Source organism: Anaeromicropila populeti (assembly GCF_900112775.1).
Lineage (GTDB): Bacteria > Bacillota > Clostridia > Lachnospirales > Lachnospiraceae > Anaeromicropila_A > Anaeromicropila_A populeti.
In genome coordinates, this window is the sequence record NZ_FOYZ01000008.1 from 43,009 (window position 1) to 100,679 (window position 57,671).

Here is a 57,671-nt window from a genome sequence, read left to right on the forward strand (position 1 = left end):
ACTGGTGTTGGTGTTACCACTGGCGTTGGTGTTACCACTGGTGTTGGTGTTGGTACTGTACTCTGACCATCTACCAAAATACCAGCTAATGCTCCAACAAGGCCTGCATTATAATCGATACCAACTTCCGTATACTCATATGCTGCACCATTATCACTATATTGATCGTTACTGTTTGGTCCACCTACTAATCCGCCTAACAATAAATTTTTAGCAGGTTTTAAGTTACCACTATTCTCATATGTATATCCATTTGCCGCTCTATGATGTGGATAAAGTGGGTATTTACTTCCATATCCAATCATATAAGACATGTTCATAGGATTATCTCCTAAAATATAATTAATCTGTGACACTGCTAAGTTTTTAGCAGCAGAATCCTTTGTTATTCCATAGTACTGCATAGCAACCATTGCTTCTGCTGATGAATATCTAAGAGTACCCCAGCTGTTAAGATATTTCAAACCACCAGCTGTTGTAGCTAAACTGTTGTTCCAATAGTCAACATTTTTCTTTAATGCATTTAAATATACTGCATTTTTAGTTAATTTATACATTTGGATTGTAGCTGGTGTAAACATATCATCCCAGCACATTGTCCACTCGTCAGTAACAACGCCTGTACTTGTTTTTAAATAATTTTCAGCATCTGTAAGATAACTTGCTGTACCAGTTATTTGATATAACCATGTTGCAGCCCATGCCAAGTCATCTTTATAACTGCTGGAAGAATAGAAACTTTGTCCTTGACTTGTACCAAGGTTGGACTTTCCTAATGTGTAAAGTGTCTTTGCTGCTGCAAGACATTTATTTGCATAAGTTGAATCAATATCCTTATAATTTAAATACATAATACTTAATGCTGCTGAAGAACCGCCACACACATCAGAACCTGGGTTACTTGCATCCACTTTATAAATCGTGGAACGATTACCTTGTGCTTCTGGTGCTCCCCAGTAAGAATGATCCTGATATCCATCTCCTACCTGATAATAAAAAGTATTTGCATTTGGATGACATTTTAATAAATAATCAGTAAAATGTTTCAAAGTCTGCATTGTTTTCTCAGTAGCTCCAGCCTGATCAAATCCAGCCTTGTATTCATAAAAACTCCAGCCAAGTACAGATGCTGCATAAGCCTGTGTAATTCCAAACTTTACATGATCACCACAATCGTGATAACCACCCGTTAAATCAAGCCCTACATCTGCGCCATCATTTACGTGGCAAGCTCCACGCCAGCTAAACGCATTATTTTCACCAGCATCTGGTCCACATTTATTAGCATCATAAAAAGTAATAGCATACTTTAATGCTGTACCATAATCTTTACTTGCTGCTTTTACCTGATTCACACTTCCTAAACCAGAAATAGAACCAATGATTAAACCGCATCCTACTGCAAGTGCAGTACCCTTTTTTAATTTCATCCCTATTTTCATATTATCCTCCTTAAATTAAAAATATCTTTTTTATTCCCCTTTACTTTCCTTGATCCTCCCTTCGCACACAAAATCAGGAAGTAGGTATAACTTTAATTTTTCGTTTACTTCTATGACTAATTATAAACGAATCTTAGTAAAAAACCCTCTGTTATGATTAACATGTTAACTTTTTCTACATATTGTGTTATCATTTTATTAAAAATCGAAAAAAGTTGCTACTGCAACTTTTTTTCTAAATTTTCTATGATTTTTCTCTTATAATGAATAAAACTTTCGGATAACAAAAACTCTTCTCCGCGAGGCTTTTTTTCTGTGATAATAATCTCTTCCGTAATATGTCCTGGATTACCTGTCAGCAGGTAAATCCTGTCTGACAAATAAATCGCTTCGTCTATGTCATGGGTAATAAATAAGGTAGATAACTGAATTTTTTCCATAATCCCCAGATACCATTTATGCATAGCACTTTTAGTTATCGTATCCAGTGCACTAAACGGCTCATCCAGCAAAGCAACCTTACTGGAAAACAGATACGTTCTGAGCAAAGCTGCCCGTTGCTTCATACCGCCTGAAAGTTCATGTGGGTACTTTTTTTCCGTATTTTCTAAACCAAACTCCTGAAAATATGGACCTGCTACTTTTCTTGCTTCCCTTTTCTTCATTCCCTTTATGACCAATGGAAGAGCCACATTATCTTCGATTGTTTTAAAGGGAAACAGTAAATCCTTTTGAAGCATATAGCTGACATGCCCAGTTTCTCCTGTAATAGTATTTCCATCAAGAGAAACCTCACCAGAATCAGGACACATCAGACCAGAAATAATATTAAATAAAGTGCTTTTGCCTCCTCCACTTGCTCCTAAAAGAGAAACCAGTTCCCGATTGTGGAGCGAGAGTGATACATTTTCCAGCACCTGTTTATCCTGAAAAAATTTGTTTATATTTTCAACTCGTAATTCTGCCATATCTGCATCCTATTCTGGTAAATAGTCATTTGTAAAACCTGTATTTTCAGGTATTTTATTTTCCACCAAATTATTATCATTGAGCCAATTGTAAAAAGTATTCCATCTTGTGCTGTCTATATAGCCCCACCTTTCCACCTCTGCTTTATATTGATCTGCCAGCCATTTCTGACTTCTTACCGTAATGTCCCGATCCAGTTCTGGCGCTGCTTTTAATAAAATTTCCGCTGCACCTTCTGGATCTGCAATTGCATCCTCGTATCCCTTTTTCACTGCATCAAGAAATGCTTTCGCCATTTCTTCATTCTCCTCTAGATATTCCGTATTGGCAATGAGAACAGGTGTATAGTAGTCAAACACTGGATTGATATCTCGAAAGGCAAAATAATCTGTATCCAGGTCTTTTACTTCAGTGGCAATTCCTGCCCATGCGTAATAAATCCAGATTGCATCCACTGACTTGGTTTTTAAAGCACTTACTTCATCCGTTACCGTACTTGGAATTAGGTTTACTTTGCTAAAATCTCCACCATCTGCTTCCACTACATTTTTCAAAACAGCCTTTTCTACATCCAAATCCCAGGTAGCATATTTTTTACCTTCCAACCCTTTTGGTGTATCCATTCCTTCTCCTTTACGGCTTACAATACCTGATGTATTATGCTGGATAAGGGCGGCTACTGCAATTACAGGCAGTTTATTCTCTCCTGTTAAAGCTGGGGCTAAATAGTCCTGAAATGAAACACCAAACTGTGCTTTTCCGCTTGCAACCAACGCTTCTGCTCCATCGTCTGGTGGCTGAACGATTTCAATCTGGATACCTGCTTCTTCAAAATACCCCTTTTCCTGTGCCACATAAATTCCTGTATGATTTGTATTTGGTGTCCAGTCCAGTACAAATGTAATTTTTTTCATTGGTGTGCCAGACTCCGTCTTTTCATTTGATTGGTTCTTTCCACATCCCACCAAGATAACGCACATTACTGCCACCATAGCTCCTGCTATTATTTTGCTGCCTGCTTTTTTCATTCTTGTTCCACAACTAACACAACTGTGTTCCTTTCTATCCTTTTATTTTCTTATTGCCCTTCTGTTTTCCCATGGTGTACAGCATTTACGCAAAACGTCTACACTATACATAAGAACCAGACTGATTGCCGAGATTAAAAAAATAACTGCAAACATCTTGTCAAAGGCATATGATTTTTTTACCCGTGTCATATAAACTCCCAATCCAGAAAAACCACCCAGCCATTCTGCAATTACAGCTCCTACTACTGAATAGGAAACAGCAATACGCAGACTGGCAAAAAACTGGCTTAAGGAACTTTTTATTTTTATATGTTTAAATATCTGAATCCTTGTTGCTCCCATAGATTGAAGAAGATGAACTGCATCTCTATCCGCAGAACGAAATCCTTCTAGCAAGCCAATTGCCACCGGGAAAAATGTCACAATCACAATTAGTACAACCTTGGGTGCAATACCATATCCCAGCCACAATACTAAAAGTGGTGCAATTGCTACTGTTGGTACCGTCTGGGTTATTACCAAAACAGGATATACAGCTTTATAAATAAATTCAAACTGATCCATCATCACAGCAAGAACAAAGCCAATCAGTACTCCACACAGCAGCCCCAGAAAGGCCTCCACTAAAGTAACCTTTGCATGAAACATCAGTAAGGAGAAGTCGCTTATAAATGCATGTATTACCTGAACAGGAGATGGCAGCATATAGGTTGGAACAACGTGAAAACAGGAAATCAGTTCCCATATAACCAGAATTCCTGCAATTGTCATAGGAGCTGCTATTTTATTGGTGATGCTTTGTAACTTTTTTTTCAATGGTCAGCACATCTCCTTCTGGTTTATAAGTGACCTTTATATAAGCAGCGACAGAAGGTGCACCTGCACGAATAGCAATATGCTGGCATTCCTTTACAATGTCCATTAATTCATCGTAATCCCCTTCAATTGCCGTCTCAAAGGGGCCTACATAATAATGTAATCCTGTACTCTTAATATAAGCAATCACCTCATCTACTATACGAATTAGTTCCTCATCATTCTTTGCTTCTGGTAACGTTTGAATTGCCACACTTGCGTTCATAATAGTCCTCTCCTTTTTGTCTATTCCTATTGTCCTACAGCACACTGATTCACAGGTATATGAAAACCCTTCTGGTGATCCAGAAGGGTTGTTATTTAAACAGATATGTTTTCTGCTCTATCAGTTTATTTATACTCCCTACGCTGGAATTACCCAGATCAGGTATAAGGGTCAAAGACATTCATTTGGTCCTAATCTCAGTCAGACTCTTCTGACTCCCCTGAAATCGCACTAATTATAAAACAAGCTATGGCAAAAGTCAAGTAAAACAGCACTTTAATTGTTATTCACCACTTTCAGCAGGAAGTAGTTTCCTACCGCCAAAGCCTTTGTATATTTTTGTAAATTCATATTTTGCATGAATACCTAGATTATTCACCAGCATAGCATCTTTATTTATTTCCCAGAAAGAAACCATTCCCAGCTGTTTTTTGTCTGCATGATTTACTACAAGCCTGGCCCATTTCTTTGTAAAAACAGGATGCTGATAGGACGAAAATCCAATATTAGTTGTTGTCCCAATTTTGGAAAAGGCTTGGTCCTCACTCAATGAAATTCCTAAGTACTGTCGATAATATTTTTTCAGCTGTTCTGTAGCTGCATCAATTGCCTTTACCGAAGCAGTCCCATAGCTGACACCTGGTGATAAACTGCCTCTCCCATAGCACATTGTCATTAAATTTAGTATTTCAATCTCTACTCCACTTTCTAAATATGCCTCTAGCACCAGTAGTTGCTGATAATCCAATCCATCCTCTGAAACGGGTAGTGTCAGAATTACCTCAACACCAGTTTCATCCTGTACTATTTTCAGTGCCTTTGCATTTGCAGCATTCTTTGCCCTGTTTTGAGCGGCACCTTCAATATCAAAGTCAATTCGTGTAAGCCCATACACTGATATAATCTCTCGATATGTATTTGCTAAAACTGCCACATTACTGGTGACCTGCCAAAAGGCGATTCCTTTCCCACCACCAAAGGATACACAGACATCTCCGCCCATTGACCTTAATTCTTTAATAGAACGCTTTAATCCTAAATACTGGGGGTCCCATTTCCCTTTTTCTGATAAAGCCTGATAGCCGCCCCACCCCCATTGTATTTTCTTATTTTTTATAATATGGGAGCTTGCCTGGATAAACCCCAGATGAAAAAATTTTACACCTGTATCCTGGGAAACTCTCTTCAAATTCAAGGAACCGTTGTTGGAATAGCCTTTTTGGGTAACCCAGGCTGCCATATCTACGTATGGGGCAAACACATGCTCTGGCCATATAATACCGTGACCAGCCCCCAAATTTTTTTCAGCTGCCAGAACAACCTTTCCAGTATCCATTCTCATTGATTCCGTTAAAATAATAACTATCACAAGTATAAAAGTAATTACAATTTTCTTGTTTAAAATTTTAGAATTACCCATTATCTTCCTCCTTGCACTGACCTTGTCATTATATATGTTTTTTTATGGAACATCAATATATTTTATGATATGATAGTACCATAAAGTTACTATTGGGAGGGACCTTACTTGATTAATACTATAGTATTTGATATGGACGGTGTTCTGTTTGACACAGAAAAACTGTTTATGGAATGTTCTTATCAGGCGGCAGAACAAATGCAGCTTAGTGAAATTGAAACTGCGTTAAAATCCAGTATAGGACTGAATCACAGAGATACACAAGAACTATTTTTAAAACTCTATGGTCAGGATTTTCCTTATGAGGAATTTCAGAAGAATCTGCGTCTTCTTATGGCAGAAAGAATTGAGTCAGAAGGGCTGCCTGTGAAAAAGGGAGTCTATGAGTTGTTAGCTTATTTAAAAAAAGAAAATTATAACATTGCATTAGCATCTTCTTCTACTGAAAAAAGTGTGTTAAGCCATCTAGTCCGTGCTGAAATTAAGAGTTATTTTCAAGTTATTGTTTGTGGTGATATGGTTGTTCATAGTAAGCCTAATCCAGAAATATATCAGATGGCTTGTGATAAATTGAAAGTCGCTCCTAATAAGGCATTTGCCATTGAAGATTCCCCTAATGGAATTAAATCTGCTCACTCCGCTGGCATGAAGGTTATAATGGTACCTGATTTAATTCAGCCTTCCCATGAAATTCTTCAGCTGCTTTCTCAAAAATTTGATTCTCTATTAGATGTAAAAGATTTTCTTCAAAATAACTAATATAACAAGTATAAAGGTGTAGCTGCTAAATACCAAGTAACAGCTACACCTTATTTTTGTCAGACATTGAATGAAGCAAGCGTCTTTCCTATGTCTATACATCTTTCCTTTGTTTCATCATCAGGCTCTCCTAAAACGGTAATACCTTCTCCGCCTACAATAACAGCACCTGCATTTTGCATTCTTTCTTCCCAGTCACGCATCCATTCACAGTTTCCCCAGCCATATGAACCGAATAATGCAATACTCTTTCCAGATACTATTCCTTCCAGTTCTTCCACAAAAGGTTCCATGACACTTTCCTCCAGCTGTTCTGCTCCCATGGATGGACATCCCAAAGCAAATGCTTTATCCCCCGCTAAATCCTTTGGATCAATCTCACTTACATCCACTACATTTGCAGTCTGGCCTGCTTTCTCTACTCCCTGTGCAATATACTTTGCCATCTGCTCCGTATTACCTGTACCACTCCAAAAAACAATATTTACTTTACTCATCCTTATTTCCTCCTTCTATTTCTTCTATGCGCATGCAATTTCCCTTATGCTCTTACCATTTAACAATTCATCAACTACCTCTTCTTTAGCTCTGTCAAATGCTTCAAAAATTTCTTTTGCCCGCTTCAGGTTTTGATAAACCTTCCAGTAGCCTGTCAGAATACAATTTTTTCCCCCGTTTTCAATAAATCCTTTTATATCTTCCCCTGGATACCCTAGAAAAGCACCGATTTCATGGGGAAAATCATTTTCTTTCATATAATATCTGTGCAGCCGGCCAGACAATTGTTCAATCATATCTTCCATCAGAAGTCCTTTATATCCATATACAATTAATATTTCCTGAATATCTGCACGTTCTAAATGCCGTTCCAGCAACTCTTCCCGATATAAATACAAAGTACATTTTTCTCTTTTGTGGTAGATACAACGATAGGAAATTCCTGTGTCTTCTAATAAATTTATTACTTCCTCTGAACACTTATCTGGTATTGTACAAATACAGGCTTCTCGAATGCCTTTTAGTAAAGGTGCACTTTGTAATGCAATCTGAAACTGTACTCTATTTAGCTCTGTAGTGTTTGATAAGTATGTCATTACATGTTCCGTTGGCATCGTTTCACCTCATTTCTAGTTAGTTTCTGCTAACCATCTACAAGATAGCATATATTATTTTCTGATGCAATGGTTTTAATGATAACTATTCTTAACAATCTTCTTTGATACTATTTATCAATACTGCTTTTATAATCGTCTCTTGCCCAGTTAGGCGCATTTACTGTACCCGCTTTTTCATGTCCATACTTTGCTTTTCCCTGAATTTCTGGAACAGGTGGCTGTTCGTTTTTATTTGTATGCATTTTCTTATTGCTTTCTGTTCCATGTGGCTCTTTTGGATCAGGACGCCTCATTCCTGCTTTTGCCATTATAACACCTCCAGACTTATTTCGTATTCTCAGTATGACCATTCTTATTTTTTCTATTCTTAACTAAAATGGATTTTATGTTTTGTCCCTTTACAAATGAAATAAAATCCAGTAAACTAATACAATGACAAATTTATTAAAGAAGGGATGTTCCTATCATGCAAAATCCAATTGTAACATTTGAAATGGAATCTGGAGAAATAATTAAGGCTGAATTATATCCTGATATTGCTCCAATCACAGTAAATAATTTTATAAGCTTAATTAACAAAAAATATTATGATGGACTAATCTTTCATAGAGTCATTCAGAATTTTATGATTCAGGGCGGCTGTCCAAACGGAACAGGTATGGGTGGTCCTGGCTATTCAATTAAAGGGGAGTTTTCCAGCAATGGTTTCAATAACACCTTACAGCACACAGAAGGCGTACTTTCCATGGCACGTTCACAAATGCCCAACTCGGCTGGATCGCAATTTTTTATTATGCACAAAAATGCACCTCATCTAGACGGCCAATATGCTGCATTTGGTAAAGTAACCGAGGGTATGGACGTTGTGAATCAAATAGCTGAATGTAAAACAGATTATTCTGATCGTCCGCTCCAGGAACAAAAAATGAAATCTGTAACAGTTGAAACCTTTGGCGAAACATACGATGAGCCAGAAACAGTGTAATCTATTTTTAATTAAAAATGTGCTATAGAATTTATCCTCTACAGCACATTTTTCTTTGCTATTTTAATATGTTTTCCAACGTTTCTACTATAGTTTCTAGTATTTTAATTCTTGCATACAGCTTGGAATCTGCCTCTACAATCACCCATGGTGCTTTACTGGTTGAAGTTTTTACTATCATTTCATCCACTGCCTCTTCATATTGCTCCCATTTGCTCCTGTTCCGCCAGTCCTCCTCTGTAATTTTCCACTGTTTTTCCACTATGTTCTCTCTCTCGTGAAATCTCTTTTCCTGCTCTTCCTTACTTATATGAAGCCAGAATTTTAAAATAATATATCCATCCTGCACCAGATTTTCTTCCATCTGGTTTATCTCATTATATGCTCTGCTCCACTGTTCTCTGGTGGCAAATCCTTCTACTCGTTCTACCAATACTCTTCCATACCAGGTTCTATCAAAAATTTCCAAATGGCCTGCTTTAGGAAATTTTGTCCAAAAGCGCCACAAATAATGATATTGCCGTTCTAAATCGTTAGGTGCAGAAATAGGGATTACTTCATACCCTCTAGGATCAATATTTTCTGTTATTCTCTTAATCGCACCACCTTTACCAGCTGCATCCCAGCCTTCTAATGCAATAATAACCGGCACTCTCTCACGATACATTCTGTTATGGAGAATTCTCAGCCTATCCTGTAATTTTTCAAGCTTTTCCTTATACTTCTCCTTTTCCATAGTTACAGATAAATCAATTCCTTTCAAAACTCCAGGTTTAAATTTATTCTCAAAAAAATTCTCTGGTTTATCTTGGTTTTCCACCTGCTCCTTTTGCTTTTCTGTTTTATGCTCTGCTAAATCAAGGGCTTTTGACATTTGTTTTATTACTGTATGGAACATTTTTGCAATAGCATATTTTTTATCTGTTGCTTCAATCACATACCATGGAGCATTGGGTGTGTCAGTTTGGATTAACACACGATCTAATACTTCCAGATAATCGTGATATTTCTTATTTTCCTTCCAATCCTCTTTATTCACTCTCCAACTTGTATCCTCTGATTTTTCCAGCTTTTCAAACCGGCTTTCCTGTTCCTTCTTTGAAATATGCAGGAAAAATTTAATTAATACCACTCCGTCATCTGTAAGCTGCTTCTCGAATAAATTAAATTCATCCAGCATCGCTTCCATATCTTCTGGGTGCTTATATATTTTCTCGCTTATCATACGGTGATACCAGCTATGATCATAGATATGAATCCGTCCCTTTGCAGGAATCTGGTTCCAGAATGCCCAAAAAAACGAATGCCACTTTTCTTCTTCTGTTTTTTCTTCCATTGTAAAAACTTTGAATCCACGAGGATCAAGGGGATGAATTAAATGATTAATTAGAGTACCCTTACCAGATGCTTCCCAGCCTTCAAAAAGAATTGCTACAGGAATATTATAATTTCTTAATTTTCTCTGCAACTCACCAAGCTTAACAGTTAACGTATCCATCATACTTTTAAATTCTTCTTTTTCGAGCCTCTTTCCTAATTCAATCTGTTCTAACACAGGCATCGCTCCTTTTCTATATTCTACCTATATTGTAACATTTATTTTTGTTTTTATCACGCTATACTTTACCATTTTTAACCGCATAATATGTAAAGAGCTTTTTCTTCGTAATAAACCAAAAATAAAATCACTAATATTCTATCTCTTTTTGAGTAATAATAATACTTCAGTTAAATTAAGAATTAAAAGGAGATATCATTTATGTTTTCTCTTAATAATGTTAAATATAGACACATCCTGAACATTCAGGAGCTTACTATCAAAGAGCATAAAATCACATGTATCGTTGGACAAAGTGGGAGCGGAAAGTCAACGCTTTTACGACTTCTAAATAAGCTAATAAGCTGCGATAGTGGAGATATTTTATTCAACAATGTACATGTAAATATGATTAATTCTGTAGAATTGAGAAGAAATGTTGTTATGCTGCCACAACTTCCAGTAATCTACCCTGGAACTATAAAAGAAAATCTTTTAATTGGTCTTAAATTTGTTGAAAAGCCTTTTGTTGATGATACAAAACTATATCAAATTTTAAAACTCGTTCATTTGAATAAGGTCTTGGATGATGATTGTAATCAGCTTTCTGGCGGAGAAAAGCAAAGGCTTGCCTTAGCAAGAGTTATTCTGCTTGATCCAGATGTCTTTTTATTAGATGAACCGTCTTCTGCTTTAGATGAAGAAACAGAACGTATTATTATTGAAAAACTAGTTGATTTAACTAAAAAAAAGAACAAAACATTAATTATGGTTACTCATTCAAAAAAGGTAGCAGAGACTTACTCTGAATATATAATAGAAATTTCTCAAGGAAAAGTCATAGATATTAAGGAGATATAAGATAAAAATGAATCATGTTATTATTTTAGAATTAGGGCAAATAATTGCAGCCTATATTTTTGTTATTATCCTAATACTTATTGTGAAACTAAAAAAAATCCCTAGAGATAAAGAAATATTACTAGCATCAGTTCGGATGACTTTACAGCTAATACTTGCAGGATACCTGCTGGTATACCTTTTCAACCGCCCATCTCCCTTTTTAACTATTATTGTATTATTTGGAATGGAATTCTTTTCTGTTTACAATATTATAAAGAGAGCAAAAGCAAAACTTTCCTATAATTTAAAATTGATTATTGCTCTGTCCATGATGGCCGGCACTATTTCCTGTATATTTTACTTTTTGCTTGTAGTTGTAAGCATTTCCCCTTGGTATAACCCACGCTATTTTATTCCTATTGCTGGTATGCTTATTGGAAATTCTATGACAGGTGTTTCTTTGGGCGTCAATCGATTAGTTGATGGCATGAAAAATCAGATTAATTTAGTTGAAGGAGCTTTAATGCTTGGCGCTACACCCAAAATGGCTTCTAAACAGATTGTGGATACAGCATTTGATTCGGCAATACTACCAACCATCAATTCAATGGTTGGAATGGGGATTGTATTCCTCCCTGGTATGATGACAGGACAAATACTTTCCGGCACCTCACCCGTAACAGCGATAGAATATCAAATAGCAATTATGCTTGGAATACTAGGCAGTGTTACATTAACTGTAATTATATTTGTACAATTAGGTTATAAAACCTTCTTTAATCAACAAAGTCAATTAATCATTACTAATTTTTAAATTAGGAGATGCAGAGCAATATCTACCCTATTATAAAAGAACTGTATAACAATAACTTTCTATTGCCATACAGTTCTTTTTTGACATACCTTAACTACGTTCCAAATTAGAAATATTTTTTACTACCCCAAAAATTACTTTTTTTCAAGTATATATACTCATTATATGCTTTCTCAAGTATCTGCTTCTCATTAGAAAACTTCAATAAATGATATGCTTCATGAAATTTATAATATCCTGAGTCCATAAAAAATTCTTCACGTTGTGGTTTGCTATAATAACTATCTGCCATCATTAAATACCAGTGAACGTCCTTCGTTACTGTATCAATTGGGGTATTGAAGGTATATTGACTTTTACCAATATACTTAATAATAGAAGCCGAAACACCTGTTTCTTCTTTTACTTCTCTTAATGCCGTTTCCTTAAATTCTTCTCCTGCTTCTACAGTTCCTTTTGGCAAAACCCACCCTTCATACTTATTTTTATAATTCTTATACAGTAGCAATATCTTTCCTCTGAAAATAACCACACCGCCACAGCTCGTTGCTTCAACCATTGCAATGCCCCCTGTACTTATGCGATAAAATCACAATATTTGGTGTGTCTAACTGTAGTTAGTATACATCTTTTATAATAACTTTTCAATAATATTTCAAAAATAATTAAGTTAAGTACTGTTCAAATAATTGCTTTGCAATGGGAACTGCGTACTGACTTCCTGTCCCTGCACCTTCCACAATGACAGAAACAACAATCTTTGGATCTTCTGCCGGTGCAAAGCCAACAAACCATGCATGGGACGACTTGCTGGAATTGTATTCAGCTGACCCTGTTTTTCCAGCTGCTGTATATTTTGAATTTTTCAATTCGGCAGCTGTTCCCTCTTCTACTACGGCCTGCATATATTCTGTTAACACCTGTGCTTCTTCTGCTGTCATTAATGCACCGTATATGGAAGGAACATTCTTTTTCACAATCTTCTTTTTTGAAGTTTCAACTCGATCTACTACATATGGCCTCATAAGATTCCCTCCATTGGCAATGGCAGCAACTATCATTGCATTGTGAAGTGGTGTAATCTGGGTTTTCCCCTGTCCAATTGCTGTCTGGGGAACCTCCTCCTCATCTGAATGTTCATCTAAAACAAAATGACTTCTGTTTGTTACAATTGATGTTGGAAGTTTAGTGTTAAACAGTAAGCTGTTACAGGTATTGCGAAAAGATTTCAAATCCAGCTTACTTCCAATATTAGCAAAAGAAGTATTGCAGGACTTTGCCAGTGAAAGCTTCAAATCAACCATGCCATGATGTTTTTCATTGTAGCAGCGGATTTTTATACCTGAAAAATCATCCAATCCCTCACAATTATATTCATATTTACTATAATCTCCATATTCCCGCATGTATTCCAATGCTGTTACTAATTTAAAAGTTGAGCCTGGTGGATAAAGTCCCTGGGCTGCACGATTCATTAAAGCAGATTCATTTTGTACGTCTTCCTTTAATTCTTCCCATTTTTCAGACACTGTATTAGGATTATAATCAGGTTTTGAAACCATTGCCAGTATTTTTCCTGTGTCTGGTTCCAAAACAACTACCGCTCCTTTCCTGTCACCAAGAGCATCTGCTGCAATCTGCTGCAATGAAACATCTAATGTTGTAACTACATTATCTCCTGCTATCTTATCTCCAGCTATATCCTCTAAAAACTGGGAAAAGGCATTGGTGTTTGAAGTCAGCAATGGAAAATTTTCTGACAGCTCAATTCCTGTCTTTCCTTGTGAAAACTGACCCACAATGTGTACAAACAAACTATCATACGGATATCTTCTGGATTCCGTTCCATCTTTATTGGTTACCGTCTCTGCCAGTACCTCGTAATCATTTCCGTAAATGTTTCCCCTGATAATTCTCTCTGCCAACAAATCCTGTCTTGTATTATAGGTATTATTAATTACTTCACTACTGTCTGCCATCATAAAATAAACAAAATTTCCAATTAACAGAACAAATAACCCTACAAATACATAGGCAATTTTTATAATATCCTGATTTTTCTTTTTTTTAATTTCCTTGGGCTTTGGAATCTCTTGTTCTTTGCCCTGATGTAATAATTTTTTTCCTTTTTCCAACTTTTTCATCCTCATTCTGATTCAAAATATATAAACCCTGTAAAATGCTGAATATAAGCATCATACTTGCAATAGAACTTCCTCCATAGCTCATCATTGGCAGCGTAACACCTGTAGAAGGAATTAACTTTGTCACTCCACCGATTGATAAAAACACCTGAAAAATATATAAAACACTAAAACCCAGTGCTGTTAATTTGTAAAACATATTTTTCATTTTCATGGAAATAATCAAAAATGTTAAAAAGCAGCTCATATAGATTAAAATAATGCATAAGGCAAAAATACCTCCCATCTCTTCTGACACTGCGGAAAATATGAAATCACTTTCTACTACCGGAATACTATTAGGAAGCCCTTTTCCAAGACCCATACCGAACCATCCTCCTGTCCCAATTGCAAATAAGGACTGGGCAATCTGATAGCCTCCCGACGCAATATCACTCCATGGATCACTCCATGCCTGTACGCGGATTTTTACATGATCAAACAATTGATATGCGGTAACCGCAGCGATTACTCCACTTATCAGACCTGAAAACAAATAAACCGCATTGGAGGTTGCTATATAAAGCATAAAAATATAGGTGACAAAAAAAATTAATGCTGCCCCCAAATCTTTTTCCAACACAAGAATCAGGACATGTAAAGCTGCCAGTATTGTTATAAACACAATCTGCCTGAACCTGCTGCACTTTGACAGCATTGAGGCTGCAAAAAACACAAAAAGAATTTTTACAAATTCGGAAGGCTGAATCATAATCCCAAACAGTTCAAGCCAGTTTGTAGCACCATATATTGTTTTACCAAACACCAGCACTAGAATTAATATACCTATACCAGTTATTCCATATGCTATTCCAAGCCTTGAAAGCATCTTGAATTTTTCAATTACAAACGGAATAAATAGGCAAATTACCATAGATGCCGTTGCAATGTAGAATTGCTTTTTTGCTAAATCAAAATTTAACCTTGTCAGCATAATAAAGCTTATCGATAACAGCATCAGCATATGATTCAATACAAGCTTTGACAAATTGCGGTATACAAATTGGTACAAAATAATGGTCAAAACCAAAAACACTACCTGATAACTGTAAAATCCTATCACTTTCATACTCTTCGTATCCATATAAAGCAAAAAACTAAATATAAAATGAATGGAGAAAATCAGAATCCGCTGTATCCAATATATTTTTTCCTGCCCCTTTCTTTCTTTCTTTTGAAATACAAAAAATCCAAAGAAAGTGTATATAGTCATTAGAGTAATAACTATATACTTTGACAGTTCTACCATAACATTTTCCAAATTACTCACCTACTCTATTCCACGTTTCCAATGACCTTTTGTAAAATCATCTAACACTATTTTTTGTTCCTTTTCACCCGCAAAACCTCTGCTATACGCCTCAATTATTTTCTTCATTTCATCACTAGACTCTCTGGTAAAATCCAGTCTGATATTTTTGACTCCCAGTTCCTTCACTTCCTCTAAATGTTCCAGGAGATGAAGTGGTTTTCCATTGTATATTACATTATAACATACACTGCAAAAATTTTTACCAAAAAAGCTGTGATGAATACCATCTCTAAAATCAAAAAAATCTGAATTATTATTACATCCAATTGTGTTGTTTACTACGCACTGCTGTGATGTCATAATTGGCGTGTATCCATACACGATTAAGTCAAACCCCTCTATATTTAATTGTTTTAACTCATTATAATTCAATTCACAAGAAGCAGTAAATCTTTCTATTTCATATTCTTTCCAATATTTTTTAGTTTCCTCATTCATTACATACATATTATAATCTAAAATAATCGGTTTTTTCTCAACATACAGTCCATTTCTTTGTAAAAATTCAATTTCCTCCAAATTTTTTACTACAAATCCACAAATATCTGGACTTTTCAAATAATCTTGTATCCAGCTGCCAGCTTGCCCGTATTTATGATAAGTTTTCCTCCTGAAAATAGTTGGCAAAATAATGAAAATCTCCTTAGTTCCTTTATTTTGCCGGATATAATCAAAAACACCCGATTGTTCTGCCAGAGAAAACAAAACATATATTCCTGTTACGTTATCCATTGTGCAAGCTGTCTGTAGCTGTTCAAAGGACATTACGCTGACGCAAATACCGCCTAACGCTCTGCCCATTGTCGTTGTTTTTGCAGCCTTTAATGGTAACAGCCCACTTACCCTTTCCCGATTCTGCAACTGTAATACTCGGTTTTGTAATTGAGAGAATGCTTCTCTTCGCAATTCATTTAATTTTCCAATCGGCATAAACCAGTCTTCACTAGATTCAATTATTAATTCTCCAAGAGCAAACTCTGTCTCAGTATTTTTATACAATTGTTTTCTTACTTTTTCTGTTATAATTGGCTGACTTAATGCTGCTTCTAATTGCTCACCATATACTTCCACTCTTACATTCTGGTACTCCAGGGCTAACATAATTTTTTCTCCAGCCCTAGCTTTCAAATACCCCATTGCCATATTTTTACAATCTTTATTCATTATTTGTTTTTGAATTTCTTCTAAAAGCTTCTGGTTTCTCGTCCGATATACTTGATCCTTTTGGTTAATCTTAAGTCCGTGGGTGAAATTAGTCTGATACATTTTTTTCTGTTCCACATCATTTTTTACTGTAAATTCATAAACCGCTTCTCCCCTTTGATTACGAATTTCCAGAATATCTTGAGCATTTATGTCTTCTGACAGATTTATTTCTGCACGGTTTTTTAAAACCCTGGCAACCTGTCCTACCAATACTCCATTATGATTAGGCCGTTTCATCGACATCTGTTGCTTTCCATTATAGTTCACATAGTATCCTGATGAAAAACTCCCACGATTATATAAGTCCATAAGCTTACCAATATCCTGCTTCTGCATCAGCTTATTTTTTTCCAGATATTTCACATATCCCTCTTTACCAGATTCCAAATATAAGTCCACATACTTCCGGTACAATGCTGATGTCAAAGCTGCATATTCTGGTTTTTTCATTCGCCCCTCTATTTTAAAGGAATCAATTCCACACTCCACTAGTTGTGGAATCTCTAATATAGTACACATATCCTTAGGACTCAGTAAATACCCCTTCCCGTCTTTTACCTGCTTGCCTCCCACCTTTTCCATGGAATATTCCATACGGCATGGCTGGGCACAGCGGCCTCTGTTCCCACTACGTCCTCCTATAATACTGCTCATAAGACATTGTCCTGAAAAAGAATAGCAAAGAGCCCCATGTACAAAGGACTCAATTTCTAAATCCGTGTTTTCTCTCATTTCCCTGATTTCATCAAATGAAAGTTCCCTTGCTGTCACAATTCGTGTCACCCCTTTTGGCTTAAGTAGATTTGCGCCCTGTGCCATGGTAAGTGTCATCTGAGTAGACGCATGTAAATCTAAGTTAGGAAATGCTTTATGAAGATAAGACATGACTCCTAAATCTTGTACAATTACCGCATCCAGACCATGCATATAGAAAGGTAATATATATTCATATAATTGTTCTATCTCGTTATTCTTAATCAGCGTATTTACGGTTAAATAAATCTTTTTATCATGCAAATGTGCATATTCTATGGCCCGAAGCATCTGCTCCTGATTCAAATTGTCTGCATATGCTCTGGCTCCAAACTGCTGCCCGCCAATATAGACCGCATCGCAGCCTCCCTTGATTGCCGCAGCCATTCCTTCAAATGAACCTGCTGGTGCAAGTATTTCTATTTTTCTATTCATATGTTGCCTTTCTCTGTTTTATGAAATTTGTACTGGTGTAATAGAAATTCTGATATAAAAGAAAAAGACTGGTACAGATACTCAGTCTCTTGCCCTCCTTTATAAAAATCTAATCTCTGTCCAGCACTCTACGTTCCTTTCGCTCCGTTTCCAATTGTATGATTCTTTTCTGCAACTCATTATATTCTTCCCGAAGCTGAAGCATCTCTACTTCCTTCTCCTCTAATTTCGTTCTGGCTGCTACTAAATCATGCTTCATATTATAAATTTCACTGCTTTTCCTGTCAGACTCCTGCTGAATTTCTTCTAACTGTTCCTTCACCTTAAAGAGATCATCTGCAATATTTATTTGCATCATTGTATTCCGCATGTCACTGTCTAAGCTTTTATACCCCTCAATGTTTTTAAAATCTACAATCTTATTATTTATATAGGACGCAATTCTTTGCAGATATTCGGCACTTTCATATCCGCAAATAATCAGCTTTTTATTATTGATTAAAACCTCAACATCATTTTTTGTATACATACTATCGCCCCTTGCTATTCTTAGCATTCTTAGTCTCATTATAACTGATAAAGAATGAAACAGCAAGAAAAAAAGACAACATTATCATGTATCCTAAGACAATCCAAAGTGCTTATATACAAGATCTGTCACTATTCTCCCTCTTGGTGTACGCTGCAATAAACCATTCTGAATCAGATATGGTTCATATACATCTTCCAGTGTTCCTGCATCTTCCCCAATTGCCGCAGCAATGGTATCTAGTCCTACTGGTCCACCGCTAAACTTTTCCAGCATAGTTAATAAAATCTGTCGATCCATGTTGTCTAAACCCAATTTGTCTACTTCCAGTAAATCTAATGCAAAATTCGCCACCTCTAATGTAATTCTGCCATCGTACTTTACCTGGGCAAAATCACGGACTCTTTTTAGCAGGCGGTTTGCCAGACGAGGGGTTCCCCTTGAACGTCGGGCTAATTCCCATGCGCCCTTCTCATCAATGTCTACCTGAAATACCCCTGCTGCTCTTATTATAATGTCAACCAGCTCTTCGCTAGAGTAAAATTCCAGCCGGTGTACTACTCCAAAGCGGTCTCTCAGGGGAGCCGTCAGCATTCCTGCTCTTGTAGTTGCACCTACTAATGTAAACTTAGGCAAATCTAAACGAATGGATCTGGCAGATGCTCCTTTTCCAATTACAATGTCAATCGCAAAGTCTTCCATAGCTGGATACAAAACTTCTTCCACTTGACGATTCAACCGGTGTATTTCATCAATAAATAGCAAATCCCCATCTTGCAGATTATTCAAAATAGCAGCCATCTCACCTGGTTTTTCAATGGCAGGTCCAGAAGTAATTTTAATGTTTACATCCATCTCATTTGCTATAATCCCAGCCAAAGTTGTTTTACCTAAACCTGGAGGACCATAAAACAAAACATGATCAAGTGATTCCTTCCTTTGCTTTGCTGCCTCAATATAAATCTTCAGGTTATCCTTAATCTTTGTCTGACCAATATAGTCACTCAATAACTTTGGTCTGAGACTATTCTCAATTTTATAATCTTCTTCTATTAATTCAGTAGTAATTACACGTTTCTCCATGTTCCACGCTCTCCTGCTTATTATTTACCCGCATAAAGCAGCTCCTTAAAAAAGATTGATATGCTTTAATGCTCCTTTTAAAACAGCTTCGACAGTCATATCCTCTGTTACTGTTATCTTCCGGACTGCACGCAGTGCTTCTGTATTGGAATAGCCTAATGCTGCTAATGCCTGCACTGCATCATTTTGAACCTGTGAACTGTTCCCCTGTGCTCCTCTGCATTCTTTCTCTTTTTCCTCATGTTTTAATTTTATCTCAAAGGCATCTTCCAGCCTTATTTTATCCTTTAATTCTAGAATCAGCTTGCTTGCTGTCTTACTCCCAATACCTGGTGCTTTTGCAATAGTCTTGGCATCATCTGCCAGAATCGCAAATCGTAAGTTATCTGGACTGATCGCAGATAAAATCCCCAGTGCACCTTTAGGTCCGATTCCATTCACTGTAATGAGAAGCTGAAATATCTCAAGGTCATCTTTTGTAAGAAAACCGTACAAATTCATAGCATCCTCTCTTACATATAAATACGTATATATTTTCACTGTCCCGCCGATTACCGGCAATTGATTCATAACAGATGCTGGTACTCGTATCTCATATCCAATGTTTCCATTCTCCACAACAATTCCATTTTCGCTGACATCTGCTAATTCACCTTTTATGTAGGCTATCATTTTATTACCTCGCGTTTTCCGTAGTTCTGTTTTTTATTGTAGCATATTCGTATGGCAAACGCAAGTTCGAATGAAATCAACTCCGCAGCAGCTTGCAAATACTATTTCTCTTCTATCCTCTTCCACCATATGTTCATACTTTCTATTTGTCCTCCAATTTGTGTATTATTCACTAATATTCCGGTATACATATATCCCATCTTAGCAAACGTACAATTCATAGAATAGGATTTTGATCTTGCAATTGTATAGGCAATACAAAATCCCATTTCTCTCATGTATTGCTCCATTTGTGCAAGTAAGAATAATGCCAGTCCCTGACCTCTATATTTTTTTAAGGTAGCAAAATCTGTTAGTTCAGCATTTTTATACTTTTCCTCAGCTTCAATTGATGAAGCTGATATTAAATATTCCTGATCAAATATTCCAAAATAGCTAACATTGGATTTCATAGTTTCTTCTAAATATTTTTTATCATAGATTGGAAATGGATAGGATTTAAATACCGATTGATAGAGCTGTATCATTTTATCAATATCCTTTTCTGCTAATCTGCGAAAAGTATACGTATCAGAAAGAACAGGCGATTGCACTATTGTTTTTTTACCTCCTGCTATTTCCAGTACTTTATCACACTGTTCTTGGCATAAATTAATTTTTCTTTCATTTTCTAAATATTTTGCATAGAAACAGCATTCTTGTTTTCCAGCATAAAAACCAGGAATAGCAGCCTCCATGATAAATCCATTTTCTTCAAAATATTCTTTTGCTATTATAGGAACCTTTGCTATTATTTTTGTGTAATGTTTCTTTTTTGCCAATTCTTCTAGTTCTACTAATAAGTCAGGGAGATCATTGATTTCCAGTGACATTACATAGATTCTGTTGCTGTTCCGCCCGTGATGTATGAAAGAATTTCTTATTTTAGTGATACAATCCATATTTCTCTCTTCCTTTATCTTTATTCAACTGGTGATAATGTTATAGTATCCTCATAATCTGCAATTAACTTCGCAATACCCATAATTGCTGTTTCTTCATTTTCATTTTCACTTAACCTCAACTGCAAATCACATGAACTACAGTCTAAATCACATTCTGGATTATGATATTCACATGGCTCTTGATATGTAGTAACAACCCCCTCATAATTACGCAAAATCACTTTATTTGTTGACCAAGATAAAATATAGTTTGGCATAACTGGAATTTTACCTCCTCCACCAGGTGCATCAATTACATAAGTAGGAACACAAAATCCACTTGTATGTCCTCGCAGATTTTCCATAATTTCAATTCCTTTTCCGATAGGTGTTCTAAAATGTTCCAGTCCTTCTGATAAATCACACTGATAAATATAATATGGCCGTACTCTATTTTGTACTAACTTCTGCACCAAGTGTTTCATAATTCTAGGGCAGTCATTAACACCTGCCAATAATACTGACTGATTTCCAAGTGGAATACCTGCTAGAGCTAATTTTTCTAATGCTTTTTTAGACGCTTCTGTAATTTCATTTGGGTGATTAAAGTGAGTGTTAATCCAAATAATCCCATGCCTTTTTAATATATTCACTAAATTATCTGTAATGCGAAATGGCAGCACCACTGGTGTTCTTGTACCGATTCTAATTACTTGAACATGCTCTATTTGATTAAGTTCACCTAATACCCAGTCTAATAATTCATCAGAAAGCAAAAAAGGATCTCCCCCTGATAATAGCACATCTCGAACCGCTGGTGTATTTTTAATATATTGAATTCCTTTTTGTATTTCCTCTCTAGAAGGAATGCTGTCTATATCTCCAACTTTTCTCTTTCTAGTGCAGTGTCTGCAATACATGGCACACACATTACTAATATGGAAAAGTACTCTATCTGGATATCGGTGGGTAATTCCTGGCACAGGGCTGTCTTTATCTTCAGCCAAAGGATCTATCATGTCATATTTTGCAATATTCATTTCTTTTTCGTTTGGAAATGCCTGTTTGAAAATAGGATCGTTTTTGTAATTTTTCTTATCAATCAGTGATAAGTAGTATGGCGTAATTCTCATCGGAAACTTCTGTATTGTTTCTTCAATATTTCTTTTTTCTTCCTTTGAAAATTTTATATTTAAGACTTTTTCTACCGTACTAACTTCTTTTACAGTATGACTAATCTGCCACCTCCAGTCACACCATGTTGTCTGCATACTATCACTAAATCTTTCTTCCTCCATTCGACTCTTAATTACTTCAATTGCCGTATTCATAATTCGTTTCCTCCTTAATTATCTACTTTTTTAGGGTGCTTTTATTTGATAGGAAATGTGAAGCAATTTCCTATCAAATAAAAAACACTCTAACTCTATTTTCATAGAGTTAGAGTGTTTAAGCTTTCCTGATTATCAGTTCACTTTATACCACAAGATGTAGTATAGATTATGACCTTTTGATCCTAATCAAACCCCAGTTCTAAATAATATTTTTCGATAAAATTTTTGCTCTTGATAGAATACCTGCTATCTTGGTAAACTTACTAGCTCCCACATTATAAATACGTGAACTAGCTCACAAACCCACTACTCATTTTATTTACTTCATATTTTTAATATTGCATTAACCAATTTCTTCCTTTACTATTTTATTATATTTCCAATTAATTGTCAATACAAAAGGGGAAATTACTCACGGTAAACGCATCTAAATATTGTAAATATATCATTCTATTCCTGCGAATCAGCGCTATTTTCATTTCTTGCTCGGCTTTCATCTTCTCGATATGCTATATCTAATATCCAGTGTAGGGAGTTTTCAATTCTCCAATGTCTTCTTTTCGCTTTCCCAAATTCCTCTGCTGTCATTTCTTTCCAACCAAAAATAGCATAACTCCAGCTTTCTGTGCATTTACCTTCTTTCTCCACCGTAGCATGACATAATCCAATTCCCTGTAGATTCTTCCAATCTGACTTTTGTTCCATCCAGTCGCTTTCCGTTTCTACATAATAATCCCTTATCTCCAGTCGTCCTTGTTCCTTGTCAATTTCCCTATAATATCTTCTTTCTTCTTTTAATTCCTTTTTCTCTCTTTTCAACAGTTCTGGTATTGCTGTAATTTCATTACTTTTTTCATCTACTTTGTACTGCCCTAGCACCATTCTATTTTCTACTGCCCATGCACTTACTTTATGAATCGCACTTTTCCCTTTTGCAGTATCTCTGCTCCGACGAACAGCCTTTACCCATTCCAACAATGCAGCATGGAATTGTTCTGGATTTATCATAGAAAAAATCCTGTTAAAGGTATCATGGGACGGGATTCCTCCTGGAAGTTCTAAAAATGTAGAAAGCCATTCCTTTTTTGCATTTCCCAATCCTCTATTTTATTGAAACACTCTTCTAATGTCTTTTCAATTTTCACACTTTATCACTCCTATAAGATGTTATGGAGTTATTGTATACGATTGTAATAGAAATGTCATTTTTCTATTATAGTAACATGCTATGCGATACTCTATAGTGGCCCTCGGTTAATCTTTCCTATACTGTTTTTTGGAATTTCTTCAACAAAATTAATGTGCGATGGAACTTTGATTTCACTAAGTTTAGCTCTGCAATATGTTCTTATTTCTTCTTCTGTGATTTGACTTTTCTTCACAATATATGCTTTTATAATTTCCTCACCATTTTTTTTTCGTTTCACCACATACAACACATTCTTTCACTGCGTCGATTTCATTTAGAACAATCGACTTCTAACGGATTAACTTTCTTCCCAGCAATATTTTCATCATTTAGCCTGCATATTAAGCCTCCCGTTTCTGTACTTCCATAATTGCCATAAAGGTGAGTATGGAATTTTTCCAAAAACATTCTATGCAGTTCTGCTGTAATTACACCTGCACCTGCTAATACCATTCGAATGGTCGAGAAATCATACTGCTTCTCCACAATACAAAACATCTTTACTATGGCTGGTACCGTAATGATTACAGTGATTTTGTTTTGTGGAACCATTTTCATCACTCTTATTGGTGAAAGCCCATTTAACGTGTACACAGATGCCCCAGATAACAGTGCAGGAATAATAACTGAGCCAAGTGCAAAAGAATGGTTTAATGGAGCTGTACTTATTATTCTATCATTGTAACTATATGCACATGTTTCTACATATGACTCAGCTTCTGCATAAAGATTATTAAAAGTTCTTACACAATACTTTTCTTCACCCGTAGAACCAGAAGTCATGTGATAGATTCCACAATCATCCCCACTATAAAAATCTGGTAAATCCTGTTCCTCTTCTATTGTGTCACAATGTAACATAACCTGAATATCATCTATGGTTTTTGGCATAACCTTTTTCTTGACTTTATCAAGCTCAAACTCGGTAATACCATCTGAAACTGGAACAATATAGCACCCAATTGATAAAAGTGATAAAAACAGAATACTAAATTCTAGCTGATCTTTTCGTTGCAAAATAACACAATCATCCTTATTTATCCCCAGTTCCAATATACTTTTTCTGTTAATGTCTATTAACTTGTAAAGTTCAGCATATGTAATACATATATCATTTTTTATATATGCATACCTTGTACTATAATCATCTCTAATCTTTTTTAAAAATCTGTTCGATTCCATTTCTCTCCTTTTCTAATGAAACGATCTCATTATGTATTTCACCAAACAACTGGTAAACAAAATTATATGCTCTCACTCTATGCTAGTCTTGTAAACATGTTTAGTCTGATGTTTTATACCATTGCGCTTGTTTCATAAACATTTCTTGGTATTTCCCCTTTTTCTTCATTAACTCTTCATGAGTACCAGATTCCACAATCTGATGTTTATCTAAAACGATAATTTTATCAGCCATTTTTGCTGATCCTAGTCTATGTGTAACAAGCAAAGCTGTCTTTCCTTCCGAAATCTTTTTGAAATTCTGATATAACTCGGTCTCTTGAACAGGATCAATTGCTGATGTTGGTTCATCTAAAACAATGAAATCATGCTCCTTATATATACCTCTTGCAATAGCCACTTTCTGCCATTGACCACCTGATAAATCTACACCTTCAAATTCAGAAGATAATACAGTATCTAAATCATTTGGTAATACTTTTTTAGAAAAATCTACCTCTACCTTTGCTAGCGCAGAACGAGTATCGGAGTCACTATCCATATTTTCAAAGTCACTTATTCCAACATTTTCTCTCAGAGTCAATTTATACTTTGAAAAATTCTGGAATACGGCAGAACTTTTTGCTCGGAATGAATTTCTTGAAACCTCTTTTGTATTCTTCCCACCAACAATAACATCACCTTTTGTTGGTTCAAATAATCCTAGCAGCAGTTTTGTCAAAGTTGTTTTTCCTGAACCATTTTCCCCAACTAGCGCAATGATTTCACCGTCTGTAATATTCAAATTAATATTTTTCAGAGCATATTCTTCTGCATCAGGATATTTGAAACTGACATTTTTACATACAATACCTTTTTTCATGTCAACAGCTTCTTCTCTTTTCTGCTCAACTGGCATATCCAAGAAGTTAATAAAGTTTCTCACCAATCCAAGGTTTCTAGACATAAATCCAATATTTCTTTGAATAATATCTTGAATGATTCCAAAAACAAGTCCAATAGAAGCAAATACAGCTCCCCATGCACCGATACCAATCTGTCTATTCATAACAGAGTAAACTAAAATCACCATAATTAATAAATATCCAAATAATGTCACAGACTGTCCAACAAATTCTATTTTTGCTGATCTTCTTTCTGCTTCCATAATCAGCTGATTCAGTTTATCTAGTGCTTTCTTGGTTAAATCACTAAAATAATCCTCTATACCTAATAAACGTGTCTCTTTTAAATACTCTTTGTCACTCATGCACTTCTCATAATATTCATATTCACGTCTAACAGGTGCACTTTTGTCCTCCAAATTAAAGAATATTTTACTTTTAAAATATTGAAGACATGTCATTGGCACAAACATAAATATGAACGCCAATGAAAGTAATGGCTGCAATTTAAATAAATATATCTCCATATAGATAAAATAAGGAATGTGAAATGTAAAGATACTAATAAATGAAAACAATATTTCAACACTATTTTCCATACCATTGTGTGCTTTATTAATCTTATCTAATTCATTTGTCTCTTCATAAAGAATTGGATTCAAATCTGCTGCCTTTTCATTTACCCTAAATGTCAATGAACCTTTTAATTTTTTGATAAGGTTCTCATACATAAAATTAGCTAGTCCATTTAGCAATTGTATAAAAATTAATAGAACGCCTAATAGAACAGCTAGAATAATCACATTCTTATAAGGTACCTGATTATGAATAGTTTTTACTAATTGATCGAAAAACACTTGAAGCAAATGTGTATTAATACCATAAGATACACCCTGACACATATCTATAAGTGCATAAATTATAAAATAAAGGGGACATGATTTTATCACTAATATAAACAGCCTCTTAATTATTAAAAAGAAAGATAAACTCTTCTCCTTTTTCAAATATACCAACTCCTTTGCATGTTATACATATTGTAGTAAAGCTTTCCTATGCCCATTAAATATTCATGTTCACCTTGCTCTACAATTTTTCCTTCATCCAGAACAAATATCTTATCCGCTAAATAAGTAGAACCTAAACGGTGGCTAATTAATATAACCGTATTATTCTTACTTATTTTCTCAAATCGTCGATACATTTCACTCTCATTGATTGGATCTAGCGCTGATGTTGGTTCATCCAAAATCTTTAGCGGAGAATTATTGATTGCTCCCCTTGCCATGACGAGTTTTTGCCATTCACCACCAGATAAATCTACACCGCCCTCTTTTATCTTTCCAAGCAACATGTTTATACCATCTTTTGTATTACATATTCCCTTCAAATCCATATCTTCCATAATCTTATCGATACGGCTATCCAATGTCTTCTCATGAATATTATTAATATCTCCAAGAGCAATATTATCTCTTATAGTAAGACTGTATTTTGCGAAATCCTGAAATACAACAGAACAGAATGCATTAATTTCTGCTCTCGTATAATCTTTTAATGATTTATCATTTACTAGGATTTCTCCTTCATAATCTCTATACAGTCCCGTTAGTAACTTGATAATTGTTGTTTTACCAGAACCATTTTTTCCCACAAAAGCATAATGCTTTCCTTTTTCAACCTTAAATGAAACACCATTCAAAATATAACACTCACTAGTCGGATACTTAAATTTAACATTTTTAAATTCAATACTTTCCAAATTAAATTCTTTTCCTTTATATTGATGTGTTTCATCTTCTGTCTCTAGATTAAAAAATTCAGTATATTCACGCATATATTCTTGATTTTTTGCTAACTTATCCATTTGCGCTGTCAGATTCCAAGACATTTCTTGAATTAAGTTAAAAATGGCATTAGTTAATGCGATAAACATTCCTATTGTAATGAGACCTTGTTTTGTCTCGTACATAAGTGGAAAGAGAACTAAAATACTTATACATGCAGTGATAACTCCTCCTGCTTTCATCTTGAAAAACCACAATTTTTCTGTTCTAAGCTGTGTTTTTCTCGCTTTTTCATAATCCTGCATCCATATAGCATTCATTTTTTTCCCGTATCCAAATAATGCTCGTTCTGGAACACTATTCTTTCCAATCAATACATCCTTAAAGTAATTATAACGTCTAGAAATTTTAGTTACTTCAACACTAGCTTCATAGTTTGCTTTTCCACTCTTCATAGCTAAAATGAATAGAGGAATTGTGATAGCAGTTATAACTAAAGTTACCCACCATATACGAACAAACAAAATAAGAATGATTCCCAAACATCTTAAAATAAGATTTGCTAAATTCATTGTGTCTGTAAAAATTTCAAGCTGTCTCTTTTCGCAATCTCTTACAACTCGCTCGATTAAATCCATTGTCTTAGAATTATCTATATAGCGATATAACAATAATGATTTTCTTTTTGTTATCTTAGTACGAAAATCCTTTCGCAAACTATTTTCTACTCTTGTCTGGTGTAGTTTCATAAATATTGGCATAATAAACTGATAGCATAAAAGTAAAGAAATCAATCCCACCGAAATATATATAGAATTTACACTTTGCTTTTTCAGCAATACTCTAGTGACACAATCTAAAAAATATGCCTCACAAATAACTTGAATTGTAGGTGTAATGGCACTAACAATTCCATTTAATATTAATATGAATGTAGCTACTGGTGTATAATGATATAACACTTTAAATACTTCAAATATTTTTTTTGATTTTTCTTTTTCTCTCATAAAGCCCCCTGCTATTCGGTTACTCATAATTTGTTAAAAAGTAAACAAACTGCTCAACCGTTATTTTATTTTCAACGAACTCTTGCAAATGTATGATATTTTCATGATTATGCTTTTCATAAAAATACTTAACATTTAAACTATGTTCCTTGGTAAAATCCAGACGGTAGTGCATCAAATGATAATTGCAGGCTCTATCTGAATAAATAAAGTCATATCCTAGTTGCATAAGCCTATAACCAAATTCAAAATCCTCACATCCCCACCTTGTTCCAAACTTTTCATCAAACCCTCCGGCTTCCAAAAAAGCTGTCCTTCTAATTGAACAATTTCCACCTGTAAACCCGATCCATTTTCCTTCTCCGCTTTCTCCGCTTAGTACTTCTTGAATAACTTTCTCCATCTCAGTTACTCTGTTCACTTTGCCTATTGTTTCTTCAAAGTTTTCTAGTATGTTTGCTTCCGTTACACATACTTTCACCATAGCTTTGCTTAGTGAACGAGTGCGATTTAAATATGGATAATAAATTCCTTTTTCAGGATCTAGCAAAAACTTCACTTCCGAAATACTATATATTTTTCCATGAACAACGCATTTTTCTTGTAAGTGCTTCAAAAGATGACGCTCTATACAGTTAGGCATTTTTATGCTAAACTGATAGTATCATTTATTAAAGCATTTTTTATGTTTTACTTGTAACCGGCACTGCTCAGGGAGTTCTTTTGACCATGGGAGATATCGATTCAGAACTTCTGGATGCTGAAGATGATTATTGTTTGGCATCACTTCTAAGAGATACTTCAAATATTCATACACATCCAGTTTATTTGCTTTGGCAGTTTCCACTAACGTATATAACACGGCATTCGCTTTTGCACCTTTTGGCGTATCCACAAACAACCATGCTCGTCTTGCTGTAGCAAATGGCTTGATATTTGCTTCACATAGATTATTGGATAACGGAATTCTTCCATCTTCCAGAAATGTTTCAAGATATTTTCTTTGATTTGTGGCATAGGTCAGTGCTTCCGTCAGTTTTTCATTTGTTGTATGCATAGAAGAAGTCTTTTCAATCTGGAACAGCAAGTTGATATATTCCCGACCTTCTGCACCTTTAGAACCTGGAATCTCTTTTCCGTTATTGTCTAAAGGAATACTTTCGATGAAATACCTGCGGCAATGAGCCCAGCACATACACCGTATATAACTACCAGCTTTATTATAACCTGAGTAAGCATCCGTAATCAGATATCCGTTATAGTTCCCAATCAGTCTGCTGGCAACTTCGGTACTTCTGGATGTGGAATAATGGAAATATGCTGCTTGAACTGCTTCACTTGCGGCACTTCTCATTACCCACATAAACGAATCACTGCTGGCTTTTCGTCCCTCTTCCTTGTTGCATTGGATTCTTGTTTCATCCATGTGCAGGACTTCACAAGACAGAAGCTGTTCGTGAATCTTCTGATAGATTGGCGTCAGCCATTCCTCGCTGCAGCGGATGATCCAGTATGCCATATCCGCTCTGGTGAGCACGAGTCCCATACGAAACCAATCTTTTTCCAACCTGTTACAAGGAAGTCCCATGGCAAATTTCTGATACATAATCTGTGCTACAAGCGATGGGGTTGAGAGGGAATGGGACAGCACTGGTGAAGGTACGTTTGCTTTTACAAACACAGGCGTTTTGTTATCACTGCCTTTCTTTCCGCATTGCTCACATTTCGCAACCTGCCGTACAATCTGCTTCACCTTCAGCTTTGCTGGTATCCATTCTACTTCTACACGTACTATCTGTTTTCCTATTATTTTTAAGGAACCGCCACATTTAGGACAGGTTTCCTCTTCGTTGATGATATATTCCTCAATCTCTTTTGGAATGCCAGAAAGCATTTCTTCTCTGACACCTGATTTTCGTGGAGTCTTTTCATAACTCTTAACTGAAATTTTCTTCTGTTCCTTCAAAAGTTCCCGTGCCAGTTCCTGAACGGATTCAAAAAGGCTCATCTGTCCATCCATCTGCGTTCTTTCAGAAGAAGCTCCAAACATCTTTTTCCTTGCATGGAGCAGTGCCTGTATCATGTTGTCTATCTGAATACGCTGTTCTTCTATCACCTGTTCCTTTTCGGCTAAAAGAGCACGCAATTTTAAGAGTTCTTCTGCTTCTGTCATGGTATTCTTCCTTTACTTTTTACTAAGAAAAGTATACCATAAAATAGCTGTTTTTGCCACTAAATTAGTGTGTTTCAGCAACAGAAAAATGCTGATTTTAAGCTAATTTCAGGGCTGTTTATCGTCATTTTTTTCAGTTCTAAAAGCACGTATTATCCCGGTTGATTTTCACCTCATGATGCGCTTTTTTCTGTTCCATTTCCAAACCCTCCAAAAGCCACTCCACCTGTTTGACCGTGATTTCCTTTACCATTTCAGAATCTTTTGGCCATTGGAATTTCATCTTTTCAAGAAGCTTTTTATGTGCCAGAATAAATCCATTTTTATCATATCTCAATAGTTTGATGGAATCCCGTTTCTTATTGCAGAAAATAAATAGGCTGGATTCCATAAACGGATCTATTCCGAATTGAAGTTGTACAAGAGAAGCAAGACTGCTGATTTGTTTCCGAAAATCAGTTGCCCCTAGCGCAAGATAAACATGTTTTGTATCTGTTACCAGACGATTTAACATTGTCTCACCAGCCTTTGCATAAGTTCTGCGACAATTGGAATGTCAGCTGATTTCCTTATCGTAATTGAGAAACCATTCCAGGTAATGACTAAATCAATTGCTTTGTTTTCTTGGGAAATGGGAATAGCCTCTAAAGAAAGATGTGCTACCTCTACAAAAGTATCCTTTTTTTCTTCCCTCTGTTTGATGACTTGGATTTTTCGGTGCCAGTAATAATACGCATGTCTAGAAATATGATTCTTTTCGCACCAGACATCAACTTTTAGGCGACTAAGCTTTCTGTCCGAGAACCTTTTGCTCCATAATTCAATGGATTCTTCTGTATTCATAAGGGAACCTCCTAAATGTCTTTTAGGAAAGGATACCACGAAAAACGCTGTTTAGAAATGACGCTATGTTTTAATCGGTTACGAAATTGACTTTGTATTCATGCTTTGTATCGTGCTTTTCCAAAACTGTGTGGTTTATCATTACCTCAGTTATGTTATAGGCAATGAGTTTTGCCCATATTTCTTGCTCAATATATTCTGGTTTATATGAATGGAAATTGCATAATCCAATGGTATATTTCAGCTTTCTGAATGAGGATTCTATTCCCCATCTAGAATAGTATAGCTTCTTAATACGTTGTGGGGGGAATTCATCACGAGGAAGATTGGTCACGATACACTTGTATGTGGAATCGCTTATAGGAAATCTTACAATGCGGAAAGACATCTTTAATTTTTTGATGAACCATAGGTTTGTGCCTCCTTGAAGTAAAGTCTAAATATCTTTAATTCAAGGGCCGCTCTCGTTACCTCTAAAAACCATCATTAACGAGAGCGGCCGCACATTATTGAGGTGATGTCAACTACTATTTTAAAAAAATAAAAAATGGTTAGACCTCGTTATTGGAAATCTAACCATTTTGAATATATATACACTAACTAAATGACATTGGGATGTGAACAGTAACTAAAATTCAATTGAATAACTAAAATCAGATACTACTGTTCCCGTTCCCTGGAAACCAAAGTTAATTGATCCACCTGCACCAATTGTCTGATTCCAAGTCATTGGAGTGATGATATAGGTGTCATCTGTTTCTGTTAATTGTGCACACCAGATATTTGAAATAGTAACATCTGATTTGCTGATTATCATTTTCCAATTATTCACTGGTAAATTAGAATTATTTTTTATGTACATGTTCATTGTATAACCATTAGACCATGAATTTGTTTCAACTTTTAACTGTAATGCATCATCTGAATCAGATGTTGGGGTTGGCGTTACCACTGGGGTTGGCGTTACCACTGGAGTTGGTGTTACCACTTGGGTTGGTGTTACCACTTGGGTTGGTGTTACTACTGGGGTTGGTGTTACCACTGGGGTTGGTGTTACTACTGGGGTTGGCGTTACCACTGGAGTTGGTGTTACTACTGGGGTTGGTGTTACCACTGGGGTTGGTGTTGTTACTGGTTCGCCTGATAAGATAGGACTTATGGTATCATACCAGTTATCACATATTTTCTGTCCCCCAATGCCATTTGGATGAACTCCGTCATAAGTATCCGCTACTGTATCAAAACCCGTGTATTGATCACATAAAATAATTGGAGATTCACTTGTTGACAAGCTTTCTGCCCAGCTTACCATGGCTGTATTAAGTGCTGTAACGCGGGAATTGTAATCTGCATTGTTGTCAGGCTGCATCGGTATAATCTGAGCAACTACAATTTTCATATTAGGATTATTTTCTCTCATCTGTCCAATCAGTATTGTGTATGCCTGAATAACATCTGCTGTACTTCTGTCCTGCCAACAATCATTTGTACCAAAATGCATAATAACCATATCTGGATTTGTTGAAGAAAGCCAAGCCGGCAGCTGATTAGACGCAGCAAGGTCCGTAACCAGCATCCCCCAATGTCCTTCATGAGTACCTTTTGAACCAACAAATTCAACATCGTAGCCATTAGTCGTTAGTTTATTTAATAATAAGGTCCGCCATGTATCCCAGTCTGTTATAGAATCTCCCAGCGGCATAATTTTCGTAGTTGATGCGGCGTAAACAGGATTAACTGGTAACATTGGTATTGTACTTTGAATCAAAATAACCATAAGCAGTATTAAACCACTAATCTTTGCGGCAAATCTAATTTTAAATTTATTTTTCCTATCCATATAAATTCCTCCTAATTTTCTGGTGACACCTAATTCTAACTTCAATAACTTGTTACTCTTTAAATTTTACAATAAACCATTTGATTCCCAGACAGCCCTCTCGCTCATATATGGTAATAGCATCTCCTACATCAGCACCAACTCCATACCCTGGAAAGTTAGTTCTACCATCAATTGCATCTTCTTCTGGTATCTGAATACTGTCATTTGCCTTTGAGCCAAAATGAATTCCTGATACCACAGTATTTACTTTAGCAATCTGCCTGGAGCCATAAAATGCGTTTATAGAATAGATGCTTCCCATCGCAAAAAATACAATAGGTACAACTACTTCCAGCATGTAAACTGGCTTTTCCATAAAAGGAAATGCTCGGAAGATATAAACTAAAAACACAACTCCAAAAACGATGCCTAACAGCACCAGTACTCTTGGCTGAGATAAAGGCAATGTAATAGTAGGAAACGCCAGGCAGATACCTGATACCGTAAACATCCAAAACAACGTTGGAAAACCTCTGTTTTCATATCCATAAAAATGTATTTTATCTGGTGATATCAGGTGTCTTACAAAGGCAAGTATATTGAGCAGTATAATAGCTGGAATAATGAATGCAGCATTTCTGATAAATATCCAGAAAAAAGCCAGAAAAAAATAGCAAAATGTTTTATAAAGCTCTATTCTTCTATCTTCAATTACTATCTTCTGAAGTTTTGATAATGCTCTCTTCCGCCCCATTTTCTCTAAAACTGCTTCACGCATTCCACTTCTGTCTCTCATCCATGCTATGATTAAAAAAATGCATCCTATTCCCTCATAAATCATATACCTACCTCCACCACTCTATTCTTCTGCCCATATTTCTTTTCCACTATACTGTGACTCAATATATTCAACAGCACCAGTAAGATATGGTTTTCCTGCCTTGCCAGCCCATTCGGCTCCCGATTTTAAAGCAGTTTGGGTTCCTGATTTTGTCAAATTATAAGTTAGCTGCTTTCCAAAGAATACCGAACCACCCTTCGCGGCACTTTTTACTGCTGCATTTCTGGCTGCTGTCTTGGCTGCTGCATCGGAAGCTGCATTTCTGGCTGCTGTCTCTGCTGACTGCTTTGCCGCTGTTGCTGCTGAATAGTTTGTCACTGCTGCTCTTCTTGCCGCCTTGGCATTGGTCAGTTGGTTCCTTGCCGACTTCTTTGCCGCTGTGGAAGCTCCATTTCTATTCCTTACCCGATTCAGATTTTGCTCGGCCCTTCGTTCAGCTCGTCTGGCAGCTTCCTCTCTTGCCGCCTTTTCTGCCTCATCCCTTGCCGCATTTTCGGCTGCTTCACCTGCTGCCTCTTTTGTTGCCTTTGCAGTAGATGCCTCTGCTATACTAGAAGACGCATTTCTTCCCAGATTATCAATCTGATCACTACTTACATTTGATAAATTTTTCAAACCAGGAATGCGCTTACTTACATTTGTGTCAAACAAACCAAAGGTTACGGTAGAAACAGCTAATGACAAGCCAAGGCCATCTGTTAAATCTTTTCCTAGAATTCCATTTTCAGCAACGGTAGAAATCGCAGTTCCTGTTAATTCAACCGCCAGCTTAGCTCCTATTTTACTTAAACCACCACCTATTGCGGCTGATGCTGCACCAATGAAAGCCTGCACTCCTCCATTTAACATATATTGACCAATGGATTTGGATTCACCACCATGGGCTTCGTCCCATGCCATTGTTCCAACTGCAAAAGCTCCAGCTGCCATACCTGCTGCTGCTACACCCAATACAACACCAAGCCCTGCACCAACACCAGTACACACCAGACAGACCGCTGCTGTGGCTACTGCTGCTGCTGCAAGACCTGCCATTACTTTGCCAAATAATCCCCATCCACTGCTCTTTTTCTTTGGCAAAGTACCCGCCAAAGGTTCGTCTTTGATAATAGGAAAGTTTTTTGTTTCTGAACCTTCTAAGCTGCTCACCTTTCCCAGCCCGTCAAATTGGTAATGAAGATAAAAAGTTGCCTTGTCTGTTTTGATACTTCCAGCAAGAAGCATTTCTCCATTTGACGCACCCATGAAAATGTACTTGCCTTCAAACTTAACACTTTGATTTGCCGCAATCTGAATATTGCCCTTTGTCTCAAAAGTAACACCAATGTCATCATCAAGAAAATATCTGGAGAAAGCATTTCCCTCCTTATCCTCAGTAGTGGCAAAATGTAAATCGGTCAGGTTTAAGTCCATCATAAGTCCATCTTCTGATGTAAAATGTTTGTTGGAGTGATTGTCCATTTTAGGACTTGTACCTCCATTTGTACGAATACAGTTCACTACTGTTCCACTGGATTCATCATTATCACTAAAGTAAAGAGAGACTTTTGTTCCTGCCTTAGGCATACAATACATAATATTTCCTGTTTCTGGCGTCCAGTTATATGGATATGCAACACTATTTAAATGCTCATCATCCGACAGCTCCAGTTCTAGCTTCAAGGTTTCTCCAGCTGTCTCAAGAACCTTACCTAAAATGGTATGACCAATAAAGGTTTCGTTATAAATGGTTTTAACTGCACCATACTCCTCATAGCTCAACTTATATGTATATTTTATTTCTGATTCTATCAGACATGCCTTCTTTTCCATTACAATAAGACTTTTATTCTGAAATGAAACTATTTCTCCAACCCTTGCAGAAATAGTGGAGGTAATGCGGTAATACATAAATTTACTTTTAGAAAATCCCGCCTTTTTACCACCAAGATCATAAAATTTCTTTGAAACCCCTACCTTATAGAAAGCATTATCAAAGCTTGTTCCAAAATTCAGCTTATTCATTCCGATTGCTAACGTAGGATAATCTGAGGTTTCATCTGCAATTATGGCATTTCCATATATACTTGCCATTCTGAGAATAAACTCCCAGTCTGTCTCATAATATTGAATAACAGGCATAGAAAGCTTTCGGGCGGCAGCTCCGTTCCACTTCATTGTTGTTCCTCTGACAGAACTTCCTGCTTTCTTGATAACCTCTTCATGAGTCATACTAACATCCTGAAAAGAGCGGTTTTTCTTATCCTGATCCAGCTTACAGCTAGCTCCAATTAGATTTACCTCCAGTTCATAATAATCATTTCCCATATCATGTACCTTTAGTTCATCAATATACCCTGAAAACAATTTTTCCAGAACTCCCGTTTCATTATCATTTCCTATTATCTTAATTAGATTATCCTGTGTTTTCGCTTTTAGCTGTCCTAAATCGGCCCCCTCCATAATACTTGCACGAAATCTGGCTAACGGATGCCTATTAGGAACCTGTTTCACTTCCAGTTCTAATATTTCATCAATTTGTTCAAATCCTATTATAGAAAGATTTCCACTTGTAATAGCCACTTCAAGCCCCTTTCCTGGGATAACGCTCCCCAAAAAAATACCATCAATCTAGTTCTCCTTTGTACTCAACTCCCGATGTTTTAGGTGTAACCTTTCCACCCAGAGCACACATAAGGCAGGACTTCGTTGTAACCAGCTTATCCCCCTGAACCCCGGAAAGACGTACATCATTTTGTGTATCATTCCATTTCTGAGAAGGAAACACCGGCACACATTTTCCGCCTTGAACAATTCCACCTGTCGGATTGCCGCTTTCATCAACTGCCTTTAAAACTATTGAAGTCGGCCCATTTTTCGGGAGCATATTACACACCCCAAAATAGTCAATATTAGCTGTCGGACCTACCATACAGTCCTTCTCATGAATCAGTGGATGCTCATAATTATCCTGTGTATCAACGGTTACTCCATGGTCCACTGGTAAATTGATTCTTCTCGGATGAGATCCACAACTACAGGTCAGCATTGCTCCGCGCACTAGATACACATCGCCATCATTTCCACCATTATCTGCCATCGCTTACTCCTTTCCAACTACTAATCCTGAATCACTTCAATTTCCAAAAGTGTCAGTCCCTTTACATTCCGCCGCAATAATGCCTCTGCCAAATCCAGCCGCATAATGGTATAGTGGTTCTTTACCCCCGCAAGATGAAAGAGACTTTTATCCCTGATTTTGTTTTCATTAATCACAATTTTCTTCAGCAGACTATGATCCATATTGAAAACACTTTGTTCCGTAAGACAGTCCACTTCTTCCAATATCGGAATATAATACAAATTAACCTTTTGGTTTTTTGAGTCATAAACCATCATTTCCTTTACTATCGTATTGGGTTCAAATTTCTGTAGTATCTGATAAACCAGCTCTGAAACACCAAAGCAAGGATAGGAAATAATATCCGTAAACTCAACTTCTGGATCTGGTTTTATTTTCAATGAAGTTCGAAACGGGATCTCATACTGTGTATCCTTATGCAGTTTTTCTACTTGAAAATCTGGAAACCAATTTATAACTTGTGGTGCATGAGCATAATTTTTATCAAGTTCTGCTACAAAATATTTCATATAATCACTTCCTCTGCTGCATCGTATAATGTGACACAGGTATCATAAAATCCACCATATACTATTTTTACATTTTCCAGCTTATACATTTTTTCAAAACTTTCAAGACCTACAATATCCTGTATATGTTCCATGAAAATTCCAAGTATGATTTTAAAGTAATCTCCTGCCAGACTCATTTTCAAATCGTTCAGTTCACTTTTTTGTAACCGAATCATTCGTTTTCCGATTTGCCGTTCCACATAATCCAACTGGTTTTCATAATAATCCATAATATATTTTGCAGACCATGTTCCACTAGTTTCCTTGGGATCAAAATAGAAAGACTCGTCATACAGGTGAATGAGAAAATCGTAGCTTCCTGTTATAATGCTGCTTCTTAAATAAGAAATAACAACATATGCAATATCTTCCTTCTCCCCATCTTCCTGAAGAACCAACACTTTTTGAAAAACAGCATCAAAAGCAGCAATTAGTTCTTTGAAAAAGGAATTTTTCTTAATTTCCTCTGTTATCCTTTCGACATCCTTTAGAAACCTTTCTTCCAGAAGTTCCTTACCTATTGCCATAATCTCGTCTTGTCTATCCATACTTTTATCCCTTTTCCTGAAGCTTAAGCCTTGCGCCTTTCAGTATCAGATTTTTATTCAGAATCAGCCTGGTGGTTCCCTGCATTAAGCTAAGCGCTTCTGCGGCAGTAACCGTCACATCCTTCTGCATGCTGTGAACCTCTACAAATTGATCTGCTTTCAAACGGATTGACTTTGTTGTCTGTATTGTAATACCTTCGTTATCATCCAACACAATTTTTCCAACGGCTGGATTAATAATGGATAATGAAGATGGTGTAAACAAAATTTCTTTTCCTGTGGAATTCTTAATTGATTTATTACTTGGGTCACTTCTTGGAGGTGCTGAATCAGAAGCTGATGCCTGAGCCCCATCACTTACTTCCAGGTGAACTGAACTAATTACATAGGCATGCTTTTCCTTTTCTGTGGGAAAATACAGTCTTACTCGATCCCCTATCTCAGGCATACAATACCAGCCCGTTCCGTCGGGAGAAGAATATACCGTAGAGTATGGGAAATTTTTGGTTCCATGATCTGAATATTCCTGATCAATATCCAGACTGATTTGAACCTGATCTCTTGTTACTGCCGCAATCTTTCCCCCCAGTGAAGCTCCGATTAATTTCTGGTTATAATAAGTACCCCTTAAAAATCCATTTCTTGTTCTTAAAAAATAGGTATTCATCAGCTCTTCGCCCTCAAACTGAGCATCTGCCTGATAAATATAAAGCTTTTCTCCCATTTGCAGTTCCACACAATCACCTAGCTCATATATTTCTCTGCTGTCAAAAATATAATAAAAGGAATCTGCTGTTCTTAAAGGCAGCTTTTTTTCCTTTGTTACAATTTCATATTCATTAACAGCTTTTTTAATTGTATAATTATGTAAATCCACTGGTTTCCTTTTGGCTGCCTGCCCTTCATTTAATCCAAAATAATATCTGCTTCCCTCCATTACAAAAGCTGGCATAATAAAAGTATTACAGCAGGATGCCATGCGCTTTGCAAAATTCCAGTCTGTTTCCTTATACTGGACAATTAAATTGCCAATTTGCTTTGTACCAGTTTCAAGAAATTTGCTTTGAGCCTTTATATCAGCATTCAGCTTTTCATTACTCTGAATCACTTCCTTATAGGCCATTGCAACATTTTGAAACGTTCTTGTTCGTGCTGTAATATCCATCATTTTAGTGCCTGTGACCAACCAAATGGTTACCGTCTTTACATCTCCAGAATTAATCTCAATATTTTCAATAAATCCATTAAAAATACACTGTTCGTCATTTTCTCCAACCGCAAATATTTTCAAATAAGTTTCACTTGTAGCAAGGGAAAGACAGGTCATCTCATCTTCTGCCTCAATCACTCCTATTACTCTTGCATATCCATGTTCATTAATTTTCTTATTTACTTTACATTCAATTATGCTTAAAAAATTAATCTTCTCTACACGTATATTGGAAGCCCTCATATTTTCCTCCTATTCCACTTTGGTTTCATCCATAATGGAACCAATCACCTGCATTACTACTGGTTTCCATGCATCTTTTTCCTGGATCAGACAATTAAATACTCCGTGCATCATCTTACCTTGAATAGGAATACAATACATAATATTATATAGTACCCCATCAAATGCATGACTTTGAAACTCAAACCAAGAAAGTTTTGTCTTATCTACATCAATAATATCTTCCTCCCCTAGTACAACAGCAGGATTGATGTTTTTAATTCCATTTTTCATGGCATCTGTAATATATTTTACTTCCTCCTCAGGAATTGATACTTCCTCGAGATAATTAAAGGTAAAATTAATTCCCCCCTCCTTATTTGACTTAATAATCTTTGGCCGCTGCTCCGAAGGATACTTTAGCTTAACCAGAAGCTCTGGCAAATCTTCAAATTTATCTGGCAGCATAACACTCATTTTCTTGTCAAAAAAATAGTATCTTTTAAACTCAAAGAATTCTTCTTTTATAAGAAATCCTGTTTCCAAATCACCATAGGAACCTTTTTTATACTCATTTAAACTAGAAATGATTACCTCATCTGCTTCCCCCATATAATTCCTCCTTTACCAACTGTTCTCTTAGTTTTTATTATAAGCGCACCTTTTCTTTTCTTCAATACCTTTTCTACTTATAATTTTGCACTAACGATTGCTCCATAAATTTGAACCAAAATTATGATAAGAATAAAGTAAGCGATAAAAATCACCCATTTTCTAGCCAGCTTTTTTAAATAACCATTCCATATTACAATGGAATTTGCAAATTTCCTTTTACAATGCAACGATGTAACTAGTACTGAAATAGAGGTAGCTGCTATTACAACAAGGGATGATATGTAACTGGATATTACTACAAATAAAATAAGAATTAGTTTAAAAATATTATTTGCGTTTTCATATTCCCATTTACGTGTTATGGATTTCACTCCATTTACATATACGTCATATCCTCTCATGCTAAATATACTGTTAATGGTACCTGTAATACCATACTTATTTAGTATCCGCCAGGTTGGATAGGATAAAATAAACATCGGAAGAAAAACGCCAGCTAATGTCATCAGTACCGAAGACGTCATCATCACTGTCCTTACAGATATTTGCATTAAGGCAAACCCAATCATATAAAAACCAAAGTAGTAGTTTAAATTTTTATTTGCAATATCTAACTTATCCATACAGTACTGTTCTTTTTCAGATAATTGTTTTGTTACATCTTCTGGTATCTCATCATCCTCAAAGATTTCTCCTATTTTTCCTAATTTTTCCACATTCACTTTTTCACCTATTTTCCTTAATTTTTCCATGTTCACTTTTTCACCTATTTTCCCAAGCTTCTCCATGTTTACTATTTCACCTATTTTTGTTGCTATATTATCTTTACTATCCTCAACTGGACCTTTTTCTATTTGCTTTAAACTTTCAAATACAACATCATTTTTTTGTTCCTGCATGGTAAAGGTATTTAGAATTGCCTGATTAATATCTCTTGGCTCTCTTATTTCTTGTACTACTTCTGGCTCTGCTTGTTCCATACTGACCTGTTCAGATACCTGATTAGCTGTTTTCACTGCACTTCCACATTCCATACAAAAAACTGCATCATCAGGCAGCTTTGTCCCACATTTATAGCAAAACATAATTATAGTACCTCCTTACTAATCGCACTCTGCTTTTTGGTTCCACATTTGGGACAAAAAACCATCTCTTCTGTCAACATGTTTCCACAAGAAATACAGTATTCACAACCACCTGCATGATTGCTTACAGGTTCTTCCTTTGGTTCAGGCCAAAAGAAATCTTCTATTTCCTTACATCTTTTTTTCACATTTTCAATGTAATCCTTTGTTTCTTGCGTATCTTCTATCTCTAGCAACTTTTCAGCTGTATCTGTCGCCATTTTACAAGCATGTATACCTTCTTCCCTTTCACCATCTATTAATACAACATGCATACAATAACTTACCAGTGTCTCCACAGAAAGCTTTAATGGAAGAAAACTATCATCCATTTCTACTATTTCTGTAGTAATTTGAGAAAACTCCTCAATTCCTCTTAAAGCAGATATTCTATTGCCTGTTATCATACCACAAGTAGACATTTGCCAATTTGCCAGTGCCATAAACACCTTATCTTCCAAAGTAGGTGAACAGGTCTGCTGATAGCTTTCAAATTGTTGCAGCACTGTTTCAAATGCTCTTTCTGCTTCTTCATATTCTGTTTGCTCCTGGGCATTGGTATAAAGAACAACTGCCTGATCGTATAATTCATCCATGTACTTTCTTAACATAATTTCCTCCCTAGTCCCCATTTACAGATGTGGAATCATTCCTACTTCCATCTGATGTATCTTCTATTTTTGTATAAGCTGATATTGCATACTCCATATCGTTATTATTATCTAATTCGATTGTTTGTTCCACATCCTGGTTCATAACGACATAATTTGAATTATGGGTTCCATATTTTTCTGTTACCTTACCTATGACAAAAAATGAAATTACAGTCATGCTTACCAGCAATATTACTGCTGCCACATTGATCCACGCTGCTCCTTCTACGTTTTTTTTCTTCATTACTACTCCGTTGCCAAAACCTTATAAAACTCTACAAAACTTGTAATGTAATCTGCTTTTCGATTTTTATAATATTACTTGTTTTGACAAGCACACCTCCTTCCTTATTTTTTAGGTATTTTCCAGATACCTTACGCTGTAATCTACGTATCCTATTACTTTATTTATTTTTTTTCATTAAACTAATAAATATTCTACTATTCAATGATTCCTGATTGCTTTTTGGAATACAGCTGTGTAAATGAATTCCTGCTAATCCGCTTCCTTTTATATTTACATGCTCCTCAATATCCTCTTCAATGTTGTCCCATCCTAAGTCAACAGCTTCCTTGCTGCAAGCTTGACAATTATACGTGTGGTATTGAACACCTCCTGAAACCTTTTCCCTAACGTAATGAATTTTGCTGCTCCAATGGTCCTCAAACCCCAATTCCTTATAGACATGTTCCATACAGTGAGGACAAGAAAATACATCTTTCATTGTTACTTTTGGATACCGTTCCCTTATTTCATTCAAAAACTCTGAAAAACTAATCTGATATCCAAAATCTATCTCCTCATTTCTTTCGTAATGAGAACAATTCTTTTGATGAAGATGAAATTGCCCTTGTACATCTCCATACCGGCACATAATATAATGCTTGAATGGACGTTCTGCACTATTTTGATTTTTCCAAAAATTATTAAACTCTTTTTCTGAAATATGTTCCCTCATACAGTCTGGACATAGAACAGCATTTTGCTGAATTTTGCGTCCTTCATTTAACGCCTCATAAGGAAATTGGAATTTTCCTATATCTACTGTATTAGAATGAAACTTACATTTCTGTTCATTCTGGTGTATGAGATAAATGTTATATAAGTTTCCCTCTTCACAAATAAGAATTGGTTCCTGATTGATACAATACTGTTTCATACGTCTGGCTGCTGCAAGCCTTCGGTTTGTATTGGCAACCGAATTATCATAATCCATTGCATTTTGTATTCCAGACTCGGTTATATATTCGGATTTTGTGGTATTTAGGTAGTAATCTAATTCATCTCCCATGTAATTCATCTCCTTATCATTTTATAGAATACATTATACCACCTTTCACGTGTAAGTGCCAAAAAAAATGTATAAAACTACTATAACTTGCAGTTCATACATTTTACACTTTTCCTTTTAAACTCTCTAAATTGATAAAGCATTGCTGGTTCTTCTCCTCTTTTCTTAAATAAGAGTAAAAACAACTATCACTTTTCTTCATCAGAAAGGATAGTTGTTTTTAAAACTATAATTCAGTTGGTGTTCAGCGCCTAACCTTGAGCTGTAGCTGGATCAATGGTAAGCTTAATGTAGCGATGAAGTATAGCAGAAATTTCACCTATAGTGACATTTACCTTAGGGCTGAACTTATTATCACTGCCGCACATTATAATACCTGCCTGCTGCATAGCTTTTACAGCTTCTTTGCAAGTGCTGCTGATACTAGATTCGTCAGCATAAGTGATAGCTTCACGAGTCACAGGCAGCTTATAACTTGTTGCCTTTGCATAATTTACAAGAATTGATGCAGCTTCCTCTCTAGTAATAACCTTGTCTGGTGCAAACTGGCTGTTTCCAACATCCTGAATAACGCCATTTTTATATGCCCATTCCACATACGGAAAATATGGGTGGTCAACATTTACATCTGTAAAACTGGTTGTGGTAAACGCTTTTGTATTCACACCCGCTAGTTTACCAAGAACAGATGCCAGCATTCCACGAGTCATATAAGAATTAGATGAACATGCTGTTTTGGAGGTTTTCGTAAGAACCCCTCTGCCAACCAAATAATCTATGGATTCTTTTGCCCAATGAGTTTGGGTATCTGTAACTATAGTTTTTGGCTCTTTATAACCTATTCCACATTTCGACAAATAATTTATTTTAAAGATTACACCTTTACTGTTCTTGTCATAAGTGGAGTTTTTAATTCGTATGGTTTTACCTTTGGCATTTACGTATACTGCATAAAGACCGCCAGCTGTCTCCTCTTTACTTGGAGTATAGGATATTGTCATAGTTACATTATCCCTTTCAAAAGAGGTAATAGTTACCGTTTTTCCATTTTTCTTCATGTTGATAGTAATGTCATATGCACTACGAATACTTTTTATTGTGGCAGGTTTTGCTAAAATCGTTACGTTGCTAGTGCCTTTTTTCTTCAATTGTTTTAATGCAGCCTGCTTAAAACAAAATTGAATGGACAGACCATTAATCCGAAATAACTGAACTTTATTACTGATCAATCGGTTTAGGGCAGCACGCTCCGTAATAATAGTATAGCTTTTTGCACCAGGTGCCTTAGCCAAAACCTCTACCCCAATACCGTTGGTTTCTTTATTTTGTGCTTTAGCAGAAGCCTTTGCATCCTGAATGGCTGCTTTCACCATCTTATCTGTAATCCTAATAACCCCTTGACTCTCTGTAACTTTTCCTTTCGCATTCACACTGCCCATAACTGGCTGATCTGTCTGCTTTTCTGGTTCAGCAATAGTTGTAGAACTATCACTAGAGGTTGATCCACCCGCAAAGGAACCGCCAGAGGACGAACCACCGGAGTTTACTTTCACAAAGGTAATAGTTCCTTTCTTGGCTCCTATTAAAGTAACTGGGGTGCTGTTTTCATTGGCAACAGTCAAAACGTCATTTGCAGACACAAGACTCCAATAGGTGTAGCCATAACCGTAGTCAATCCCTTTGGCAGAAGCAATGGATGTTCCCGTTGGAACGCCTTCTAGCGAAAGGACTTCATTTTGCCCTTTGGCAGATGTAGCATCTATAATACAGAATGGAGCAGTCCCACCCTTTGTTATTAACTTGCTCGTATCACTCACCGTTAGTTTTCCGCCTATAATGTATACACCATAGTCACAGCCTGCCGTTAATGTAGATCCTCCAGTAACATTGACCGCCGACAATGCTTCTACACCAATAGAGCCTGTTCCATTAGCGGTAACGTCTAGTATTGCACCATTTTGTACATTTAAAATGTCACACATAACCCCATAGCTCATGGAAGAGGAAACTGTTAGTACTGTTCCCGATCCACTTACCGTAAGCGTACCGTCCTGTCCTCCTGAGCCACCTAGAAACAGGGAGCCGTTTACGGTTACCTTTGCACCATTGCTAACGGTTATGGTATCATTATTCATACTTCCACTTATACCACCATAAAGGCTAAGTGGTGCTGTACCAGTAAAGGTAATATTTATAGGCGAACTGATGTCTCCACGAATTCTGCCATAAATTGCAGTCTTTGTAACAGTGTTGACACTGGTTCCAGAAGGCAAAGTGACATCACCTTGAATATAGGTATTGCTTAGTGTCAAAATGTTGTTGTGAAAGGAATACCCGTCGGTTTCCACTGTTTTATCGTCGTGAGTGCCATCGGTTAAATCAAGATCGCCTTGCATCATTTTCATTTCAACGCCATCATTGGTGTAAATCATCCAATCAGTAGGTTTATCTTGCCCATCGTAGGCAGTTGCCACTCGGACTACACCAGAACCCGTAAGTGGCAATTGTTTGATTTGTTCCACTGTTGTACCTTGAGGCAATGTGATATAAGTATTGTTTATAATTGAAGCTCCTGTCCCTAACGTCATTTTGTTTATAGGCGTATTATTATAATATTCCAGAAATCCTTCCTGTTCTAGTGTTAAAACTGCACCAGGTGCTAACTCCAATGTATTAAAAAATGTAAGGGATTGTACATTAGAGTTTGTTAACTTATAGTTTCCATATATCGTAGTAATAAGGTCTGTTTCAATTGTCCTATACAAAGCATTCACCGTTGCACCATTGTTTATTGTGAATACAGTTGGTCTTTCATTTTGTATATAATTAGAATCCAAAGTGCCCCTTCCAGAAACAGTCATGTCCTTAGTAGCAAGGATAGTGTATATCTTATTTTCCCCATCCAATTGCAGCATCATTGCAGTATTAGGCAAGTTCAGTTGTGTAATATCCACATGATGCAAAAGCAACGTTGGCATTGTGTTATCTACTGCTGGCATAAAAATTCCATAGCCTTCCCCAGCTGTATAATAGACGCTTTGTGCTGGCGGGTTTTGACTCATATCTAACATGCTGGATACGTCACCGCCATTTTGGTTAACCTGCACAATGTCTGTGTCGATATTGCTAGTACCACTAATATTAATTTTACCTACGATAAGTCCCTTATCACCAAGGACAACATTCCCAGAGGCATTAATAACATTTGCTGCATCTGTGTCTGCAACAAGCTTCACCTGATCTGCCTTGATAGTCAAGTCGGTTGCAAGGATTGTATCCCTTCCATTGCCACCGCCAGAAACCGTTACCTCTGAACAGTTACCTCCGTCAGCGTCGGTAATGGATAATGCGCCACCGCAAAACCCATATCCCTTGTCAGTCAGTGACACATCAACAGAATCCGCCTTAATAACTGCATTTACATAATCAGTAATTCCATATGGTCCTTTTCCATACAAGGTACCTTTGGCTGTAATGGCTAGATCGTAGCCGCTTCCACTTATAATATTACTATAATTATCAGAGGTTAGGCTAATATTTCCAAATGGAGCCAACAACGATACACTGTTTGTGGCACTTTCAATTGCCTTATAATAACCGTTTATTGTAATATCCTCTGTTTCCGAAACAACAGAAGTTGTTGCTGCCATCACCGTTCCCTTGAGGGAGACACTTTTTTTAGAGGAAACGTCCACTGTATAACCATCACTATGCAAAGCATAGTGACCACCCGTTATGGAAATTTTACCCTTAGGTGCAGTCACTGTAGCATTTCCAAATACCAGCAAACCATAATCCCCTTTACCGTCCACATAAATATCGCTGTCCGTAGCCGTCACAGAAGCACTTCTACAACTAATGTAATATCCTACTGTGTTGATATTTGCTGCGGAAATACTAAGGTATCCACTGGTAGTAATGATTTGCCATGATGAATTCAATAGAAAACTGCCCTTTATGGAAATGGAAACATCGCCGCTTCCATTCACTCTTATGCCATAATAACCATTTACCGTTAAATCACCATCTCCAGTAATGGAAATTCTTCTGCCGTCACTACTTTGTATTGCATCATAGTTAAGTTTATTCGTACCAATTTTATTGGCTGTACCCTCCAGAACAATATTCAAATCATATCCTTCTACCATAATGGCAGTTGCAGTATTATTTGCTATGGTAGCATTTTTCAGTGTTACCGTTGCAGTAGTATCCACGATAACAACGTGAATATTCCAATTATCTGCATTGGCTTGATCCGTCGAAACCAAACCATTATTGTCTGTTGCCGCATACCAGTCAGAGCTGTCAACAACGATTCCACTAATTGCAATTTCTTGTTTTTGTGCATAGACAACAATACCATCGCTGGTAATGGGATTTACCAACAAAATAGCCAGTACAATTGCCAATATTTGTTTAATTTTTCTTCTGACAGTATTGCCATAAAACCCTCCTGTCCTTTTTTTCAATTCCATCTGTTTCTCCATTGCTTTTCCTCCTCTTTTTCAGATGTGGGCGTTTTTTGCTAAAATATCATTTCGTGATCTCCTTTTCAAGTCTTAAAGATCAAGTGGTCAGAAATTTGCACAAGTGGTTATACTTTTATCTCATTTTATGATATAATGTGCAATGGATATTTATATATATAAAGGAGGAATTTCAAATAAATATAGCAATCGTTGATGATATGGCTTCGGATCGTGAAATACTCTGCAACCTATTGAAGCAATCTATAAATAATTATCCACATCCTATACAAATTACGGAATTTCACAGTGGCGGTGAATTTCTTTGTCATTATATATCAAACAGCTATGACATTGTCTTTATGGATATTTTTTTAAGCCATGAAAATGGTGTAGACTGTGCAAGAAAGTTACGTGAACTTGATGAAAATGTCAACCTGATTTTCCTTACAACTAGTTGGGAATTTGGTGTAAAAAGCTACGATGTCCGAGCAACGGATTACATTATAAAACCAGCAACTTTAGGAAAACTGAAAAGAGCATTGCGGTACTGTAAAATACCAGAACAACATTGTATTCCATCTATTTTGGTTACTACGAAAAATCAATCTCTGGAAATTGCCCTGAATCGTATACTTTACGCAGATTATCAAAAAAGGGCTGCCACTATCCATTTAAAGGACTGCCTTATTCCAGTATCGGGAAGTTTTTCAGAACTTTCTGGACAGCTTACGTCATATCCACAGTTTATGGTCTGTTTTAAGGGAATTGTTGTGAACCTAACGGAGGTGGGTGAGCTAGGCAGAGATTTTCTTATTATGAAAAACGGTGAGAAGCTGCCAGTCAGCCGACGCATGCAGCGGCAAGTTCAGCAGCAGCGTCTACGGCTTTCCGCTGGTTCACTAAGAGGAGATATGTTATGAAACAAATACTTGCACTAATTTTAACTATCTTGTTGGTTTGGGGAACAACTTCACCTTCTGTACTTGCGTCGGAATATTCCACAAATGCAGACAGTTTTCAGGAGGACAGTCCCACTTCCACACAAGATACTTCTCCACTGCCTGCCATACCTGTGACAATTACTTTGACAAGCTTTGATTTGCCAGTTCGGATGGATGCAGCGGCTTTTGCTGTTGGAACCCCTCAGGAGGAACTTGTGGCTTGGTTTACTGATGTTATTGGAGGCTTCACTGGCTATGATGCAGATGGCAATTCCTATGACCTGATATCTGGTGTTTGGTCATTAGAGAACGTACGTACTGACACAGCAGGAGTTTACTATGCATGGGCTTCCCCAATTCTAGGAACATCATATATTTTGGCAGAGGGCGTTTCCCTGCCTAGACAACTGTGTGCCGTCTCCATTCAAACATTAGGTAAACCAGATATTAACTGCTGCGTATCTGGAAGGGGTTTCCTTCATTTTCCCTGGGTAGTTTCCTTAGAGCAACAAGAGCAGTTAGAACAGTTTTCTGCATGGCTTCGGCAAGACAACGGTCAATGGGCGCAATTAGAATCTGGATTTTTGTTTACTGCAAGTGATTTACAGATCTCCCAGCGAATTTTTAATTATGGAAGCAATTATGAACTGAAAGTGACCTATCCTAGTGGTCAAACAGGCATTTTGTCCTTTTATTATGATGGTACTCTTAGTATCCTTGACTATTCAGGCGGAGATCGGGATGGCGGAGATGTAGACGTCGATAATTCAGGAACTAACACACAACCTGCACCAACTGCTTCTCAAACGCCAGTTGATTCCACTAGTTATGATAATCCTATTAGTGGTAATCCTATAGAGGACAATTTTTCATCGGAAGCAACTGAAATCATTGAGGATAGTTCTTGGTCCCAGTCAAATGCACCTGACGAGAAATCTTCGACTGTGGAAACTCAAACCAATCCAGCTGCTCCTCAAACCTCCAGTAAACCCAAGGCAAACGTAAATTCTGCCAATAATAACAATGATAACAATTCCAAAATTTCCTCTCCTGAAACAGAAAACTCTATGGCAGGTACTCCCCACGTGCCAACGGAATCAGCAATACCTGCGTATTCCCACACCACCTTGTCATTAGAAGAAAGTACTTCGTCTGAAGCAGGAAACTCTGGAATGGAACAGCCCAAGGACAACAAAGAAACAAGTCAAAAACCGTCAGAAAATAAGAATGACAATCCACTGGTGGAAAGCTCCGAATCCCCAAAAACCACCCGTACAGAGTCCTATTCACCAAATGAGACAATTATTTCTAGTCTCCGTCTTAATGATTTGTGCAAAGAGGAGGAAAGTGTTGTGTTTGGATCGGGCAATTTAACTGTCAGCATTCCCAGTAAACTGCTGTTGGCACTGCAGCTTTCAGAAACTGATACTCTTTCGGTTAAACTGACACAGCCTGAGAGTAATCAAATTTTGCTTGCCGTAGAGGTTTCGGGTGAATCGGTAACAGAACTAGTAGGAACGGTATTACGGCTTCGTTATATCCCCAAAAATGAGCATTCAAATTTCATTGTCCAAAATGAAGCTGGACAACCCATTACAGATGTTTCTTTTAATGGTGAACTTCTGAAATTTACGGTTGACATGGCAGGAACCTACACTATCTTGGAACTATCCAATACACCAGAACCACAAAATAACGTTTCACCTATTGTGCTTCCCGTGTCATTAGGACTAATTCTGGCAGGAGGAGGAATTACATTTTTCTGGAGGAAACGCTATGTTTAAAAATTTATTTTCTTTTCGACGTTGGGTATCTCTGCTTTTGACAATTGTTTTATCCTCAATGTTGTTTCATACCTTATACCACTTTGACAACAAGTATACAAAAACTACCCCTCAGGCAATTAATGGTGGATTATATCTTTCGCAGGAGGACTGGATAAACACGCCTATCCGCTATCTTCGAGATGGCTGGCGATACTACGCAGATCGGCTGCTGACTCCCGAAACCTTGCAACAGCAGGGGGACACTTATCAATACCTGTCCATTGGTGAAGTCTCTAATTTTTCTATGGGTGACTCACGACGCTCTCCTCATGGAAGCTCCAGCTACGCATTAACGCTATATCTGCCAGAGGAAATACATACCTATACGATTGAGCTTCCAGAAATCTATTCCGCCTTTCGATTTTATATAAACGATACATTGAAACTACAGATGGGTGAAACGGATTTGAAAACCTATCAGGATCAAACTCAATGCCGCATGATTACCTTTGAAGCCTCTGGAAAAGTAACGCTTCTTCTTGCAGTCAGCAGTCACTCCTGGGTATACAGTGGTCTTGTTTATCCTCCAGCCTTCGGGGAGCCATTGTATTTAAACACCACTCGGGGAGTTCGGATAGGCATCTGTCTGATTTTGGTTACAGTAACACTAATGCTTGCCATTTTTAGCTTTTACCTTGCCATCCGTATCCACCGAAAAAATAATATTTGGATTTTTTTCCTGCTGTGTGTGGCAACCGCAGTGTTTACTTCTTATTCAGTGGTACATGGTATACTTCCAATGCCAATTCAGCCTTGGTATTCCATAGAGTTGGTTAGTGGATATCTGGTAACACTGCTAGTTATCCTACTTCACAACCGCATTTGTGATGCAAAAAAATATGTACAGCTACTTAGCAACTCTCTAGCAGGAGTGGTATGTGTACTGGCACTACTTTACGGATTGTTTGCCACACAGCTGACTTTCCCAATAATGCTTGGATTTTCCAATATAGTCTTGGGGTTCAAGCTATTTACTGCCTTTTATCTTTTATTTACTGCCGTTGCAGCAATACGATATAAGAATAAAAACGCAACGATATTGCTCTATGGGGATATTATTTATGCCTGCTCTTTTGTCTGGGATCGCCTTCTGCCTGACTATGAACCTATTTTGGGCGGCTGGTTTCAGGAGTGGGGAAGCCTAAGTCTGGTAATGGCAACAGGGATAGTTCTGTGGTACGATGTAGCAATGGGCTACCGACACAGTCTTGTCTATGCGGAGGAACAGCGGCAAATGAAACGCCAGCTTATTATGCAGGTGGAGCATCTGCGGCAAATGAACCAAAAGGTAGAGGAGAGTGCCAAACTGCGCCATGACTTTCGACATCATCTTCGCACCCTTATGACACTTTCTCAAGAAAGCCGCCATGAGGAACTAGAAAACTATATTCGTGGCATAACAGAAATTAACGAAGGCACTCGACTGGGACGGCTTACTGAAAACATCGAAATAGACGCAATGGTACAATATTACAGCAACCTTGCACGATCCAATCACATTCAGTTTCGTGCCAGACTAAATATCCCTGCCCAGTTAAATATCTCAATTGTAGATTTGTGCGGTGTTCTCGGAAATCTGCTGGAAAATGCGGTAGAAGCCTGCCAACGTCAGCAGACTGGAACGAAATCCATTTTTATTGCAGGACGAGTAAACGACGGATGTCTTGAATTTGTTGTGGACAATAGCTTTAGCGGAAAAGTAAATATTAGCAGGGGACAGTACTTATCCTCTAAGCGGAATGGATTTGGTCTAGGCATTTCCTCTGTTTTGGAAACAATTGAACGGTACAATGGTGTCATCAATTTGTATTCAGATGATAAGGGGTTTCACGCCGAGGTATCCATTCCCTTTGAGTCATATACAAGAGGAGGATTGTAAAGGTTTTTATCACTACTTTACTTACTCCTCATAAACATAAAACTCAACTTCGGAAATACAGGTATCTGAATATTTATCTCCTTTATCCGCATTTACTATTGTTAGAACCACATAATCCGTATAAACTGGCTCATCCCATTCAAGTATATCTGTGTATTCCGTAGAACCTACTCCAGAATAATAGGCATTATCCAATTCTGCCTTTACAAAATCACCATTTGAAAAACTAATAATCATTTCTTTCACTTTTCCATTATTATTATAAGTTTTTTGAGATTTCAAGTATCCATTTGCAATTTGAATTTTTGACAAATTAACTGGCTCGCTAAAATAGAACATTACCGATTCTCCTTCGCCGACACCATCTACACCTTCCACCCATGCAGTTGATAAATCACCATCCAACATATTAAATACGGAGTGGGAAATATTTTTTTCAACCAATTCAGAGGTAGCATCTGCTTTTATCCAGTCAGAATCATATTTTACAATTCTACCGCTGTTATCTGCCTCTTCTTCCGTCATTTTTTCTTTTTCCGCTTCTGCTGCTTCTTCTGCCATTTTTTCTTTTTCCACTTCCTCTTGTTTTTCTAGTTCATCCTCATAGTCTTCTTTGCTTACTTCCTCTTCATAGACCTCTTCTTCTGATGTAACAACTGGCGTTTCCGTTATCATTACTGGCTCCTCTGTTACTATAACTGGCATCTGCTCTAATCTTTCTGCCAACCGTAATTGCTCCTTACTATAATCCTGAACCGTCATTTTTTCTGTTGGTAAATCAATTGCACTTTCATAAGTAAATAAAGGTTGTTGAAATGGATAGCTTTCAGCTGCCAATTCATCTGCTCTTGCATCTGTGGCTGTTGTATGGACATAATACACGACTTCTTCACTTCCATAACCAACAACAGTAACTTCTCCCACTGCATATATAATTCCATCCTCTGAAAAACTTATGGAAATGTCATAGGATAGTTTCTCTGCAATTCCTCCTGTATTGGAATAATAGGATGAACATTCTCCGACTACTTTCACCAAATTGTCTTCCATATAATATGTATATGCCTCTGTATTTCTTTCACTTGCCCAATTAATTTCATCGAAAAAGAATCCTACACTGCAATCGGTTGCCGAAAGTATCGCTTTTTCAGAAATCATCTGGCCACCAGAAAGCTTAAAACCAATTAACTTCTCGCCAGTTTTTCTATCCTCTAAGAGGACAATCTCCACCGTTCCATCTAATTGACCGACAGCTTTCCCTAGTACTTCTTTTCTAGTATTTATTATTGTTTCTTCATCAGCAACATTAGCACATAGGTTACTATCTGGATTTATCCTTTCTCTTAAATGATAATTTTTAAATGATTCGTCATCCATGATTCTTGTTTCTTTTACGACGTAGCCACCTTGAAAATGAAAATAACAGTTTTCCATTACTTTTTCAAGAGAAAGACCATCTATATTATTATCTGAACTGCTTTCTAATAGAGCTTTGGGTTCCAAAGTTATTGTTCTTGAAACAGGAGCTGCTGTATGATTATTCAAAACACTATAGGCAATTGCCACACCTCCACCTATAAAACTCCCAATAATCGGCAGTATTACTAACTTTACTACTAAAGACATCATTGTTCCTTTTTTCATTTTATTCTGCTCCTTTTTTTCCACTTGTAATAATTAATAATTCAGCACTGCCATCCATTGAATATCTTGATAAAATTGCTCGACGTCATCATATGCTTCATCTCTTGGAGCTTCCAACTCATAAGATGCCTGGTTGTCATCTCCTACTCTTACCGTTGCAATACCATCTTTCACTGAAATGTCAACACCATATCCATCCTCACCCATATCTTGATGAATACTTCCCTCTCCCTTCCAGTTATCTTCTGTCAGTGCCACCTCATAACGAATTGATATTCCACTGGAAGAATCTCTCCAGATACAAACTGGTTTATCTTTTCGAAACATAACGAATCGATCATCATGCGGCCTGCTATATACTCCGATTATATCCTCATAGCCTTCAGGGAACCAGGTATCTGATGTCTGTGTTACTGTTTGCTGTTCTAACTCTCCTTGTTCCACCTCAGCCTGTTCTATTTCCTGCTGTTCTGTTTCCTGCTGTTCCTCTTCCATCGGCTCTGCTACCTGCTGCTCCAGTTCTTCTGGTTCATTTTCAATTGGAACACTTTCCTCAATGGTCTTTTTACCCAAAGCATCGGTTAAAACTTTTCCCTTCGAAAATACGGCTGCTATTATCCCAATACACAACAAAGAGCAACATATTCCTGTTAATAAAAGAATGACCGCTGTTTTATTATAAGAAAATTCTTTTTTAGAAATTATCTTTTCTGCTTTCTCATTTTCTACTTTCTCATTCGCTAATTTCTCATGATCTGGCTTTTCTTCCTGTACGTCATTCCTGCGAATTAATTTTGCTCCACAGCCTATGCAAAATTTTGCTTCGTCAGGATTTTGCTTTCCACATTTGATACAAAACATAATTAATCTCCCTCATCTTTTACTTTAATACATACTTTATTTACAGAAAATTAGTTAACCAACTTAATGCCTGGTCCCACATTTCCCTTTTGCATTCATGTTTTGTGCTTGGATAACTAATCAATTCCAACTAATCCAGAGCATCACAATAGTGCTTTTTCAAATCATAATAAAAATTCAGAACTTTATCCACATTAGAATGTTTGTCTTCTTCACCTACCTGCATAAAAAGTGCCGTTGGATAAAATTTTTCTAAATAATTTGCAGGCTGATATTTTTCTGAGAATAAAATTAGTTCCTCTTTCAGAGTTTCATCATTCAAAATTATAACGTCACCTGGAATATCATCCCAATAAGGTGAACTAATTATGGGAATTGCCACTTTAATTCTTTTATCTAAAATACATGACTGGAATGTAATAAACCCTCCCATCGAAATGCCTATCATAGCAATTCGGTTTTTATCTGTATTCTCCTGAACAGATAACTCATCTATTAAAACCGAAATATCTTCTGCTGTTTCTTTAATCGCTTTTCTTATTTCTAATATATTGAGTTCAGCAAAGGATTGTTTTCCTCTATCTCCATGAAGCCTATTATCTATTGCAGCTACACAATATCCCCTTTGTGCCAACTGATTTATATATCCTTTCTCTTTCATACTGTTTTTACTGCTGTTAAATCCATGACTAATGATAACTAATGGTAATTTCCCTCCATTATATTTCTATAATACCACAAAAAGCCATTGTAAAACAGTTTTTTTTGTCTGTTTTACAATGGCTTTTATTATTTTTTTCTTATCCACGAAAAGCATTTTGATATACCTGAATAATCTGCTGACGATCCGGCTGAATTAAATTATCCAAAATACAGGCATCCTTTAAAGCAAGATCTGCCAGTTCTCCAAAATGTACAGGGTTTACCACGTTTAATTCTGCTAAGCTGTGAGGAATTCCTACCCTTTTTGATAACAGACTAATTGCCTTTACTCCCGCATCCAATGCCTGTTCTGGCGTCATATCTTCCCATCCCGCAAGCTGGAAGGCTCTTGCTATTTCCACAAATCTTTGTCTTGTTTCCTGACATGTTCCATTAAATGCAAGCACATAAGGCAAAAGAACCGCATTACATACACCATGAGGGAGATTGTATTTTCCTCCAAGAGCATGTGCCATTGCGTGAACCATCCCAAGTCCTGCATTACTAAATGCCATTCCGGCAACATTTTCTGCATACGCCATCATTGTTCTGGCTTCTTCGTCTGATCCATTTTCTACTGCACCAGGCAGAAAACGGTAAATCGTTTCCATCGCCCAATTTGCATCCTTATCTGTTACAGGATTTGCACGAAGAGATAATTTTGCTTCAATCGCATGGGTTAATGCATCCATGCCAGTTGCCGCAGTAAGTTTTGGGGGCATGGAAATCATAAAATCAATATCATTGATGGCTGCCACTACCATACAATTGGGATCAATCATTGCCATCTTACTATGCCGTACAGGATCGGTGACTATATAAAAGCTTGTACATTCGCTTCCCGTTCCAGCTGTTGTATTTACCGCCACCACTGGCAGCCCTGGTTTTAAAGATTTATTCATCCCTTCATACTGTTCCACACTGCCGCCGTTGGCAACAACAATAGAAACTGCCTTTGCTGTATCAATTGCACTGCCTCCTCCAACTGCAACAAGCAAGTCTACCTGCAACGTCCGAGCTGCTTCAATACATTCATTTACAACATCTATGGTAGGATTAGGCTGTACCTGATAATAGACCGCATACTCAACATCCGCTTTCAGAAGTACATCCCCTACCCGCGTTGCTGCTCCCGTTTCATATAGAAATGGATCCGTTACGATTAACCCCCTCTTTACTCCCATTTTTTTCAACTCAGGTACTAGCATGTTCACTGCACCTTTTCCAAAAAAGGTTGTCTTTACTGCATCAATTCGTTCTGCCATCTTATTCCCACCTTATTTTGCTGCATTACACACTATCTGAACTGGATCCCAGATTGCACTTGATGAAGAAGAATATACAAAATCCACTTCTCCCAGCTGCTCCACCGTCATACCAGCACAAATTGCAACGGCAATGGCATTCATTCTGGCAGATGCATTTTTCTTCCCCCATGCCTGGGCACCTATTACTTTTCTTGTTCCAGCATCATAGATTAACTTAATCGTAACCTTATTTGGATTTGGACATATTCCAGGCCGGTCATTGCCACTAGCAGTAACACTCTTAACTCGAATTCCTGCCCGTTTTGCTTCTTCCTCCGTTAATCCAGTACGTGCAATCTCTAAATCTGCTACCCGGATTGAAGAAGTACGGGTGGTTCCCTTTTTACATGCTGCACAATCCCCTACCGCATAAATATCCTTAACACTTGTTTCCAAATTCTCATCAATCAGAATAGCTCCATCTGCGTCCAGTGCAATGCCTGTATCTGCAACAATTTCGCTATTTGGCTTTACTCCGATTGCAACAATACATAAATCACAATTATATGTTCCACCAGTAGTAACCAGCTCATCTACAAACGTTCGTCCATT

Annotated in this window: 52 protein-coding genes, 2 pseudogenes and 1 riboswitch (1 of these 55 running past the window's edge); of the genes and pseudogenes, 7 read left to right on the forward strand and 47 right to left on the reverse strand. The window is 36.9% G+C overall.

The genetic code is table 11. The features are described from left to right. From BM305_RS10935 to BM305_RS10960, 6 genes are all read right to left on the reverse strand, one after another. On the reverse strand, nucleotides 1-1,442 hold a 1,442-nt coding region (locus tag BM305_RS10935), incomplete at its 3' end, for a glycoside hydrolase family 9 protein (RefSeq protein WP_242940515.1). 218 nt (nucleotides 1,443-1,660) lie between these two features. Further along, entirely contained in the window at nucleotides 1,661-2,410 is a 750-nt protein-coding gene (locus BM305_RS10940; RefSeq protein ID WP_092560734.1) for an ABC transporter ATP-binding protein, read from the reverse strand. A gap of 9 nt (nucleotides 2,411-2,419) precedes the next feature. Continuing rightward, on the reverse strand, nucleotides 2,420-3,439 hold the full coding sequence (locus BM305_RS10945) for an ABC transporter substrate-binding protein (RefSeq protein ID WP_092560735.1): 1,020 nt from the start codon (nucleotides 3,437-3,439) through the stop codon (nucleotides 2,420-2,422). 42 nt (nucleotides 3,440-3,481) lie between these two features. Beyond that, complete coding sequence (locus BM305_RS10950) at nucleotides 3,482-4,258, reverse strand: ABC transporter permease (protein WP_092560736.1); 777 nt, start codon at nucleotides 4,256-4,258, stop codon at nucleotides 3,482-3,484. Further along, nucleotides 4,227-4,523, reverse strand: a complete 297-nt coding sequence (locus BM305_RS10955; protein WP_092560738.1) for a thiamine-binding protein — start codon at nucleotides 4,521-4,523, stop codon at nucleotides 4,227-4,229. The genes BM305_RS10950 and BM305_RS10955 overlap by 32 nt, the downstream gene beginning before the upstream one ends. 118 nt (nucleotides 4,524-4,641) lie before the next feature. Further along, nucleotides 4,642-4,755: riboswitch (TPP riboswitch) on the reverse strand. Nucleotides 4,756-4,806: 51 nt separating this feature from the next. Next, nucleotides 4,807-5,943, reverse strand: coding sequence for a glycoside hydrolase family 18 protein (locus BM305_RS10960; protein ID WP_092560740.1), 1,137 nt, complete (start codon nucleotides 5,941-5,943; stop codon nucleotides 4,807-4,809). Between the two features lie 108 nt (nucleotides 5,944-6,051). On the opposite strand from BM305_RS10960, the gene BM305_RS10965 reads away from it, so the two are divergent. Further along, a complete protein-coding gene (locus BM305_RS10965) occupies nucleotides 6,052-6,702 on the forward strand; it encodes an HAD family hydrolase (protein ID WP_092560742.1) in 651 nt (216 codons plus the stop codon). A gap of 59 nt (nucleotides 6,703-6,761) precedes the next feature. Here the strand turns inward: BM305_RS10965 and BM305_RS10970 are convergent, their stop codons facing one another. From BM305_RS10970 to BM305_RS10980, 3 genes are all read right to left on the reverse strand, one after another. Next, nucleotides 6,762-7,199 carry a flavodoxin gene (locus BM305_RS10970; RefSeq protein WP_092560744.1) on the reverse strand — a complete coding sequence of 146 codons (438 nt, stop codon included), beginning with the start codon at nucleotides 7,197-7,199 and terminating at the stop codon, nucleotides 6,762-6,764. 24 nt (nucleotides 7,200-7,223) lie between these two features. Beyond that, entirely contained in the window at nucleotides 7,224-7,814 is a 591-nt protein-coding gene (locus tag BM305_RS10975) for a DUF3793 family protein (RefSeq protein ID WP_092560746.1), read from the reverse strand. Between the two features lie 110 nt (nucleotides 7,815-7,924). After that, entirely contained in the window at nucleotides 7,925-8,125 is a 201-nt protein-coding gene (locus BM305_RS10980) for a hypothetical protein (protein WP_092560748.1), read from the reverse strand. Nucleotides 8,126-8,283: 158 nt separating this feature from the next. On the opposite strand from BM305_RS10980, the gene BM305_RS10985 reads away from it, so the two are divergent. Then, a complete protein-coding gene (locus BM305_RS10985) occupies nucleotides 8,284-8,802 on the forward strand; it encodes a peptidylprolyl isomerase (protein ID WP_092560750.1) in 519 nt (172 codons plus the stop codon). A gap of 58 nt (nucleotides 8,803-8,860) precedes the next feature. Here the strand turns inward: BM305_RS10985 and pap are convergent, their stop codons facing one another. After that, nucleotides 8,861-10,357, reverse strand: a complete 1,497-nt coding sequence (gene pap, locus BM305_RS10990) for a polyphosphate:AMP phosphotransferase (protein ID WP_092560752.1) — start codon at nucleotides 10,355-10,357, stop codon at nucleotides 8,861-8,863. Between the two features lie 204 nt (nucleotides 10,358-10,561). On the opposite strand from pap, the gene BM305_RS10995 reads away from it, so the two are divergent. Together BM305_RS10995 and BM305_RS11000 are read left to right on the forward strand one after the other, a co-directional pair. Beyond that, a complete protein-coding gene (locus BM305_RS10995; RefSeq protein ID WP_092560754.1) occupies nucleotides 10,562-11,200 on the forward strand; it encodes an ABC transporter ATP-binding protein in 639 nt (212 codons plus the stop codon). Nucleotides 11,201-11,207: 7 nt separating this feature from the next. After that, complete coding sequence (locus tag BM305_RS11000; protein WP_092560756.1) at nucleotides 11,208-11,996, forward strand: ABC transporter permease; 789 nt, start codon at nucleotides 11,208-11,210, stop codon at nucleotides 11,994-11,996. A gap of 106 nt (nucleotides 11,997-12,102) precedes the next feature. On the opposite strand, the gene BM305_RS11005 is transcribed toward BM305_RS11000, so the two are convergent. From BM305_RS11005 to BM305_RS11170, 32 genes and pseudogenes are all read right to left on the reverse strand, one after another. After that, nucleotides 12,103-12,555, reverse strand: a complete 453-nt coding sequence (locus BM305_RS11005; protein ID WP_092560758.1) for an NUDIX hydrolase — start codon at nucleotides 12,553-12,555, stop codon at nucleotides 12,103-12,105. A 106-nt stretch (nucleotides 12,556-12,661) separates the two neighbouring features. Beyond that, nucleotides 12,662-14,140 carry a peptidoglycan D,D-transpeptidase FtsI family protein gene (locus tag BM305_RS11010; RefSeq protein WP_092560760.1) on the reverse strand — a complete coding sequence of 493 codons (1,479 nt, stop codon included), beginning with the start codon at nucleotides 14,138-14,140 and terminating at the stop codon, nucleotides 12,662-12,664. Next, nucleotides 14,064-15,449, reverse strand: coding sequence for an FtsW/RodA/SpoVE family cell cycle protein (locus BM305_RS11015; protein ID WP_242940517.1), 1,386 nt, complete (start codon nucleotides 15,447-15,449; stop codon nucleotides 14,064-14,066). Before BM305_RS11015 ends, BM305_RS11010 begins: the two co-directional genes overlap by 77 nt. Then, nucleotides 15,450-17,885, reverse strand: coding sequence for a U32 family peptidase (locus BM305_RS11020; RefSeq protein ID WP_092560762.1), 2,436 nt, complete (start codon nucleotides 17,883-17,885; stop codon nucleotides 15,450-15,452). It abuts the gene before it with no gap. A gap of 109 nt (nucleotides 17,886-17,994) precedes the next feature. Beyond that, complete coding sequence (gene zapA / locus BM305_RS11025; protein ID WP_242940518.1) at nucleotides 17,995-18,441, reverse strand: cell division protein ZapA; 447 nt, start codon at nucleotides 18,439-18,441, stop codon at nucleotides 17,995-17,997. A gap of 66 nt (nucleotides 18,442-18,507) precedes the next feature. Further along, complete coding sequence (gene ruvB, locus BM305_RS11030) at nucleotides 18,508-19,497, reverse strand: Holliday junction branch migration DNA helicase RuvB (protein ID WP_092560766.1); 990 nt, start codon at nucleotides 19,495-19,497, stop codon at nucleotides 18,508-18,510. A gap of 45 nt (nucleotides 19,498-19,542) precedes the next feature. Then, entirely contained in the window at nucleotides 19,543-20,169 is a 627-nt protein-coding gene (gene ruvA / locus BM305_RS11035) for a Holliday junction branch migration protein RuvA (protein WP_092560768.1), read from the reverse strand. A 101-nt stretch (nucleotides 20,170-20,270) separates the two neighbouring features. Then, complete coding sequence (gene ablB / locus BM305_RS11040) at nucleotides 20,271-21,110, reverse strand: putative beta-lysine N-acetyltransferase (RefSeq protein ID WP_092560770.1); 840 nt, start codon at nucleotides 21,108-21,110, stop codon at nucleotides 20,271-20,273. Nucleotides 21,111-21,130: 20 nt separating this feature from the next. Next, nucleotides 21,131-22,423 (reverse strand): lysine 2,3-aminomutase, encoded by a 1,293-nt coding sequence (gene kamA / locus BM305_RS11045; protein WP_092560772.1) that lies wholly within the window; start codon nucleotides 22,421-22,423, stop codon nucleotides 21,131-21,133. Between the two features lie 453 nt (nucleotides 22,424-22,876). Then, nucleotides 22,877-23,518: pseudogene (locus BM305_RS11050) on the reverse strand (ISAs1 family transposase); the annotation flags it as partial. Between the two features lie 146 nt (nucleotides 23,519-23,664). Next, nucleotides 23,665-23,853: an AMP-binding enzyme gene (locus BM305_RS11055; protein ID WP_177214691.1), complete on the reverse strand. Its 189-nt coding sequence runs from the start codon at nucleotides 23,851-23,853 to the stop codon at nucleotides 23,665-23,667. Between the two features lie 32 nt (nucleotides 23,854-23,885). Then, entirely contained in the window at nucleotides 23,886-24,797 is a 912-nt protein-coding gene (locus tag BM305_RS11060; protein WP_092560778.1) for an AMP-binding protein, read from the reverse strand. 100 nt (nucleotides 24,798-24,897) lie between these two features. Next, nucleotides 24,898-26,688 carry an ABC transporter ATP-binding protein gene (locus BM305_RS11065; RefSeq protein WP_092560780.1) on the reverse strand — a complete coding sequence of 597 codons (1,791 nt, stop codon included), beginning with the start codon at nucleotides 26,686-26,688 and terminating at the stop codon, nucleotides 24,898-24,900. Continuing rightward, nucleotides 26,685-28,502 (reverse strand): ABC transporter ATP-binding protein, encoded by a 1,818-nt coding sequence (locus BM305_RS11070; protein WP_092560782.1) that lies wholly within the window; start codon nucleotides 28,500-28,502, stop codon nucleotides 26,685-26,687. The genes BM305_RS11065 and BM305_RS11070 overlap by 4 nt, the downstream gene beginning before the upstream one ends. Then, on the reverse strand, nucleotides 28,495-29,091 hold the full coding sequence (locus BM305_RS11075; protein WP_177214693.1) for a glycosyltransferase family 2 protein: 597 nt from the start codon (nucleotides 29,089-29,091) through the stop codon (nucleotides 28,495-28,497). Before BM305_RS11075 ends, BM305_RS11070 begins: the two co-directional genes overlap by 8 nt. A 48-nt stretch (nucleotides 29,092-29,139) precedes the next feature. Next, on the reverse strand, nucleotides 29,140-30,648 hold the full coding sequence (gene tnpC / locus BM305_RS11080; RefSeq protein ID WP_092560786.1) for an IS66 family transposase: 1,509 nt from the start codon (nucleotides 30,646-30,648) through the stop codon (nucleotides 29,140-29,142). Between the two features lie 139 nt (nucleotides 30,649-30,787). Beyond that, a complete protein-coding gene (tnpB, locus tag BM305_RS11085) occupies nucleotides 30,788-31,162 on the reverse strand; it encodes an IS66 family insertion sequence element accessory protein TnpB (protein WP_092560788.1) in 375 nt (124 codons plus the stop codon). Next, a complete protein-coding gene (gene tnpA / locus BM305_RS11090) occupies nucleotides 31,156-31,491 on the reverse strand; it encodes an IS66 family insertion sequence element accessory protein TnpA (protein ID WP_092560790.1) in 336 nt (111 codons plus the stop codon). Before tnpA ends, tnpB begins: the two co-directional genes overlap by 7 nt. A gap of 70 nt (nucleotides 31,492-31,561) precedes the next feature. Next, nucleotides 31,562-31,879, reverse strand: coding sequence for a transposase (locus BM305_RS19830; protein WP_092560792.1), 318 nt, complete (start codon nucleotides 31,877-31,879; stop codon nucleotides 31,562-31,564). 240 nt (nucleotides 31,880-32,119) lie between these two features. Further along, nucleotides 32,120-33,331 (reverse strand): GDSL-type esterase/lipase family protein, encoded by a 1,212-nt coding sequence (locus tag BM305_RS19120; protein WP_177214694.1) that lies wholly within the window; start codon nucleotides 33,329-33,331, stop codon nucleotides 32,120-32,122. Between the two features lie 52 nt (nucleotides 33,332-33,383). After that, nucleotides 33,384-34,154 (reverse strand): hypothetical protein, encoded by a 771-nt coding sequence (locus BM305_RS11115; RefSeq protein ID WP_092560794.1) that lies wholly within the window; start codon nucleotides 34,152-34,154, stop codon nucleotides 33,384-33,386. An 18-nt stretch (nucleotides 34,155-34,172) separates the two neighbouring features. Continuing rightward, nucleotides 34,173-36,716, reverse strand: a complete 2,544-nt coding sequence (locus BM305_RS11120; RefSeq protein WP_143099165.1) for a type VI secretion system Vgr family protein — start codon at nucleotides 36,714-36,716, stop codon at nucleotides 34,173-34,175. Between the two features lie 43 nt (nucleotides 36,717-36,759). After that, a complete protein-coding gene (locus BM305_RS11125) occupies nucleotides 36,760-37,233 on the reverse strand; it encodes a PAAR-like protein (protein WP_092560798.1) in 474 nt (157 codons plus the stop codon). A 20-nt stretch (nucleotides 37,234-37,253) separates the two neighbouring features. Continuing rightward, nucleotides 37,254-37,784, reverse strand: coding sequence for a hypothetical protein (locus tag BM305_RS11130; protein WP_092560800.1), 531 nt, complete (start codon nucleotides 37,782-37,784; stop codon nucleotides 37,254-37,256). Then, nucleotides 37,781-38,374: a hypothetical protein gene (locus BM305_RS11135; RefSeq protein ID WP_092560802.1), complete on the reverse strand. Its 594-nt coding sequence runs from the start codon at nucleotides 38,372-38,374 to the stop codon at nucleotides 37,781-37,783. The genes BM305_RS11130 and BM305_RS11135 overlap by 4 nt, the downstream gene beginning before the upstream one ends. 4 nt (nucleotides 38,375-38,378) lie before the next feature. Next, entirely contained in the window at nucleotides 38,379-39,827 is a 1,449-nt protein-coding gene (locus tag BM305_RS11140; RefSeq protein WP_092560804.1) for a hypothetical protein, read from the reverse strand. Nucleotides 39,828-39,836: 9 nt separating this feature from the next. Next, on the reverse strand, nucleotides 39,837-40,418 hold the full coding sequence (locus tag BM305_RS11145; RefSeq protein WP_092560806.1) for a hypothetical protein: 582 nt from the start codon (nucleotides 40,416-40,418) through the stop codon (nucleotides 39,837-39,839). A gap of 77 nt (nucleotides 40,419-40,495) precedes the next feature. Beyond that, nucleotides 40,496-41,506 carry a zinc ribbon domain-containing protein gene (locus tag BM305_RS11150; RefSeq protein ID WP_092560808.1) on the reverse strand — a complete coding sequence of 337 codons (1,011 nt, stop codon included), beginning with the start codon at nucleotides 41,504-41,506 and terminating at the stop codon, nucleotides 40,496-40,498. Nucleotides 41,507-41,508: 2 nt separating this feature from the next. Then, nucleotides 41,509-42,156, reverse strand: a complete 648-nt coding sequence (locus BM305_RS11155; protein ID WP_092560810.1) for a zinc ribbon domain-containing protein — start codon at nucleotides 42,154-42,156, stop codon at nucleotides 41,509-41,511. 10 nt (nucleotides 42,157-42,166) lie between these two features. After that, on the reverse strand, nucleotides 42,167-42,442 hold the full coding sequence (locus BM305_RS11160) for a hypothetical protein (RefSeq protein WP_092560812.1): 276 nt from the start codon (nucleotides 42,440-42,442) through the stop codon (nucleotides 42,167-42,169). A 160-nt stretch (nucleotides 42,443-42,602) separates the two neighbouring features. Then, nucleotides 42,603-43,490: a hypothetical protein gene (locus BM305_RS11165; RefSeq protein ID WP_092560814.1), complete on the reverse strand. Its 888-nt coding sequence runs from the start codon at nucleotides 43,488-43,490 to the stop codon at nucleotides 42,603-42,605. A 251-nt stretch (nucleotides 43,491-43,741) separates the two neighbouring features. Continuing rightward, nucleotides 43,742-47,977, reverse strand: a complete 4,236-nt coding sequence (locus BM305_RS11170) for an S-layer homology domain-containing protein (RefSeq protein ID WP_092560816.1) — start codon at nucleotides 47,975-47,977, stop codon at nucleotides 43,742-43,744. Between the two features lie 137 nt (nucleotides 47,978-48,114). On the opposite strand from BM305_RS11170, the gene BM305_RS11175 reads away from it, so the two are divergent. Genes BM305_RS11175 through BM305_RS11185 form a run of 3 tightly spaced genes read left to right on the forward strand, consistent with a single transcriptional unit; the run spans nucleotide 48,115 to nucleotide 52,605 of the window. Then, entirely contained in the window at nucleotides 48,115-48,879 is a 765-nt protein-coding gene (locus BM305_RS11175) for a LytR/AlgR family response regulator transcription factor (protein WP_242940519.1), read from the forward strand. Further along, the gene (locus BM305_RS11180; RefSeq protein WP_092560818.1) at nucleotides 48,876-50,684 is read left to right on the forward strand and encodes a hypothetical protein; all 1,809 of its coding nucleotides are present in this window, start codon (nucleotides 48,876-48,878) and stop codon (nucleotides 50,682-50,684) included. The genes BM305_RS11175 and BM305_RS11180 overlap by 4 nt, the downstream gene beginning before the upstream one ends. After that, nucleotides 50,677-52,605 carry a sensor histidine kinase gene (locus BM305_RS11185; protein ID WP_092560820.1) on the forward strand — a complete coding sequence of 643 codons (1,929 nt, stop codon included), beginning with the start codon at nucleotides 50,677-50,679 and terminating at the stop codon, nucleotides 52,603-52,605. The genes BM305_RS11180 and BM305_RS11185 overlap by 8 nt, the downstream gene beginning before the upstream one ends. A 21-nt stretch (nucleotides 52,606-52,626) precedes the next feature. Here the strand turns inward: BM305_RS11185 and BM305_RS11190 are convergent, their stop codons facing one another. The 5 genes and pseudogenes from BM305_RS11190 to BM305_RS11210 all read right to left on the reverse strand — a co-directional run. Beyond that, nucleotides 52,627-54,249, reverse strand: coding sequence for an NADase-type glycan-binding domain-containing protein (locus tag BM305_RS11190; RefSeq protein ID WP_092560822.1), 1,623 nt, complete (start codon nucleotides 54,247-54,249; stop codon nucleotides 52,627-52,629). A 33-nt stretch (nucleotides 54,250-54,282) separates the two neighbouring features. After that, nucleotides 54,283-55,110, reverse strand: coding sequence for a zinc-ribbon domain-containing protein (locus BM305_RS11195; protein ID WP_092560824.1), 828 nt, complete (start codon nucleotides 55,108-55,110; stop codon nucleotides 54,283-54,285). A gap of 130 nt (nucleotides 55,111-55,240) precedes the next feature. Continuing rightward, nucleotides 55,241-55,816 (reverse strand): annotated as a pseudogene (locus BM305_RS11200) (alpha/beta hydrolase family protein); the annotation flags it as partial. Between the two features lie 94 nt (nucleotides 55,817-55,910). After that, a complete protein-coding gene (locus BM305_RS11205; RefSeq protein ID WP_092560828.1) occupies nucleotides 55,911-57,077 on the reverse strand; it encodes an iron-containing alcohol dehydrogenase in 1,167 nt (388 codons plus the stop codon). A 12-nt stretch (nucleotides 57,078-57,089) separates the two neighbouring features. Next, nucleotides 57,090-57,671 carry the final stretch of an FAD-dependent oxidoreductase gene (locus BM305_RS11210; protein ID WP_092560830.1) on the reverse strand. It continues 648 nt past the right edge of the window, so 582 of the gene's 1,230 nt are visible here — the last part of the coding sequence; the start codon falls outside the window, past its right edge; it ends in the stop codon at nucleotides 57,090-57,092.

Excerpts from the sequence above, each read along its gene's own strand:
- tnpA (WP_092560790.1), bottom strand. The coding sequence starts at position 31,491 with ATGAATACAGAAGAATCCATTGAATTATGGAGCAAAAGGTTCTCGGAC.
- BM305_RS19120 (WP_177214694.1), bottom strand. The coding sequence starts at position 33,331 with ATGGATAGGAAAAATAAATTTAAAATTAGATTTGCCGCAAAGATTAGT.
- BM305_RS11010 (WP_092560760.1), bottom strand. The coding sequence starts at position 14,140 with ATGAAAAAGTTGGAAAAAGGAAAAAAATTATTACATCAGGGCAAAGAA.
- BM305_RS11060 (WP_092560778.1), bottom strand. The coding sequence starts at position 24,797 with ATGGAATCGAACAGATTTTTAAAAAAGATTAGAGATGATTATAGTACA.
- BM305_RS10960 (WP_092560740.1), bottom strand. The coding sequence starts at position 5,943 with ATGGGTAATTCTAAAATTTTAAACAAGAAAATTGTAATTACTTTTATA.
- BM305_RS10970 (WP_092560744.1), bottom strand. The coding sequence starts at position 7,199 with ATGAGTAAAGTAAATATTGTTTTTTGGAGTGGTACAGGTAATACGGAG.
- ruvB (WP_092560766.1), bottom strand. The coding sequence starts at position 19,497 with ATGGAGAAACGTGTAATTACTACTGAATTAATAGAAGAAGATTATAAA.
- BM305_RS11195 (WP_092560824.1), bottom strand. The coding sequence starts at position 55,110 with ATGTTTTGTATCAAATGTGGAAAGCAAAATCCTGACGAAGCAAAATTT.
- BM305_RS11190 (WP_092560822.1), bottom strand. The coding sequence starts at position 54,249 with ATGAAAAAAGGAACAATGATGTCTTTAGTAGTAAAGTTAGTAATACTG.
- BM305_RS10940 (WP_092560734.1), bottom strand. The coding sequence starts at position 2,410 with ATGGCAGAATTACGAGTTGAAAATATAAACAAATTTTTTCAGGATAAA.
- tnpC (WP_092560786.1), bottom strand. The coding sequence starts at position 30,648 with ATGACAGAAGCAGAAGAACTCTTAAAATTGCGTGCTCTTTTAGCCGAA.
- BM305_RS11125 (WP_092560798.1), bottom strand. The coding sequence starts at position 37,233 with ATGGCAGATAATGGTGGAAATGATGGCGATGTGTATCTAGTGCGCGGA.
- BM305_RS10995 (WP_092560754.1), top strand. The coding sequence starts at position 10,562 with ATGTTTTCTCTTAATAATGTTAAATATAGACACATCCTGAACATTCAG.
- BM305_RS11005 (WP_092560758.1), bottom strand. The coding sequence starts at position 12,555 with ATGGTTGAAGCAACGAGCTGTGGCGGTGTGGTTATTTTCAGAGGAAAG.
- BM305_RS19830 (WP_092560792.1), bottom strand. The coding sequence starts at position 31,879 with ATGTCTTTCCGCATTGTAAGATTTCCTATAAGCGATTCCACATACAAG.
- BM305_RS10945 (WP_092560735.1), bottom strand. The coding sequence starts at position 3,439 with ATGAAAAAAGCAGGCAGCAAAATAATAGCAGGAGCTATGGTGGCAGTA.
- BM305_RS11170 (WP_092560816.1), bottom strand. The coding sequence starts at position 47,977 with ATGGAGAAACAGATGGAATTGAAAAAAAGGACAGGAGGGTTTTATGGC.
- BM305_RS11130 (WP_092560800.1), bottom strand. The coding sequence starts at position 37,784 with ATGAAATATTTTGTAGCAGAACTTGATAAAAATTATGCTCATGCACCA.
- BM305_RS11020 (WP_092560762.1), bottom strand. The coding sequence starts at position 17,885 with ATGAATAGAAAAATAGAAATACTTGCACCAGCAGGTTCATTTGAAGGA.
- BM305_RS10975 (WP_092560746.1), bottom strand. The coding sequence starts at position 7,814 with ATGCCAACGGAACATGTAATGACATACTTATCAAACACTACAGAGCTA.
- BM305_RS11115 (WP_092560794.1), bottom strand. The coding sequence starts at position 34,154 with ATGATTTATGAGGGAATAGGATGCATTTTTTTAATCATAGCATGGATG.
- BM305_RS11140 (WP_092560804.1), bottom strand. The coding sequence starts at position 39,827 with ATGAGGGCTTCCAATATACGTGTAGAGAAGATTAATTTTTTAAGCATA.
- BM305_RS10955 (WP_092560738.1), bottom strand. The coding sequence starts at position 4,523 with ATGAACGCAAGTGTGGCAATTCAAACGTTACCAGAAGCAAAGAATGAT.
- BM305_RS11000 (WP_092560756.1), top strand. The coding sequence starts at position 11,208 with ATGAATCATGTTATTATTTTAGAATTAGGGCAAATAATTGCAGCCTAT.
- BM305_RS10980 (WP_092560748.1), bottom strand. The coding sequence starts at position 8,125 with ATGGCAAAAGCAGGAATGAGGCGTCCTGATCCAAAAGAGCCACATGGA.
- BM305_RS11135 (WP_092560802.1), bottom strand. The coding sequence starts at position 38,374 with ATGGATAGACAAGACGAGATTATGGCAATAGGTAAGGAACTTCTGGAA.
- zapA (WP_242940518.1), bottom strand. The coding sequence starts at position 18,441 with ATGCTAAGAATAGCAAGGGGCGATAGTATGTATACAAAAAATGATGTT.
- BM305_RS11185 (WP_092560820.1), top strand. The coding sequence starts at position 50,677 with ATGTTTAAAAATTTATTTTCTTTTCGACGTTGGGTATCTCTGCTTTTG.
- BM305_RS11150 (WP_092560808.1), bottom strand. The coding sequence starts at position 41,506 with ATGTTTTGCTATAAATGTGGGACAAAGCTGCCTGATGATGCAGTTTTT.
- ruvA (WP_092560768.1), bottom strand. The coding sequence starts at position 20,169 with ATGATAGCCTACATAAAAGGTGAATTAGCAGATGTCAGCGAAAATGGA.
- BM305_RS11165 (WP_092560814.1), bottom strand. The coding sequence starts at position 43,490 with ATGGGAGATGAATTAGATTACTACCTAAATACCACAAAATCCGAATAT.
- BM305_RS11205 (WP_092560828.1), bottom strand. The coding sequence starts at position 57,077 with ATGGCAGAACGAATTGATGCAGTAAAGACAACCTTTTTTGGAAAAGGT.
- BM305_RS11070 (WP_092560782.1), bottom strand. The coding sequence starts at position 28,502 with ATGAGTAACCGAATAGCAGGGGGCTTTATGAGAGAAAAAGAAAAATCA.
- BM305_RS10985 (WP_092560750.1), top strand. The coding sequence starts at position 8,284 with ATGCAAAATCCAATTGTAACATTTGAAATGGAATCTGGAGAAATAATT.
- BM305_RS11180 (WP_092560818.1), top strand. The coding sequence starts at position 48,876 with ATGAAACAAATACTTGCACTAATTTTAACTATCTTGTTGGTTTGGGGA.
- kamA (WP_092560772.1), bottom strand. The coding sequence starts at position 22,423 with ATGAATACGGCAATTGAAGTAATTAAGAGTCGAATGGAGGAAGAAAGA.
- BM305_RS11160 (WP_092560812.1), bottom strand. The coding sequence starts at position 42,442 with ATGAAGAAAAAAAACGTAGAAGGAGCAGCGTGGATCAATGTGGCAGCA.
- ablB (WP_092560770.1), bottom strand. The coding sequence starts at position 21,110 with ATGGATTGTATCACTAAAATAAGAAATTCTTTCATACATCACGGGCGG.
- BM305_RS11155 (WP_092560810.1), bottom strand. The coding sequence starts at position 42,156 with ATGTTAAGAAAGTACATGGATGAATTATACGATCAGGCAGTTGTTCTT.
- tnpB (WP_092560788.1), bottom strand. The coding sequence starts at position 31,162 with ATGTTAAATCGTCTGGTAACAGATACAAAACATGTTTATCTTGCGCTA.
- BM305_RS11145 (WP_092560806.1), bottom strand. The coding sequence starts at position 40,418 with ATGGGGGAAGCAGATGAGGTAATCATTTCTAGTTTAAATGAGTATAAA.